The organism is Crossiella sp. CA198, assembly GCF_052078295.1.
Taxonomy (GTDB): domain Bacteria; phylum Actinomycetota; class Actinomycetes; order Mycobacteriales; family Pseudonocardiaceae; genus Crossiella.
Genome location: NZ_JBQJIM010000003.1, coordinates 334,431 through 392,101, shown reverse-complemented (window position 1 = coordinate 392,101; position 57,671 = coordinate 334,431). Strand labels below are relative to the sequence as shown.

The 57,671-nt window shown below is 71.9% G+C and carries 49 protein-coding genes, 1 pseudogene and 2 riboswitches (2 of these 52 cut by a window edge); of the genes and pseudogenes, 28 read left to right on the top strand and 22 right to left on the bottom strand.

Annotated elements, in window-relative coordinates; all coding sequences use genetic code 11:
• Together ACTOWY_RS06875 and ACTOWY_RS06870 are read left to right on the top strand one after the other, a co-directional pair.
• On the top strand, nt 1-455 hold the 3' portion of the coding sequence (locus ACTOWY_RS06875; protein WP_441308747.1) for a cobyric acid synthase. The gene continues 1,084 nt to the left of window position 1, outside the view; 455 of the gene's 1,539 nt are visible here — the last part of the coding sequence; the start codon falls outside the window, past its left edge; it ends in the stop codon at nt 453-455.
• Between the two features lie 141 nt (nt 456-596).
• On the top strand, nt 597-1,076 hold the full coding sequence (locus ACTOWY_RS06870; RefSeq protein WP_441308746.1) for a DUF5994 family protein: 480 nt from the start codon (nt 597-599) through the stop codon (nt 1,074-1,076).
• Nucleotides 1,077-1,131: 55 nt separating this feature from the next.
• Here ACTOWY_RS06870 and ACTOWY_RS06865 read toward each other — a convergent pair whose 3' ends face one another.
• The gene (locus ACTOWY_RS06865) at nt 1,132-1,929 is read right to left on the bottom strand and encodes a dienelactone hydrolase family protein (RefSeq protein ID WP_441308745.1); all 798 of its coding nucleotides are present in this window, start codon (nt 1,927-1,929) and stop codon (nt 1,132-1,134) included.
• A gap of 326 nt (nt 1,930-2,255) precedes the next feature.
• On the opposite strand from ACTOWY_RS06865, the gene ACTOWY_RS06860 reads away from it, so the two are divergent.
• Complete coding sequence (locus ACTOWY_RS06860) at nt 2,256-6,254, top strand: discoidin domain-containing protein (protein WP_441308744.1); 3,999 nt, start codon at nt 2,256-2,258, stop codon at nt 6,252-6,254.
• A gap of 68 nt (nt 6,255-6,322) precedes the next feature.
• Here ACTOWY_RS06860 and ACTOWY_RS06855 read toward each other — a convergent pair whose 3' ends face one another.
• Complete coding sequence (locus ACTOWY_RS06855) at nt 6,323-6,547, bottom strand: hypothetical protein (RefSeq protein ID WP_441308845.1); 225 nt, start codon at nt 6,545-6,547, stop codon at nt 6,323-6,325.
• Between ACTOWY_RS06855 and ACTOWY_RS06850 the strand changes: the two genes are divergently transcribed.
• A complete protein-coding gene (locus ACTOWY_RS06850) occupies nt 6,507-6,857 on the top strand; it encodes a hypothetical protein (RefSeq protein ID WP_441308840.1) in 351 nt (116 codons plus the stop codon). The genes ACTOWY_RS06855 and ACTOWY_RS06850 overlap by 41 nt on opposite strands.
• On the opposite strand, the gene asnB is transcribed toward ACTOWY_RS06850, so the two are convergent.
• A complete protein-coding gene (asnB, locus tag ACTOWY_RS06845) occupies nt 6,833-8,674 on the bottom strand; it encodes an asparagine synthase (glutamine-hydrolyzing) (RefSeq protein WP_441308743.1) in 1,842 nt (613 codons plus the stop codon). The two genes, ACTOWY_RS06850 and asnB, sit on opposite strands and share 25 nt — an antisense overlap.
• 113 nt (nt 8,675-8,787) lie before the next feature.
• Here asnB and ACTOWY_RS06840 point away from each other — a divergent pair, with 113 nt between their 5' ends.
• Complete coding sequence (locus ACTOWY_RS06840) at nt 8,788-9,273, top strand: MarR family winged helix-turn-helix transcriptional regulator (protein ID WP_441308742.1); 486 nt, start codon at nt 8,788-8,790, stop codon at nt 9,271-9,273.
• Between the two features lie 66 nt (nt 9,274-9,339).
• Here the strand turns inward: ACTOWY_RS06840 and ACTOWY_RS06835 are convergent, their stop codons facing one another.
• A complete protein-coding gene (locus ACTOWY_RS06835; RefSeq protein ID WP_247760482.1) occupies nt 9,340-10,023 on the bottom strand; it encodes a FadR/GntR family transcriptional regulator in 684 nt (227 codons plus the stop codon).
• Between the two features lie 150 nt (nt 10,024-10,173).
• Here ACTOWY_RS06835 and ACTOWY_RS06830 point away from each other — a divergent pair, with 150 nt between their 5' ends.
• Nucleotides 10,174-11,418 (top strand): MFS transporter, encoded by a 1,245-nt coding sequence (locus tag ACTOWY_RS06830; protein WP_441308741.1) that lies wholly within the window; start codon nt 10,174-10,176, stop codon nt 11,416-11,418.
• Nucleotides 11,419-11,461: 43 nt separating this feature from the next.
• Here the strand turns inward: ACTOWY_RS06830 and ACTOWY_RS06825 are convergent, their stop codons facing one another.
• Genes ACTOWY_RS06825 through ACTOWY_RS06815 form a run of 3 tightly spaced genes read right to left on the bottom strand, consistent with a single transcriptional unit; the run spans nt 11,462 to nt 14,567 of the window.
• Nucleotides 11,462-12,826, bottom strand: coding sequence for a mycothione reductase (locus tag ACTOWY_RS06825; RefSeq protein ID WP_441308740.1), 1,365 nt, complete (start codon nt 12,824-12,826; stop codon nt 11,462-11,464).
• Between the two features lies 1 nt (nt 12,827).
• Nucleotides 12,828-14,018, bottom strand: a complete 1,191-nt coding sequence (locus ACTOWY_RS06820) for a VanZ family protein (RefSeq protein WP_441308739.1) — start codon at nt 14,016-14,018, stop codon at nt 12,828-12,830.
• A 3-nt stretch (nt 14,019-14,021) separates the two neighbouring features.
• Nucleotides 14,022-14,567, bottom strand: coding sequence for a YbhB/YbcL family Raf kinase inhibitor-like protein (locus ACTOWY_RS06815; RefSeq protein WP_441308738.1), 546 nt, complete (start codon nt 14,565-14,567; stop codon nt 14,022-14,024).
• A gap of 89 nt (nt 14,568-14,656) precedes the next feature.
• A riboswitch (ZMP/ZTP riboswitch) is annotated at nt 14,657-14,744 on the top strand.
• A 34-nt stretch (nt 14,745-14,778) separates the two neighbouring features.
• Here ACTOWY_RS06815 and glyA point away from each other — a divergent pair.
• Nucleotides 14,779-16,050, top strand: coding sequence for a serine hydroxymethyltransferase (glyA, locus tag ACTOWY_RS06810; RefSeq protein ID WP_247760477.1), 1,272 nt, complete (start codon nt 14,779-14,781; stop codon nt 16,048-16,050).
• A 69-nt stretch (nt 16,051-16,119) separates the two neighbouring features.
• On the opposite strand, the gene ACTOWY_RS06805 is transcribed toward glyA, so the two are convergent.
• Complete coding sequence (locus tag ACTOWY_RS06805) at nt 16,120-16,323, bottom strand: PspC domain-containing protein (RefSeq protein ID WP_441308737.1); 204 nt, start codon at nt 16,321-16,323, stop codon at nt 16,120-16,122.
• A gap of 133 nt (nt 16,324-16,456) precedes the next feature.
• A complete protein-coding gene (locus ACTOWY_RS06800; protein WP_441308736.1) occupies nt 16,457-17,404 on the bottom strand; it encodes an alpha/beta hydrolase in 948 nt (315 codons plus the stop codon).
• Between the two features lie 122 nt (nt 17,405-17,526).
• Here ACTOWY_RS06800 and ACTOWY_RS06795 point away from each other — a divergent pair, with 122 nt between their 5' ends.
• On the top strand, nt 17,527-20,445 hold the full coding sequence (locus ACTOWY_RS06795) for an AAA family ATPase (protein ID WP_441308735.1): 2,919 nt from the start codon (nt 17,527-17,529) through the stop codon (nt 20,443-20,445).
• On the opposite strand, the gene ACTOWY_RS06790 is transcribed toward ACTOWY_RS06795, so the two are convergent.
• Both ACTOWY_RS06790 and ACTOWY_RS06785 read right to left on the bottom strand, forming a co-directional pair.
• The gene (locus ACTOWY_RS06790) at nt 20,442-20,831 is read right to left on the bottom strand and encodes a hypothetical protein (RefSeq protein WP_441308734.1); all 390 of its coding nucleotides are present in this window, start codon (nt 20,829-20,831) and stop codon (nt 20,442-20,444) included. The genes ACTOWY_RS06795 and ACTOWY_RS06790 overlap by 4 nt on opposite strands.
• Before the next feature lie 208 nt (nt 20,832-21,039).
• Nucleotides 21,040-21,363, bottom strand: coding sequence for a hypothetical protein (locus tag ACTOWY_RS06785; RefSeq protein WP_441308733.1), 324 nt, complete (start codon nt 21,361-21,363; stop codon nt 21,040-21,042).
• Nucleotides 21,364-21,735: 372 nt separating this feature from the next.
• Here ACTOWY_RS06785 and ACTOWY_RS06780 point away from each other — a divergent pair, with 372 nt between their 5' ends.
• Entirely contained in the window at nt 21,736-22,824 is a 1,089-nt protein-coding gene (locus tag ACTOWY_RS06780) for a M48 family metallopeptidase (protein ID WP_441308732.1), read from the top strand.
• Nucleotides 22,825-22,921: 97 nt separating this feature from the next.
• Here ACTOWY_RS06780 and ACTOWY_RS06775 read toward each other — a convergent pair whose 3' ends face one another.
• Entirely contained in the window at nt 22,922-23,827 is a 906-nt protein-coding gene (locus ACTOWY_RS06775; protein WP_441308731.1) for a M15 family metallopeptidase, read from the bottom strand.
• Nucleotides 23,828-23,991: 164 nt separating this feature from the next.
• Between ACTOWY_RS06775 and ACTOWY_RS06770 the strand changes: the two genes are divergently transcribed.
• The 4 genes from ACTOWY_RS06770 to ACTOWY_RS06755 all read left to right on the top strand — a co-directional run bounded on the left by ACTOWY_RS06770 (nt 23,992) and on the right by ACTOWY_RS06755 (nt 27,899).
• On the top strand, nt 23,992-24,834 hold the full coding sequence (locus tag ACTOWY_RS06770; RefSeq protein ID WP_441308730.1) for a S1 family serine peptidase: 843 nt from the start codon (nt 23,992-23,994) through the stop codon (nt 24,832-24,834).
• Between the two features lie 245 nt (nt 24,835-25,079).
• Nucleotides 25,080-25,880 (top strand): S1 family peptidase, encoded by an 801-nt coding sequence (locus ACTOWY_RS06765; RefSeq protein ID WP_441308729.1) that lies wholly within the window; start codon nt 25,080-25,082, stop codon nt 25,878-25,880.
• 126 nt (nt 25,881-26,006) lie between these two features.
• Entirely contained in the window at nt 26,007-26,819 is an 813-nt protein-coding gene (locus ACTOWY_RS06760) for a S1 family peptidase (protein WP_441308728.1), read from the top strand.
• A gap of 192 nt (nt 26,820-27,011) precedes the next feature.
• Complete coding sequence (locus ACTOWY_RS06755) at nt 27,012-27,899, top strand: S1 family peptidase (protein WP_441308727.1); 888 nt, start codon at nt 27,012-27,014, stop codon at nt 27,897-27,899.
• Nucleotides 27,900-27,918: 19 nt separating this feature from the next.
• Here ACTOWY_RS06755 and ACTOWY_RS06750 read toward each other — a convergent pair whose 3' ends face one another.
• A complete protein-coding gene (locus ACTOWY_RS06750) occupies nt 27,919-28,308 on the bottom strand; it encodes a phage holin family protein (RefSeq protein WP_247760466.1) in 390 nt (129 codons plus the stop codon).
• A gap of 39 nt (nt 28,309-28,347) precedes the next feature.
• On the bottom strand, nt 28,348-28,989 hold the full coding sequence (locus ACTOWY_RS06745; RefSeq protein ID WP_247760465.1) for a LysE family translocator: 642 nt from the start codon (nt 28,987-28,989) through the stop codon (nt 28,348-28,350).
• A gap of 175 nt (nt 28,990-29,164) precedes the next feature.
• On the opposite strand from ACTOWY_RS06745, the gene ACTOWY_RS06740 reads away from it, so the two are divergent.
• On the top strand, nt 29,165-29,602 hold the full coding sequence (locus ACTOWY_RS06740) for a GNAT family N-acetyltransferase (RefSeq protein ID WP_441308726.1): 438 nt from the start codon (nt 29,165-29,167) through the stop codon (nt 29,600-29,602).
• Nucleotides 29,603-29,667: 65 nt separating this feature from the next.
• Here ACTOWY_RS06740 and ACTOWY_RS06735 read toward each other — a convergent pair whose 3' ends face one another.
• The 3 genes from ACTOWY_RS06735 to ACTOWY_RS06725 all read right to left on the bottom strand — a co-directional run bounded on the left by ACTOWY_RS06735 (nt 29,668) and on the right by ACTOWY_RS06725 (nt 33,340).
• Nucleotides 29,668-30,768, bottom strand: a complete 1,101-nt coding sequence (locus ACTOWY_RS06735) for a hypothetical protein (RefSeq protein WP_441308725.1) — start codon at nt 30,766-30,768, stop codon at nt 29,668-29,670.
• 140 nt (nt 30,769-30,908) lie between these two features.
• Nucleotides 30,909-31,946, bottom strand: a complete 1,038-nt coding sequence (locus ACTOWY_RS06730) for a serine hydrolase (protein WP_441308724.1) — start codon at nt 31,944-31,946, stop codon at nt 30,909-30,911.
• 224 nt (nt 31,947-32,170) lie between these two features.
• Complete coding sequence (locus ACTOWY_RS06725; RefSeq protein WP_441308723.1) at nt 32,171-33,340, bottom strand: 8-amino-7-oxononanoate synthase; 1,170 nt, start codon at nt 33,338-33,340, stop codon at nt 32,171-32,173.
• A 38-nt stretch (nt 33,341-33,378) separates the two neighbouring features.
• Between ACTOWY_RS06725 and ACTOWY_RS06720 the strand changes: the two genes are divergently transcribed.
• From ACTOWY_RS06720 to ACTOWY_RS06685, 8 genes are all read left to right on the top strand, one after another.
• Complete coding sequence (locus ACTOWY_RS06720; RefSeq protein ID WP_441308722.1) at nt 33,379-34,611, top strand: cytochrome P450; 1,233 nt, start codon at nt 33,379-33,381, stop codon at nt 34,609-34,611.
• A gap of 100 nt (nt 34,612-34,711) precedes the next feature.
• Nucleotides 34,712-35,293, top strand: coding sequence for a TetR/AcrR family transcriptional regulator (locus ACTOWY_RS06715; protein WP_441308721.1), 582 nt, complete (start codon nt 34,712-34,714; stop codon nt 35,291-35,293).
• An 18-nt stretch (nt 35,294-35,311) separates the two neighbouring features.
• A riboswitch (cobalamin riboswitch) is annotated at nt 35,312-35,429 on the top strand.
• 32 nt (nt 35,430-35,461) lie between these two features.
• Complete coding sequence (locus ACTOWY_RS06710) at nt 35,462-37,459, top strand: putative cobaltochelatase (RefSeq protein ID WP_441308720.1); 1,998 nt, start codon at nt 35,462-35,464, stop codon at nt 37,457-37,459.
• Between the two features lie 16 nt (nt 37,460-37,475).
• A complete protein-coding gene (gene cobO, locus ACTOWY_RS06705) occupies nt 37,476-38,090 on the top strand; it encodes a cob(I)yrinic acid a,c-diamide adenosyltransferase (RefSeq protein ID WP_441308719.1) in 615 nt (204 codons plus the stop codon).
• Nucleotides 38,084-39,442: a cobyrinate a,c-diamide synthase gene (locus ACTOWY_RS06700; protein WP_441308718.1), complete on the top strand. Its 1,359-nt coding sequence runs from the start codon at nt 38,084-38,086 to the stop codon at nt 39,440-39,442. The genes cobO and ACTOWY_RS06700 overlap by 7 nt, the downstream gene beginning before the upstream one ends.
• 297 nt (nt 39,443-39,739) lie before the next feature.
• On the top strand, nt 39,740-41,281 hold the full coding sequence (locus ACTOWY_RS06695; RefSeq protein ID WP_441308717.1) for an SAM-dependent methyltransferase: 1,542 nt from the start codon (nt 39,740-39,742) through the stop codon (nt 41,279-41,281).
• Between the two features lie 179 nt (nt 41,282-41,460).
• Nucleotides 41,461-42,669 (top strand): precorrin-6y C5,15-methyltransferase (decarboxylating) subunit CbiE, encoded by a 1,209-nt coding sequence (gene cbiE, locus ACTOWY_RS06690; protein ID WP_441308716.1) that lies wholly within the window; start codon nt 41,461-41,463, stop codon nt 42,667-42,669.
• Nucleotides 42,670-42,678: 9 nt separating this feature from the next.
• Nucleotides 42,679-44,511, top strand: coding sequence for a cobalamin biosynthesis protein (locus ACTOWY_RS06685; protein WP_441308715.1), 1,833 nt, complete (start codon nt 42,679-42,681; stop codon nt 44,509-44,511).
• Nucleotides 44,512-44,999: 488 nt separating this feature from the next.
• Here ACTOWY_RS06685 and ACTOWY_RS06680 read toward each other — a convergent pair whose 3' ends face one another.
• Entirely contained in the window at nt 45,000-45,428 is a 429-nt protein-coding gene (locus ACTOWY_RS06680) for a winged helix-turn-helix transcriptional regulator (RefSeq protein WP_441308714.1), read from the bottom strand.
• 63 nt (nt 45,429-45,491) lie between these two features.
• Between ACTOWY_RS06680 and ACTOWY_RS06675 the strand changes: the two are divergent.
• Together ACTOWY_RS06675 and cobA are read left to right on the top strand one after the other, a co-directional pair.
• A pseudogene (locus ACTOWY_RS06675) lies at nt 45,492-46,601 on the top strand (alkene reductase).
• Between the two features lie 154 nt (nt 46,602-46,755).
• A complete protein-coding gene (gene cobA, locus ACTOWY_RS06670) occupies nt 46,756-48,006 on the top strand; it encodes a uroporphyrinogen-III C-methyltransferase (protein WP_441308713.1) in 1,251 nt (416 codons plus the stop codon).
• 372 nt (nt 48,007-48,378) lie between these two features.
• Here cobA and ACTOWY_RS06665 read toward each other — a convergent pair whose 3' ends face one another.
• From ACTOWY_RS06665 to yaaA, 3 genes are all read right to left on the bottom strand, one after another.
• Nucleotides 48,379-50,457 carry a DEAD/DEAH box helicase gene (locus ACTOWY_RS06665; RefSeq protein WP_441308712.1) on the bottom strand — a complete coding sequence of 693 codons (2,079 nt, stop codon included), beginning with the start codon at nt 50,455-50,457 and terminating at the stop codon, nt 48,379-48,381.
• A gap of 318 nt (nt 50,458-50,775) precedes the next feature.
• The gene (locus tag ACTOWY_RS06660) at nt 50,776-51,642 is read right to left on the bottom strand and encodes a serine protein kinase RIO (RefSeq protein WP_441308711.1); all 867 of its coding nucleotides are present in this window, start codon (nt 51,640-51,642) and stop codon (nt 50,776-50,778) included.
• 222 nt (nt 51,643-51,864) lie between these two features.
• Nucleotides 51,865-52,608, bottom strand: a complete 744-nt coding sequence (gene yaaA, locus ACTOWY_RS06655; protein WP_441308710.1) for a peroxide stress protein YaaA — start codon at nt 52,606-52,608, stop codon at nt 51,865-51,867.
• A 76-nt stretch (nt 52,609-52,684) separates the two neighbouring features.
• Here yaaA and ACTOWY_RS06650 point away from each other — a divergent pair, with 76 nt between their 5' ends.
• Nucleotides 52,685-53,692 (top strand): GNAT family N-acetyltransferase, encoded by a 1,008-nt coding sequence (locus tag ACTOWY_RS06650; protein ID WP_441308709.1) that lies wholly within the window; start codon nt 52,685-52,687, stop codon nt 53,690-53,692.
• A gap of 18 nt (nt 53,693-53,710) precedes the next feature.
• Here the strand turns inward: ACTOWY_RS06650 and ACTOWY_RS06645 are convergent, their stop codons facing one another.
• The gene (locus tag ACTOWY_RS06645; protein ID WP_441308839.1) at nt 53,711-54,079 is read right to left on the bottom strand and encodes a VOC family protein; all 369 of its coding nucleotides are present in this window, start codon (nt 54,077-54,079) and stop codon (nt 53,711-53,713) included.
• A 138-nt stretch (nt 54,080-54,217) separates the two neighbouring features.
• Between ACTOWY_RS06645 and ACTOWY_RS06640 the strand changes: the two genes are divergently transcribed.
• The 3 genes in view from ACTOWY_RS06640 to ACTOWY_RS06630 are tightly spaced (at most 39 nt apart) and all read left to right on the top strand, a layout consistent with a single transcriptional unit that may run on beyond the window.
• On the top strand, nt 54,218-55,966 hold the full coding sequence (locus ACTOWY_RS06640) for a proline--tRNA ligase (protein ID WP_441308708.1): 1,749 nt from the start codon (nt 54,218-54,220) through the stop codon (nt 55,964-55,966).
• A 39-nt stretch (nt 55,967-56,005) separates the two neighbouring features.
• Entirely contained in the window at nt 56,006-57,382 is a 1,377-nt protein-coding gene (locus tag ACTOWY_RS06635) for a glutamine synthetase (protein ID WP_441308707.1), read from the top strand.
• Nucleotides 57,383-57,671: the beginning of an amidohydrolase family protein gene (locus ACTOWY_RS06630; RefSeq protein ID WP_441308706.1), read on the top strand. It continues 845 nt past the right edge of the window; 289 of the gene's 1,134 nt are visible here — the first part of the coding sequence; it begins with the start codon at nt 57,383-57,385; its stop codon lies off the right edge, out of view. It abuts the gene before it with no gap.

Sequence of the window (57,671 nt, the reverse complement as noted above, 5' to 3'; positions counted from 1 at the left end):
GCCTCGGCCTGCTCGACCTGGACATCGAGTTCCACCAGGACAAAACCCTGGCCAACCCCGCAGGCGCCGCGTTCGGGCACCCGGTGCGCGGCTACGAGATCCACCACGGCCGCCCGGCCCGCCGCGCCGAGCGCCTCGCCCCGCTGATCACCCTGCCCGACGGCACGGGGGAGGGCGTGCTGCACGGACCGGTCGCGGGCACGCACTGGCATGGCCTGTTCGAGAACGACGAGTTCCGCCGCGCCTTCCTGCGCTGGGCCGCGACCCAGGCAGGCCGCACCGGCTTCACCCCCGCCCCGGACACCGATTTCGCCGCCGCCCGCGCCGCCCAGCTGGACCTGCTGGGCGACCTGGTCGCCGACCACCTGGACACCGACGCGGTGCGGCGCCTGCTGGACTCCGGCGCGCCGCGCGGGCTTCCGGCCATCCCACCCGGCGCACCACCCAGTTGCTGACCGAAGACGCGAGCGAGCACCCCGGCTCCGTCCGCCACAGGCGTAGAGTGCGGGTACCGGAGGCAATCCGAATTCAGCGTTCTCGCTGAGCACACCTCGGGCGTACGTCGAACCCGGCGCCCGAGCGCTGCCGGAGATGGGATGACCGACATGACGTCGGGATCCACGCAACGCCAGGACTTCCAGCCCCCCGCAGCCGGCGCCGTCCAGCACGAGCCACGAGTCCAGTTGAAGCCGGTGGACGCGAGCCCCGGTTTCCTCGACGGCGGCTGGTGGCCGAACACCATGGACCTCGGCCGGGCCCTGCCCGCACTGCTGTCCGCGCTGCGGGAACGGCTCGGCCCGGTCAGCAGGGTCACCTACCACCTGGAGCACTGGCTGCCCGCGCCCCGGCGGCTCACCGTCGGCGGCCGGACGGTGCGGCTGGAGGGCTATCGCTCGCCCGATCCGCGCACCATCACGGTGACCGGCCAGTCCGGGCAACGGATCGTGTTGCTGGTGGTGCCACCGGAGACGGCCGAGCCCGAGGCCCGCCGGGTGCTGGAACTGACGGCCGGGCCGGACAACCGGGACAGCGCCGCGAGCCTGCTCGGCGTGATCGGCCCGGCGGACCAGGACTGACCACCGTGACGGGGGTACGGCCCGGGGTGCTCAGCACCCGCCGGGCCACCCCGGGTCAGCCCAGCCGCTCGTGCAGGAACGCCACCACCTGGTCCCTGGCCGCCATCGCGGCGTTGCCTTCCCGCACCTCCCTGGTCAGCACCGAATGCGCGTTCCGGGTGAACCCGTCCGCGTTCCCCGGCCGCGAGTCCAGTTCCACCACCCGGAACGCCTCGCCCAGCCGGTCCGTCAACGTCCGGAACCGCTCGCCCGGCACCAGCCTGTCCGCGCTGAACCGCAACCCCATCAGGCACAGCCCGGACTCCACCGTGCGCGCCGCGATCCGGGACAGCTCCGCCTCCGACATGCCCGGATCCGCCTTGCGCCGGGCCCCCAGCGGCAGCGGCAGTGACGGCTGGCTGCCCACCGGGGCCAGCACCACCTCGTCCACCGCGGCGGCCAGCGCGAAACCACCGGTGAAGCACATGCCGATCACGCCGACGCCGGGGCCGGGGGTGCGCTCGTTCAGGTCCCGCGCGACCGCGCGCAGGTAGTCGCTGAACGGCCGTTTCGCGTTGGTGGCGAAGGCCCGGAACTCCGCGGACACACACGCCTTGGCCGCCACCGGCAGTCCGGTGCGGGCGCTCTCCGGCACGCCCGGCGTGCCGAAGGCGGACACGATCAGCACGGTGAACCCGTTGTCCGCCAGGTGATCGGCGAAGCCCAGCACCGAGGGCGTCATGCCGGGGATCTCCGGCAGCACCACCACACCGGGGCCGCTGCCCTTCTCGAAGCAGTCGTAGGTGGAGCCGGCCGCGGTGAACGGCGCGCGCCGCCACCCGGTCAGGTCCGTCTCGGGCGCCCCGGCGGTCATGGCAACTCCTCGGTGTGGTCGGACCCGGCTTGGCCGCAGTCTGGCCAGCTTGATCACGGTTGTACACCAGCGGCGGGGCGGCCGTTCGCGCACACCGCGGGCACCCCGGCTGCTCCATTCGGCGGTTTGCTGTCACGTTCGGAGAACCAAGCCCTGCCGAGCCGTTGACGCGGCCGTAGCCCGTCTGTAACTCTTGCCTCCCGCCGCGCAAAAATCTGACATTGCACCGGTAATTCCGTACAGAGTCCCGTGAATTCCTGCGCGACGCCGCGCATGACCTCCTCCCTGGCTGCCCTGCCGTGGGGATGAGAAACAAGAGGACCGCAATGAGAGTGCAGCGTTCCCTGTCCCGATCCGTCGCCCTGTTAACCACGTTGTGCCTGGTCATCCTGGGTGGTCCCGTAGTGGCCACCGCCGCCCCCGCAACGGATCTCGCCCTCCGGCAGCCGGTGGCGGCCAGCAGCGCCGAGGCCGCGCACACCGCCCGCGCCCTCACCGACGGCGACCAGGGCACCTACTGGCAGAGCGCGGGCGCCGCGCTCCCGCAGTGGGCCCAGGTGGACCTCGGCGGTGCGTCGGTGATCGACCAGGTCAAGCTGAAACTGCCCGCGGGCTGGGCGAAACGCACCCAGCGACTGGCCGTGCAGGGCAGCAGGGACGGGGTCGGCTTCGACACCCTGCTCACCTCCCGGGCGCACACCTTCGACCCGGCCACCGGCAACACGGTGACCATCGAGCTGCCCGCGACCACCACCCGCTACCTGCGCCTGGAGGTCAGCGCGAACTCCGGCGACCGGGCCGCGCAGCTGGCCGAGGTCGAGGTCCGCCGGGCCACACCGTCCACAGTGGACCTCGCGGCGGCGGCCACCTTCACCGCGAGCAGCCAGAACCAGAACTACGCCGCGGCCAACGCGGGCGACGGCAATCCGGGCAGCTACTGGGAAAGCGTCAACAACGCCTTCCCACAATGGATCCAGGCCGATCTGGGCGCCTCGATCAGCGTCAACCGGCTGGTGCTCAAGCTCCCGGCGAACTGGGAGACCCGCGCGCAGACCCTCACCGTGCGCGGCAGCGAGAACGGCGACACCTTCACCGAACTGCTCGCCGGCCGGGCGCACACCTTCAGCCCGCAGGCACAGAACGCGGTGACCATCACCTTCAACGCCACCACCACCCGGTACCTGCGGCTGGAGATCACCGCGAACACCGCCTGGCCCGCCGCGCAGCTGGCCGAGTTCGAGATCTACGGCCCCACCACCGGCGACACCCAGGCCCCCACCGCGCCCGGCGGGCTCGCGCACACCCGGCCCGGCGTGGACCAGATCCGGCTGACCTGGACCGCGGCCACCGACAACGTGGGCGTCACCGGCTACGACATCTACGCCAACAACACCCTGCGCAGCAGCGTGGCCGGGAACGTGCTGACCTACACCGACACCCAGCCGGTGAACGCGACCGTCACCTACCACGTGCGGGCGCGCGACGCCGCCGGCAACGCCTCACCCAACAGCAACACGGTCACCCGCACCGGCTCGGACGCGGGCACCAACCTGGCCCAGGGCAAGCCGATCACCGCCTCCTCGCACGTGCACACCTTTGTCGCGGGCAACGCCAACGACAACGACGTGCGCACCTACTGGGAGGGCGGCGCCGGCTACCCGAACACACTCACCGTGTCGTTGGGCGCCAACGCCGACCTCAGCTCGGTGGTGCTCAAGCTCGACCCCAGCACCGCCTGGGGCCGCCGCACCCAGACCCTGGAAGTCCTTGGCCGGGACCAAAGTGGCGGTGCGTTCACCTCGCTCGCCGCCTCCGCCCAGCACGTCTTCGACCCGGCTGCCGGCAACACGGTGACCATCGGGGCCCGCGGCCGGGCCGCGGACATCCAGCTCCGCTTCACCGGCAACACCGGTGCGCCCGCCGGTCAGGTGGCCGAATTCCAGGTGCTCGGCGTGCCCGCGCCGAACCCGAACCTGACCGTCACCGGCAGCTCCTGGACCCCGGCCACCCCGGTGGAAACCGATCCGGTGCGCCTGAGCGCCACCGTGCGCAACGCGGGCAGCGCCGCCGCGGGCGCCACCAGCGTCGGCCTCTACCTGGGCGAGACCAAGGTCGGCACCGCCGCCGTCGGCGCACTGGCCGCGGGCGCGAGCAGCACCGTCACCGCCGACCTCGGTCCGCGCGACGCGGGCAGCTACCCGGTGACCGCCAAGGTCGACGAGGACAACAAGGTCCTCGAACAGAACGAGACCGACAACAGCCACACCAACGCCAGCCAGCTGGTAGTGAACCCGGTGTCCAGCTCGGACCTGGTCGCCGCCGCGGTGAGCTGGACCCCGAACAACCCGTCCCCGGGCGCCGCGGTGAACTTCGCGGTGTCCATCCGCAACCAGGGCAGCATCGCCTCGGCCGCGGGCGCGCACGGCATCACGCTGAACGTGCTGGACGCCAACGGAACCGTGGTGCGCACGCTCACCGGCGCGCACAACGGCGTCATCACCCCAGGCAGCACCACCGCCCCGGTGAACCTGGGCAGCTGGCCGTCCGCGGCCGGACAGCACTCGGTCCGGGTCGTGCTCGCCGATGACGCCAACGAGCTGCCGGTCAAGCGCGCCAACAACACCAGCACCCAGGCCCTGTTCGTCGGCCGCGGCGCGAACATGCCCTATGACATGTACGAGGCCGAAGACGCGGTCACCGGCGGCGGCGCCGCCGTGGTCGGCCCGAACCGCACCATCGGCGACCTCGCCGGTGAGGCCTCCGGCCGCCGCGCGGTCACCCTCAACAGCACCGGCAGCTTCGTCGAGTTCACCACCAGGGCCGCCACCAACACCCTGGTCACGCGCTTCTCCATCCCGGATTCGGCCGGTGGCGGTGGCATCGACGCCACCCTCAACGTCTACCTCAACGGCCAGCCGCACCAGCCGCTGAACCTGACCTCCAAGTACTCCTGGCTCTACGGCGCGGAGGCCAGCCCCGGCAACTCGCCGGGCGCGGGCGCGCCCCGGCACATCTACGACGAGGCGCACCTCAAACTCAGCGGCACCATCCCGGCCGGCAGCAAGATCAGGCTGCAGAAGGACAGTGGCAACAGCACCAGCTACGCGATCGACTTCATCAACACCGAGCAGGTCGCGCCGATCGCCAACCCGGACCCGGCCAAGTACGCCGTGCCCACCGGATTCGGCCACCAGGACGTGCAGAACGCGCTGGACAAGGTCCGGATGGACACCACCGGCACCCTGATCGGGGTGTACCTGCCCGCCGGTGACTACCAGACCAGCAGCAAGTTCCAGGTCTACGGCAAGGCGGTCAAGGTCACCGGCGCCGGGCCCTGGTTCACCAGGTTCCACGCACCGTCCACTCAGGACAACACCGATATCGGCTTCCGCGCCGAGGGCACCGCGGGCGGCTCCTCCTTCGCCAACTTCGCCTACCTCGGCAACTACACCTCGCGGATCGACGGTCCCGGCAAGGTGTTCGACTTCAGCAACGTCGCCGACATCGTCATCGACAACATCTGGAACGAGCACATGGTGTGCCTGTACTGGGGCGCCAACACCGACCGGATCACCATCAAGAACTCCCGGATCCGGAACATGTTCGCCGACGCGATCAACATGACCAACGGCAGCACCGACAACCACGTGGTCAACAACGATTCCCGGGCCAGCGGCGACGACAGCTTCGCGTTGTTCTCCGCGATCGACGCCGGTGGCGCGGACATCAAGAACAACGTCTACGAGAACCTGACCTCCACGCTGACCTGGCGGGCGGCCGGCATCGCGGTCTACGGCGGCTACGACAACGTCTTCCGCAACATCTACGTGGCCGACACCCTGGTCTACTCGGGAATCACCATCTCCTCACTGGACTTCGGCTATCCGATGAACGGGTTCGGGCCGGGACCGACGCGGTTCGAGAACATCTCCATCGTCCGGGCTGGCGGCCACTTCTGGAACGGTCAGACCTTCCCCGGCATCTGGGTGTTCTCCGCCTCCAAGGTCTTCCGCAACATCCGGGTGTCCGATGTGGACATCATCGACCCGACCTACAGCGGGATCATGTTCCAGACCAAGTACACCGGCAGCTCCCCGGAGAATCCGATCACCGACACGGTGTTCACCAACGTCTCCATCTCCGGGGCGCGCAAGAGCGGTGACGCCTTCGACGCCAAGTCCGGCTTCGCCCTGTGGGCCAACGAGCTGCCCGAACCCGGTCAGGGTCCGGCGGTCGGCTCGGTCACCTTCACCAACCTGCGGCTATCCGGCAACCACACCGACATCCGCAACACCACCTCCACCTTCACCATCAACCGCAACTGAGCAACCCAGTCGAACGGGCGCGGCCGTGCGTACTCCGGCCGCGCCCGTTCCCATACACGACAACAACTTCAGCGCAACAGGGCGGTGAACACCGCGCGGATCCGGGGCAGGTTCTCCCGGCCGCGCCGGGTGGCCAGATGGATCGAGTTGGTCACCGGCCCGGCCGGGTCGTGCAGCACGGTGAGCACGCCCGCGGCCAGGGTCGGCGCGCTGGTGGCCGCCCCGGTCATCCTGGACACCGGACTGCCGGTGATGGCCATCGGCGGCTTCAACGGCAACGATCCCGCGCCCACCGAAGCCCAGCTCCAGGACTACGTCCACAGTGGACAGTTGAGGTTCGTCTGGACCAGCGGCGAGTCCACGGCGCCAGTTCGGCGGCGGCACCGGCACCGGCACGACCGTGGTCAACCAGGCCCTGTCCTGGGTCACCGCCAACTGTGCGCTGGTCCCCGGCACCACCCAACTCCACGACTGCCGCACCCTCTGACCTCACCTCACCCGCCGAGTTGGCCCAACTCGTACGCCACTGTGGCCCAACCGGGCGTACGAGTTGGCCCAAGTCGGCGGTCCAGGGCTGGCTACACCGCCAACCGGACGTCGTAGTCCAGGATCCACCGGTTCAGGCCCAGCAGTGATTCCACCGTGCGCCGGGTCGCCGAGTCCGAGCCCACCGCGGTCAGCGGCGAGTCCAGGAGCTGCTGGATGTCCTTGGGTGGCACCAGCTCGCAGACCGGCGCGGCCGAATCGGTGAGCACCGTGGCCAGCTCCTCGCGCAGCGCCTTCTCATACCCGGCGTCCTGGGTGGAGGGGTACGGGCTCTTCTTGCGCTGCACCACCGACTGCGGCAGCACGTCCGCGGTGGCCGCGCGCAGCAGGCTCTTCTCCTTGCCGTCGAAGGTCTTCATCGCCCACGGCGCGTTGAACACGTACTGCACCAGGCGGTGATCGCAGAAGGGCACCCGCACCTCCAGACCGACCGCCATGCTCATCCGGTCCTTGCGGTCCAGCAGGATGTTCACGAACCGGGTCAGGTTCAGGTAGCTCAGCTCCCGCATCCGCGCCTCCAGGCCGGTCTCCCCGGCCAGTCGCGGCACCTCGGCCAGGGCCTCCTGGTACCGCTGCTGCACGTAGTCGCGCAGCTGGAGTCGTTGCGCCAGCCCGGAATAAACCGATTCGGTCTGGCTGTGCGCCCGCGCGGCGATCCACGGGAAGGTGCCGCCGTTGACCGCGGCCGGGTCGTGGAACCACTTGTAGCCGCCGAAGACCTCGTCCGCGGACTCCCCGGACAGCGCCACCGTCGACCGGCCGCGGATCGCCTTGAACAGCAGGTACAGCGAGAAGTCCATCTCACCCATGCCGGTGGGCAGGTCCCTGGCGTGCAGGGCGGCCGCGCGCACCGCCGGGTCCATCAGATCATCGTTGTCCAGCACGATGTTGGTGTGGTCGGCGGCCACGTGCGCCGCCACCTCGGCCACGAACGGCGCGTCCGGGCTGTCCCGGAAGGCATCGGCGTGGAAGTTGTCGGTGTAGCCCGCGAAATCGATGGAGAACGAGCGCACCGGCCCGGCGTCCTGCGCGGTCAACGCCTTGGCCGCCAAGGCCGTCAGCGCGCTGGAGTCCAGACCGCCGGAGAGCAGCGTGCACAGCGGCACGTCCGCGATGAGCTGCCGCTCGACGATGTCCTCCAGCAACTCGCGCACGGTGCCGACGGTGGTGTCCAGGTCGTCGGTGTGCTCGGTGGCTTCCAGCCGCCAGTACCGGGACTTGCCGATTCCCTTGCGGGAGACCGTGACCACCGACCCCGGCCGCACCTCGAACAGTCCGCGCAGGATGCCCAGTTCGGGGGTCTTGACGAAGGCGAGCGACTCGCGCAGCCCATCCGCGTCCAGCACCGCCTCGGCCAGTGGATTGGCCAGGATCGCCTTGGGTTCGGAGCCGAAGAGCACGCCGTCGGCGGTGGGGTAGTAGTAGAGCGGCTTGATGCCCATCCGGTCCCGCACCAGCAGCAACTCCTCGCTGCGCGCGTCCCAGATCGCGAAGGCGTACATGCCGTTGAGCCGGTCGACCAGCGCCGGGCCCCACTCCAGGTAGGCGTTGAGCACCACCTCGGTGTCGCTGGCGGTGCGGAAGAGGTGCCCGCGGCGCTGGAGTTCGGCGCGCAGCTCACGGAAGTTGTAGACCTCGCCGCTGTAGCTGAGCACCGCGGCGGTGCGGCCGTCCTGTTCGGCCACCATCGGCTGGCGGCCGCCTTCGAGGTCGATGATGGCCAGCCTGCGCTGCCCGATCGCGGCGTGCCGGTCCAGCCAGAGCCCGGCGTCATCGGGGCCGCGGCAGGCCATGGTCTCGGTCATCGCGGCGGCGGTGTCCTGTTCCTGGGTCAGGTCGCGCTGGTAGCCGACCCAGCCGGCGATTCCACACATGAGATCCCCCTTCATCGCTGAAATTGGTGGGATGTCTCCGACGGTAAACCCGATGGTTGCGTCGCGCAACTGTCCGTCTGGTGTTCCGGACCTACAGGTGGAAGGGTGGTTTCGTGACGAACCGGGCCGAACCGACGACACCGGACAGCGCGCTGACCACCGCGCTGGAACACGAGCTGACCGTGTTCACCCGCAAGGCCTTCTGGCGGTTCTGGACCACCAGGTATCCCGAGGTCGCAGGCCTGGATCAGACCACATACCCGTATCTCGCGGTGATCACCGCGCGCCCCGAGCTGACCGTGGGCGAGCTGTCCCGGATGTTCAACGTGGACAAGTCCACGGCCAGCCGGCATGTGGCCAAGCTCACCGGCGGCGGCCTGGTCCGGGTGGTCGACAACCCGCCCAACGCGCGCACCCAGCCGCTGCAGGTCACCGACGAGGGCAGGCACCGGGTCGCCATCGTGCAGGCCGACCGCGCCGCCTGGCTGCACGGCGTGCTGGCCGACTGGCCCGAACAGGACCAGCGCGACCTGGCCCGCCTGGTCGCCCGGCTCAACGCCGACCTGGACGCCCGCGAGGCCCGCCTGCGCACCCGGTAGGCCCGAACCGCCCCTCCGGTGACCCGGCCCCGTCCCGGACCCGGAGCGCCGAAGGGGCGCGCGACCTCAGTGCTCGGCAGAACCGAGGGTGGAGAGCAGTTCCTCGATGAAGCCGCCCGCCTCGCGGGCCGCCCGGTCGGGGTCCCGGTCCCGGACCGCCGCCAGCAGGTCCTGGTGGGAGATGTGCCGGTCGCTCTCGGCCTCGGAGTCAACCGTGGTCGCGACGCTGGCCTTCACCGCCTCGGTGAACCCGCGGTACAGCTCGGTGAGCACCGGGTTCTGTGAGCATTCGACAAGCATCAGGTGGAAGGCGGTGTCAGTGACCACCATCCGGTCCCATTCCCCGGCGGCCAGGGCCGCATCGCGTTCGGCCAGGGCCTCGGTCAGCCTGCGCAGGTCTTCCTCGCTGCGACGGACCGCCGCCAGCCGAGCACCCTCGACCTCCAGGGCGTGCCGCACCTCCAGCACATCGCGGAGTTCGGCGTCGCACAGCCTGCGCACCGCGCCCGAGAGTTCACTGGTCGCGCGCACGAACGTGCCGTCGCCCTGCCGCACCTCCAGCAATCCCGCGTGCGCCAGCGCCCGGACCGCCTCCCGGACGGTGTTCCTGCCCACGCCCAGCGCCGTCACAAGCTCGGGCTCGGCGGGAATCCGCCGCCCGATCGGCCATTCGCCGCTGGTCACCAGCGTGCGCATCTGGTCGATCACCTGCTCGACGAGGCCGGTGCGTCGGGTAGTGGCCAACGGCACAGTCTCATCCTTTCATCCGGACATCCCATGTTTGCCTATAGTACTTGCGTGACCGTGACGCCGACCCTCCCTGACGACATCCGGTCAACGGATCAGACTGCCATCTCCGACCGCTCTCGTGCAGCTACGGTCGTCGGCGGCAGCCTGCTGTTGATTGTCGGAATCGTGCTCGCCGCGCTGAACCTCCGTCCCGCCGTGACCAGCCTCGCCGCCGTGCTGGCGGAGGTGCGTGATTCTCTGGGCGTCTCGGCAGTCTGGGTCAGCGCGGTCACGGCTGTGCCTACGGTGTGTTTCGGTTTCGCCGGTCTCGTCGCGCCAACGCTTGCGCGGCGATTCGGCGCCCTCCGCGTGGTCGGGTTCGCCCTCGCCCTGCTCGGCCTGGGACTCGCGCTGCGGGTGCTGGACGGACCAGCGGTTCTGCTCGGCGGCACGCTCGCCGCCTGCTCCTCGATCGCGGTGGCCAACGTGCTGATCCCGGTGGTGGTCAAGGAGTCCTTCCCCGGCCGCCTCGGTTTTGTCATGGGCGTCTACAGCGCCGCGCTCTCCGCCGGCGGCGCCGCCGCCGCCGCTTTCACCGCCCCGCTGGAGCGCTGGGTCGGTGGCTGGCGGCTCGCGGTCGGCCTGTGGGCGGGCCTCGCGGTGCTCGCGGTGATCGTCTGGGCGGTGGCCCGCCGCCGCGCCCAGCCCCTGGAACAGGCCGCCCTGGCCCACGACGCCGAGCAACAGGCGGCCCAGACCACCTCCGCCACCGACCAGGCCGCCGCCACCCAGGCGGCCACCGCCCCGGCCGCCGCGTCCACCACCGCGGCCGCCGGACGCACCACCAGCCTGTTCCGCAACCCGCTGGCCTGGGCCGTCACCGGCTTCTTCGGCATTCAGTCGCTGGTCGCCTACACCTGGATGGGCTGGCTGCCCGAGATCCTGCGCGATGTCGCCGGCGTCGACCCGACCACCGCAGGCGTCATGCTCGGCGTGCTGATGGTCATCGGCGTGCCCGCCGCGCTGATCATCCCGCCGCTGGTCACCCGCCGCCGCGCCCAGTCCGGCTGGGCGGTCGCGATGACCGCGACCTCACTGCTCGGTGTGCTGGGCCTGCTGTTGCTGCCCACGCTGTCCCCGGTGCTGTGGGTGGTGCTGCTCGGCGTCGGCATGGGCGGGCTGTTCCCGCTCGCGCTGACCTTCATCACGCTGCGCTCGCGCACCGTGGCCGACACCGCCGGGCTGTCCGCGATGGCGCAGAGCCTGGGCTACCTGATCGCCGCGATCGGCCCGTTCGGCGTCGGCATGCTGCACGGCTGGACCGGCGGCTGGACCGCCTCGCTGCTGCTGGTCCTGCTCGCCATGACCATCCAGCTGCTGATCGGCTACCTGGCCGGCCGCCCCCGCTACGTCTGAGCCCACCCGCGACCGCGGCACACGCGGTCGCGGGTGGCCTGGCTCAGATCTTGAGCAGCGCGTTCTCGATCAGCTCCGGCATGGCCGGGTGGATCCAGTACTGCCCGCGCGCCATGGTCCGCGCGTCCAGCCCGAAGTGCATGGCCTGGATCAGCGGCTGGATCAGCGTGGAGGCCTGCGGGCCGAGGATGTGCGCGCCCAGCAGCTGCCCGGTGATCGGGTCCGCGATCAGCTTGCAGAACCCGGTGGTGTCCTCCATCGCCCAGCCGTAGGCGATGCCCGCGTACTCCTGGGTGACCGCGACGTGCGCCAGCCCGGCCGCCTTGGCCTGGTCCTCGGTCAGCCCGACCGAGGCCACCTGCGGCGAGGAGAACACCGCGTGCGGCACGAACCGGTGATCGGTGGTCCGGGGCTGCTCCGGGTGCAGCAGGTTGTGCTGGACGATCTTCGACTCGTGGTTGGCCACGTGCTTGAGCTGGTACGGCGAGCTGACATCGCCCAGGGCGAAGATGCCCTCGACCTCGGTGCGCTGGTGCTCGTCGACCACGATCCGGCCGTCGTCGTGCGTGCGCACCCCGGTCGCCTCGACCTCCAGCAGGCGCGCGTTCGGGATCCGCCCGGCCGCGATCAGCAGCTCCTCGGCCTCCACCACCTCGGCGCCCTCGGGACCCTCCAGGTGCAGCCGGATCACGCCGTCCACCCGCTCCGCGCGCAGCGCCTTGCGGTTGAGCCGCACGTCCCAGCGCTGGCTGACCAGCTCGGTGAACCGCGCGGACACATCGGCGTCCTCGGCCCGCAGCAGCGCCCCGGACCGGTTGACCACGGTGACCTGCACACCGAAGGAGCTGAACACGTGCGCGAACTCGGTGGCCACGAACCCACCGCCGAGGATCACCATCCGGGCGGGCAGCTCTGCCAGCCGCATCACGGTCTCGTTGGTGTGGTAGCCGACCTCGTCGATCCCGGCCACCGACGGCACCACCGGACGGCTGCCGGCCGCGATGACGAAGCGGTCCGCGGTGATGGTCACCCCGGTGCCGGTGTCCAGCTGCTTGGGCCCGGTGAACTTCGCCGCGCCGCTGTAGACGGTGACGTTGGGGCACTCCTGCGCGCGGTAGCGCTGACCACCGGCCGCGATCGGGTCGATCCGGCCGAAGACGCGATCGCGCACCTCGGCCCAGCGCACCCCGTGCAGTTCGAGGTCCACGCCCAGCTTGGCCGCGGCCTTCGGGCTGCTGGCGAGTTCGGCGGGGTGCACGAACATCTTGGTCGGGATGCACCCGACGTTGAGGCAGGTGCCGCCGAAGACGCCCTTCTCCACGATCGCGATGTTCCAGTCGTCGAACCGCTCGTCGATGATCGAGTTGCCCGAGCCGCTGCCGATGATGACCAGGTCGTAATGAGGCACGCTATCCATCCTGCCTGTCGCTGCTTCGCCGCCGGTCATCGGCGGGGTCGGGGAGTGCCGCGGACACCCGGGCGTCGATCACCTGCAACCCGGACAGCCGCCCGGAGATTCCCCGCTGATCCCGGCCGAGGACCGCGGACACACCGTGCACCAGCAACAACCCCAGCGCCACCCACCAGGCGATCCCTGCCCCAGGGACCTCGGTAGGCGTCACCGCGAGCCCCAGCAACCCGGCCACCCCACCCAGCCCGACCAGCCACCGGACCAGCATCGCCACCACACCCGGCCGCCGCCCCGCCGCGGGCTCGGCTCGCGCCGCCGCCGCACCGGAGCGCCGCTGCGTCTCGTCCCCGGCCGCCACCGGCCGCAGCCGCACGATCACCTGCCCCGGACTCGCCCCGCGCGCCGCCACCGTCAGCACCAGCAACCCCACCGCGGGCGCCCACCACTCCGCCCACGCGGGCACCCACGGCCCCGCGAACCCGGCCACCCCCGCCAGCAGCGCGCACACCTGCCCGGCCCACCACACCAGCAGCAGATCGCACACCATCGCCAGCAACCGCCGCCAGCGCGTCACCGGCCGCGGCAACCCCGCGTCCGCCACCGCCCGCTGCCCCGGCACCAGCCGCAGCAACGGCGCGAACAGCACGCCGATCGCCGTGCCACCGGTGTTGGAGATCAGATCGTCCACGTCGAAGATCCGGAACGCACACGGGTAGCTCCACCAGATCCCGGTCAGCTGGGTCAGCTCGACCAGCAGCGACACCCCGAACCCGATCAGCACGGTGGCCACGAACCCGCGCCGGAACAGATGCCGCAGGAACATGCCCAGCGGCACGAAGAAGGCCACGTTCAGCGCGAAGGAACGGAAACTGCCGTCCGCGGCCACCCTGGGCAGATCCCGCCAGCCGCGCACCGCGGGCCACTCGGTCAGCACGTGCAGCGGCTGCCACTGCGGCCGCACCCAGCCGTAGTACTGACAGAAGTCCGGGCCCACCGGCGGCAACGGCACCAGCACATAGGCGATCAGCGCCAGCAGGTACAGCAGGAACCCGAAGGCCAGCGCCACATCCCCGGCGCCGAGGTCGCCGCGCTTGCGGTAGCGCACGGCGACGTAGGGCACGAACAGCACCAGCGCCAGGACGACCGCGGAAATCGCCGCGACCCAGGCTGGTAAGACCCGGACTCCCACCGGTCAGTGCGCGAAGACCGGGCTGATCACGGCCCGTGCCAGGGTGTGGAACACCAGGTTGAAGCTGACCACCGCCGGGGTCGCCGAGGCGTCCACGCCGAGGGTGTCCACATCCAGCGCGTGCACCGCGAACATGTACCGGTGCGGGTGGTCCCCGGCGGGCGGCGCGGCCCCGCCGTAGCCCGCCGAGCCGAAGTCGGTGCGCACGTGGAAGGCGCCGGCGGGCAGCCCGGAGCCGTCGGCCCGGCCCGCGTCGGCGGCCAGCTCGGTGACCGAACCGGGCACGTCCACCACCAGCCAGTGCCAGAACCCGGACGGGGTCGGCGCGTCCGGGTCGAAGCAGGTCACCGCGAAACTCTTGGTCTCGGCGGGGAAATCACGCCAGCTCAGCTGCGGGGAGCGGTTCTCGCCGGAGACGCCCATCCCGTTGAACACCTGCGCGCTGGGCAGCTGCTCGCCGTCGGTCACCTCGGTGGAGGTGACGGTGAACGAGCCGACCTTGGGCAGCAGGCTGTACGGGTCGGGGGCGACGGGACGTTCGAGGCTCATCGGCACTCCAGAAGGGGATGTCGCGGGTCACGGTCACCGCGGCTGCGGTCACCCTATCCACCCCTGTGCTACCCCGTCGCAGGCTAGGATCATCCTGTCGCGACTGGCGTGTTCGGGTGGACTCAACCACCGGGGAGCGGCACGGTTCGGTGCGCGCCGTACGCCTGGGCGCAGCCGGTATTCGTTGCCGTGCCGCGAGGAGGAACCGTTCATGCATCAGCCCGCCCTTCCCCACCTCAGCCACGCCGATCCGGTGCTCGCCGAACTCGTGCAGGCCGAGGCCGGTCGCCAGTTCGAGAAACTCCGCATGATCGCCTCGGAGAACTACGTCTCCGAAGCCGTGCTGGAGGCCACCGGCACCGTGCTGACCAACAAGTACTCCGAGGGCTACGCCGGCCGCCGCTACTACGAGGGCCAGCAGCTCATCGACCCGATCGAGACCATGGCCGTGGACCGGGCCAAGGCGCTCTTCGGCGTGGACCACGCCAATGTGCAGCCCTACTCCGGCTCCCCGGCCAACCTCGCCGTCTACCTGGCCTTCGCCAGCCCCGGTGACACGGTGATGGGCATGGCGCTGCCCTCCGGCGGCCACCTCACGCACGGCTGGAGCGTCTCGGCCACCGGCAAGTGGTTCCGCAGCGTGCAGTACGGCGTGCGCAAGGAGACCGGCGTGGTGGACCTGGACCAGGTGCGTGACCTGGCCCGCGCCGAACGCCCGAAGCTGATCTTCTGCGGGGGCACCGCGATCCCGCGCACCATCGACTTCCCGGCCTTCGCCGAGATCGCCAACGAGGTCGGCGCGATCCTGGTCGCCGACATCGCGCACATCGCCGGCCTGATCGCAGGCGGCGCGCACCCCAGCCCGGTCGGCCACGCCCAGGTCATCACCACCACCACGCACAAGACCCTGCGCGGCCCGCGCGGCGCGATGCTGCTCTCCGACGCCGAACACGCCAAGGCCCTGGACAAGGCGGTCTTCCCCGGCCTGCAGGGCGGTCCGCACAACCACACCACCGCCGCCATCGCGGTCGCCCTCGGCGAGGCATCCGGCCCGGCCTTCCGCGACTACGCGCACGCCGTGGTCGCCAACGCCAAGGCGCTGGCCGCGGCCCTGACCGAGCGTGGGTTCGAGCTGGTCTCCGGCGGCACCGACAACCACCTGATCCTGGCCGACCTGACCGGCAAGGGCATCGGCGGCAAGCCCGCGGCCAAGGCCCTGGACCGGGCGGGCGTGGAGCTGAACTACAACACCGTGCCGTTCGACCCGCGCAAGCCGTTCGACCCCTCCGGCATCCGGCTGGGCACCGCGGGCATCACCACCCGCGGGCTGGGGGTGGCGCAGATGCCGCAGGTCGCGGAGTGGATGGACCGCGCGGTCACCGCGGCGGGCAACGGAGACGAGCAGGCCATCGAGGCGATCGCGGCCGAGGTCGCCGAGCTGATGGCCGGCTACCCGATGCCCGGCTGGGCCCCGCAGGTCTGAGCACTCGAACGAGGCGAGGCCCCCACCAACCACTGGTGGGGGCCTCGCCTCAGATCAGCTCAGTGCCGGTCAGTACTTCTCCGGGGAGCGCATGAACAGTGCGAGCACCAGGTAGAGCAGGAACTGCGGTCCAGGCAGCACGCACGAGATCACGAACGCCAACCGCACCGTGCCGGGCTTCCAGCCGAAGCGCTCGGCGATCCCGCCGGCCACGCCGAAGAACACACTGTTGCGCGACCGGGCCAAGCGTCGCGACCTGATCGGGGCGGACATCGTGAGTACCTCCTGGAGTCGGGCCGCTCGCTGCGGCCGCTTCCCCATTCACTTTCCCCGTTTTCCGGCCGTCGCACCTCGGGGTACACCCCTGATATTCCACTCCGGGTGACCGCGGCCACATCCGCCCAGGTCAGAGCGAGGTGCGCGAGGTCAGCCAGTCCTTGGCCGCGGCCAGCGCCCGCTCCCGCACCGCGGGCGCGGACAGGAACACGTCGTGCACCGCGTCCGGCACCGGCGTCACCGTCACCTCGCCTGCCAGCTTCGGCGCCCACCGGGTGATCTGCTCGACGTCCAGCACGGTGTCCGCGTGCCCGGCCGCCTCCTCCCACGCCTTGCGGTGCAGCAGGCTCTTGTCCGAGCACAGCACCAGCACCGGCGCGCCGACGTCGATCCCGGCGTGCACCTGGGCGTGCCCGCGGCGCACCGCGCGCAGCCAGCCCGCGCGCACCGGGAAGTGCTCGATCGGCTTCCAGGTCAGGTCGTAGTCCCATTCGCCGTGGTGGGCGGCCAGCAGACTGTGCGCGTAGGTCGGCGGCAGCGAGGGCTTGATCACCAGCTTCGGCAGCCAGCGGCCGATCAGCCGGACCAGCGCGGTGCCGATGACCCGGTTGAACCAGCCCTCGGCCAGGTCCAGCCACGGGCTGTTCAGGATCAGCGCGTCCAGCGGCAGGCGGCCCCGGCGGGCCTGCGCCCACAGCGGGGTGATCAGCCCGCCGGTGGAATGCGCCATCACGACCAGCCGCTCGTGCCCGTCGGCGCGGATCAGCTCGGCTGCGGCGTCCAGCTCCTCGAAGTGCTGGGCCAGGTCGGTAACGAAGTTCGGCAGCTGCTCCGGGCGCAAGGACCGGCCGTAGCCGCGTAGATCCAGCGCGTAGAAGTCGTAACCGAGTTCGCTGAAGAACTCGGCGACGTGCGTCTGGAAGAAGTAGTCGCAGAATCCGTGCACGTAGAGCAGCGCGCCCTTGCCCGGCGACTTCGCCGGGTAGTGCACCAAGGTGGCCACCGTGTCCACATTCCGGACCGCGGCCAGCTTGATCGTTCGCGCGGTATAGGGATTCCCCAGCAGGTCCGCTGTCACGATCACAGTCTGCACCACAAACTCCAATGTGGACTGGCCGCCGGTCCACCCCGCTTCCTACTCTTCCTCCATTCAGATTTCGCACCGCCGTGAAGCCCGAAGTGGCCTTCGAGGAGCAGCCGATGACGCGCCAGCGACCATGGATGCCCGAGCGCGACACCCGGCTGATCGGGCGGTCCGCCGAGCTGACGATGGTCCGCGACCTGCTCGCCGACGTACGTGGCGGGCTGCCGCGGGCGGTGCTGGTGACCGGCACCGCGGGCATGGGCAAGTCCAACCTGCTGCGAGCGGTGGCCGAACTGGCCGAGGAAGCCGGGCTGCTGGTGCTCAGCGCGCAGGCCGCGCCGGTGGAACGCGATTTCGCCTTCGGCGTGGTCCGGCAGCTGCTGGAGCCGGTGCTGCTCACCGCGCCTGCGGAGTGCCGGGAGCGGCTGCTGGCCGGACCGGCGGTGCTGGCCGAACGGGTGCTCGGCTGGGAGGGCCTGCCCGGCGCGGCGGAACGCCCGGCGCTGGACACCTACGCCGCCCTGCACGGCCTGTTCCGCTTCACCGCCAACCTGGCCGCGACCGCGCCGCTGGTCATCGCGGTGGACGACGTCGAGTCCACCGACCCGCCCTCGCTGCGCTGGCTGGCCTACCTGCGCAGGCGCCTGCACGGCCTGCCAGTGCTGCTGGCCATGACCAGGGGCGCGGGCCGTGAGGTCGCCGACCCGGTCGCGCTCAACGACCTGACCACCGCCAGCGTGCCGCTCGCGCTGACCGGCCTGGCCGGAGCGGACTGCGCCGACCTGGTCGCCGCCGTCTTCGGCGAGCCGGTCGCGCCCGAGTTCGCCACCGCCTGCGCCGCGGCCACCGGCGGCAACCCGTACCTGCTCGGCGAGCTGGCGCACTCGATGTATGCCGCCGGTATACCGCCGACCGCCGAGTATGCCGCCGGTATACCGGAGTTCAGCGAACGGCACCTGGCCCAGCTCCTGCTGCCCCGGGTGCACGCCCAGCCCGCCGAGGTGACCCGGCTGGCCCGCGCGGTCGCCGTGCTCGGCGCGGCCGAACTGGACCTGGCCGCCGCGGTGGCCGGCCTCAGCCCGGCCGAGGCGGCCGAGGCCGCCCGCGAGCTGACCGGCCTGGGCATCCTCGCCGACGGCAAACCGCTGACCTTCGCGCACGGCCTGGTCGCCGCCGCCCTCGGCGCGGAGGCAGGCCCGGCCGACCGGGAGATCGCGCACGCCAGGGCCGCCGCGCACCTGCACGCCACCGCCGCCCCGGCCGAGCAGATCGCCGCCCACCTGGCCGCCACCCCGCCCGGCGCCCTGGCCGGCGACTGGATCACCGACACCCTGGTCAGGGCCGCCCGCGGCGCCGCCGCCAACGGCGCCCCCGACCTGGCAGTGCGCTGCCTGCGCCGTGCGCTGGCCGAACCCCACCCCACCGCCCAGCGGGACGAACTCCGGCTCGAACTCGCCCTCACCGAACTCCAGATCGACCCGGAACCCGGCATCCGCCGCCTGACCCAGCTCACCGGCGAGGACATCGACCCGGTGCTCGGCGCCAGGGCCGCGCACGCGCTGGCCCAGGAACTCGGCGAGGCCGACCGGCACACCGAGGCCATCGCCCTGCTGGAAGCCGCCGTGCCCAGGGTCGAACCGCACGACCCCGACCTGGCCAGGCAGCTCCGGCTGTCCGTGCTGTGCCTGCAGGTCGACGACTGCCACATCCAGCCCGACCTGCCGCACCGCCTGGCCGGCCTGCGCGGCGCGCCCGGATCCATGCGGGCCAGCCGGTTCGCCGACACCATGCTCGCCTTCCAGGCCGCCATCGGCGGGCCCAGCGCAGCCGAGGCCGACCAGCTGGTGCTGCGTGCCTGGGCCCAGCGCGGCCTCGCCCCGGCCACCGGCCCCGGCGCCGAACTGGCCGAACGCTGGGAGTTCGCCTACCTGATCGCCGCCCTGTTCGTGCTGGAACGCCTGGACCTGGCCGAGGCGCACTGCACCGAACTGCTCACCCAGGCCCGCCGCCTCGGCTACTCGCTGCGCGCCGCCGCCGCACTCGGCCTGCGCGCCCAGGTCCGCTGCCGCCGCGGCGCGCTGGCCGAGGCCGAGACCGACGCCCGCGCCGCGCTGGCCATGCTCGACGAACTGCGCAGCGGCACCCGCAGCTCCACCATCTTCGCCGTCTCCACCCTGGTCGAGATCCTCCTGGAACGCGGCCAGATCCCGGCCGCCGCCGAGCTGCTGCACGCCCGCGGCCTGGCCGACGAACTGCCCACCGGCTGGCGCTACAACTACCTGCTGCTGGTCCGCGGCCTGCTGCGGGCCGCCATGGGCGACCTCAGCGGCGGCCTGGCCGACCTGGAACAATGCGGAAAGCGCTTTCAGGACCGGGGCGTGACCGACCGCGCGGTCCTGGTGTGGCGCTCCTGCGCGGTCCCGCTCTACCTGATCACCGGTCAGCGCGCACGCGCCGAGCAACTCGCGGCCGAGGAGCTGGCACTGGCCCGGCGCTGGGGTGGGGCAGGCCCGCTCGGCGTGGCACTGCGCACCGCCGCGCTGACCGCGCCCGAGGCCGAACGCCTCGACCTGCTCACCGAGTCGGTGCGGCTGCTGGAGACCTCCCCGGCCCGCGCGCAGCTGGCCCGATCACTGGCCGAACTCGCCCTGCACCTGGGTGCGCGCGGCAAGACCACCCAGGCCGGCGCGCTGTTCCGGCGCGCGCTGCGGCTGGCCGAGGACTGCGGCGCGGAGGTGCTGGCCGACGCGGTGCGTGCGCAGGCGGCCGGGCTGACCGAGCAGCGCCGCGGTGGCGAACCGGTCGACGGCGGCGAACTGACCCCGCACGAGCTGCGGATCGCCGAACAGGTGGTCAGTGGCCGGACCAACCGGGAGATCGCGCAGGGTTTCCTGGTCACCTCACGGGCGGTGGAACAGCACCTGACCCGCATCTACCGGAAGCTGGGCATCGCCCGCCGCTCGCAACTGGCCGCCGCCCTGCTGAGCAGGAGCGGCGGCCAGTCGTGGGTTCGGCGCGCGCCAGGTGGCGATTAACCGATCGAGATCAATCCGGCCAGGCCGCGAATCTTGATCTTGATGCCCAGGATGTTGATGCTCAGCGCGAGTCCGATGTTGACCCGTGCGCCGATCTTGATGGAACCGAGGCCAACCCGCACGCCGCCCTTGAGGATCGTGCAGCCGGATCCGACCTTCAACGTGACGATGGCTCCGGTCTTGAGCTTGACCCTGATCCCGGCCTTGAGGACCGCGACCACCTCTGCGTCCTCGTAGTCGTAGTCATCGTGGTCGCCCGCGACGGCCGTGCTCACGGCCGGTGCGGTGGGGGTGGCTGCCATCGCCGGTGCGGCGATGAGGAACAATCCGGCGGACATCGCGGTGGCGGCGGCGATGGCGACGGTTCGTCTGGTGAAGGATCGCATTGTCCTGGCTCCCTCGGTTCCTAGCGTGAGTCCTGATCGGGCTCAACTGCCAGTGAACATTCATCACTAGGGAGATGGCAGGGTGGATGAGGCATTCTCACTATATTCGTCATTACCGACAGGTATGCAAACGGCTGAGAGTGACCGAGGTCCACCAAATCGGTTGACCCCGGTCACTCTCAGCGGTGATTCGGTTGCGATATTTGGGTCAGCGGCCGATCACCAAGCTGGCCAGCAGCGTGCCGGCGATGCTGATGCCCTTGACGTTGACCTTGCCGCCGACGGCCACGGTGCCCTCGATCCTGGTGTTCTTGTCCAGCGTCACGTCCACGGTGGAGCCGGAGGTCAGCTTCAGCTTGAGCTTCTTGGTGGTCGCCGCCAGCACGGTGGCGCCGCTGAAGCTGAACTCGGCGGACTGCGCGGTGGCGGTGCCCGCCGGGGCGGCCGAGGCGATGCCGCCGGTGAGCAGCAGGCCGGCGGACAGGGCGAGGGCGGAGGTGCCTGCGGCCAGAATCCGGGTGACGTTGCGCATTGTTACCACTCCCATTCCTGGTGTTTCACATGAGCTTTGTCTTTGGCTTTGTCGGGTCGCGGTCCGACAAGAGGAATGAGATCAGCACCCGGCAATGAGCGGCAAGACTGATCACCGAAGCGGCAAAGAACCGGAATGGCACTTCGGGATGGGTGTAGTTCGCCGTATCAGGAAAACAAACGAGCACTTCGGGTTTCCGCAGTGAGCTGCGCTGTCCAGCGTCACCGGTTGCGCCGCGTGGTCGATTCGGACTTCCGAACTTCCCGACCCTGAGTTTCCCCTGAGTTGTCCCTGAGACGACGGCGGGCCCGCGTGCGCGTCTGTACGCTCGAATCCAGTACGGCTTATTTCACCGACTAACGGGGGTTGACGATGGCGGACGACGCGGCCCAGGTGCCTGTGGCGACGGGGCGCACCCGGTTCCCACAGATCAGCCCGAGGGCCTACGAACACCCGGCCGACCGGGGCGCCCTGGCCACCGCACGCGCGGTGCCCGGCTTCCCCGCGGTCCTCAAGGCGATCTACGGCGCCATTCCGGAGCGCAGCGAGCGCCTGCTCGCCCTGGCGACCTCGATCAAGGTCTCCGAGACCCAGTATCCGGAGCTGCACCGGCTCCGGGCGGAATGCGCCACCGTGCTCGACCTCGAGCAGGTGCCCGACCTCTTCATCACCCGCGACCCGCACCCGAACAGCTACGCGATGGGGATGGACGAGCCGTTCATCGTCATCACCACCGGGCTGGTCGAGCTGCTCGACGAGGAAGGGCTCCGGTTCGTCCTCGGCCACGAGATGGGCCACATCCTGTCCGGGCACGTCCTGTACTACACGATCCTGCGCCGGCTGATCGGCCTGGCCGCCGGCATGTCCTGGATGCCGGTCGGGTACTGGGGCCTGCGCGCGATCATCCTCGCGCTGCAGGACTGGCACCGCCGCTCCCAGCTCTCCGCCGACCGCGCTGGCCTGCTGTGCGTGCAGGACCCGGCCGTGGCGCTGCGGGTGCACATGATCCTCTCCGGGGTCACCGATCCCTCCAAGATCGACACCGCCGAGTACCTCAAGCAGGCCGCCGACTACGACGGCGTCGAGGACGTGCGCGACAGCGTGCTCAAGCTCATCCACCTGGACGGGCTCACCCATCCGCTGCCCGTGGTGCGCGCCGCCGACCTGCAGCAGTGGGCGGCGAGCGAGCAGTACCGCGACATCCTGGCCGGGGAGTACCCGCGCCGCGAGGACGACAGCACGACCTCGAACTGGAAGGACGACGTCAAGGGCGCGGCCAAGTCCTACAAGGAGGCCATCGTCTCCTCGGCGGACCCACTGGCCAAGGTGCTCAGCGAGGTCGGCAGCCTGGTCTCGGACACCGCGGGCAAGGTGTGGAACTCCTTCACCGGCGGCAACCGCGGCGACAGCGACAGCTCCGGCGGTGGCTCGGACAAGGGCTCCGGCCCATCGGCCAACTGACCGGTTAATCCGGCAAGCCGCGAACCGCCCGCCAGGCCCCAGGCCCGGCGGGCGGTTCGCTGTGTCCCATGGTCGGCCACCCGGCGCGCGGCCGCCCTCAGTCCCCGGTCGCCGAGAAATGCATCAGATCCTTCGGTGAGCGCCAGGTCCCGCCCCAGGTCCAGCCGATCGCACTGAACGCCTGCACCACCGGATCGCCGGAGTGGATCATGCCCGGTTTGCGCTGCCGCCGGTCCACATAGGCCGAGGCCAGCTCCGGCAGCACCAGATCCCCGCGCAGGTACGGGTTGGCGAACGGGTTCACATCCACCGCCAGTCCCTTGGCATGCGCCGACCACCGGGTCTGGCCGCGGGCGGGCCTGCAGACGAAGCCGTTGGTGTTGTTGCCGTCCCCGGTCGGCGCGGCGTCCAGCTCGGGCTTGGCCGTCACCCGCATCTCCTCGATCGGGAACCGCGCCGCGTACAGCCGCTCGAACACCTTGCGCACGTTCTCCGCGACCCCCGCCGCCACGATCAGCTCGCCGGTGTGCGGCCGGTCGTCGAAACCCCAGAAGGACAGCGTCAGATACCGCAACCCGTCCGCGCCGACCGGGCAGGCCGGTTGCCAGGTGCTGCGCGCGAGCACCTCCGCGGGCACCGCTCCCACGGTCGCCGCGAAGTGCCCGTCCCTGGGCGGCGGCAGCCGGTCCGCGGTCGGCAACCGGCGCTGGGCCAGCTCCGGCGGGGTCGGCAGCACCTGCCCGAAACCGTCCGGCCTGCGCGGCAGCGGCCGGGCGCCGACCGTCCACACCGGCGGCGGGGGAGCGGTGCGCGCCTCGCCGCTGGGCTGCGGGCCGCTGGGTGCCGGGCTGCTCGGCGGCGTTGTGCCCGGCTGCTCGAACCGGAAGGTCACCGGCGGCTCCGCGCTGCTCGGCGTCACCGGCGCCACCGCGCCCTGGCAGGCGGTCAGCGTCGCCGCGAGCACGAGTGCCACCACCGGTCCGATCCAGCTTCTGCTCCCCACCCGTTCAGGATGGCACGTTCACCGAATGCACCCGTTCGGCGTAGTAATCAATCGACCGAACGACCGAGTATGCTCTCCCGTGCGTGCGCTGGGTGTCTGACTCGTCGCACTGCGTTCATCTCCCGGCGGTGCGGCCGGGGCCACCCATGGTGAGAGGTAAGCCGATGACGAACACCACACCGCCGCGCAACCGGTGGTGGCTGCTGGCGCCCGCGGCGGCGCTGGTGCTCCTCGGCGGACTGGTCTACTCGGCGCTGAGCCCGGCGGCCGAACCGGCGGCCCAGGCCGAGGACGTCCGGCCGCTCTCGGCCCGGATCGTCGGCGGCACCACCACATCCAGCGAGCACCACCCGTGGGCGGTCTACCTGGTCGGCCGGGCAGGCAACCAGTACTGCGGCGGCACCCTGGTCACCCCGACCAAGGTGCTCACCGCCGCGCACTGCGTGGTCAACCGCGCCCCGGCCGACGTGCGGGTGGTGGCGGGCCGCACCGACACGCAGAGCCGCACCACCGGCGAGGTGCTGGCGGTCAACCGGATCTGGACGCACGAGAAGTTCGAGTCGGTGTTCAACGGCGACGACGTCGGCGTGCTCACCCTGGCCGCGCCGGTCGCCTACCCGACCCTGCCGCTGGCCGAGTTCGGCGACCCGCGCTACCGGCCGGGCACCAAGGCCACCGTGGTCGGCTGGGGCGCCACCCGGGAATCGGGGCCGACCTCGCGCTACCTGGTGCAGGCGCAGGTGCCGGTGCTGCCGGACGCCAAGTGTCAGACGCCCTACCGCACCTACACCCCGGTCAAGATGTTCTGCGCCGGGTACGAGGAGGGCGGCATCGACGCCTGTCAGGGCGATTCGGGTGGTCCGCTGGTCGCCGAGGGGCGGCTGATCGGCATCACGTCCTGGGGCGAGGGCTGCGCGCAGAAGGGCAAGCCGGGCGTCTACACCAAGATCGGCAACTACCTGGACAAGATCAACGCTCAGCTCGGTCAGCGCCGCGCCACCCGCTGAGTTTCAGTTCAGTCCGTTACCAGCGGGTTTCCGATCATTACGGGTTTCCGCAACAACAGATTAACGCCGCCTTCCTGAGCTGGATTCCGCCTGCTCACAGGTGGCCCGGACGGTCACTAACTGTTTAGGCCGAATGGGTCACGACGAAGGAAGGTTGTCGACGCAAACACTCCTCGCGTTGCCTACAGCGCACCCGGCCACCGTGGGCCGGGACCTCGTTCGAGGGCACGAGGAAGGAGTGACCGTTGGCGACCACCCTGCATCGCCTGGTCAAGTTCATCGGGGTCGCGGCAGCCGCCGTGACCCTCGGCCTGGCGCCCGGCGCCATGGCCAGCGCGGCGCCGCCGCCGGAGCCGACCATGGATCCGTTGATCGTCGGCGGCACCGCGGCGACCACCCAGCAGTACCCGTGGACCGTCGCGCTGCTGCTCGACGGCACCCAGTGGTGCGGCGGCACGCTCGCCGCGCCGAACAAGGTCGTCACCGCCGCGCACTGCACGTCCGGCAAGGCCGTCTCGCGCTGGCAGATCGTGGCCGGCCGCACCGACCTGCGCACCAGCGAGGGCCACACGGCCAAGGTGACCAAGGTCTGGCAGCACCCGAACTACCGCAGCGTGACCCAGGGCGACGACGTCGCGGTCATGACGCTGGACCGCAACCTCAACTACACCACCCTGCCGCTGGCCAAGCCCGCGGATTCGGGGCTGTACAAGGCAGGCACCCAGGCCCGCGCGCTTGGCTGGGGCGACACCACCGGCAACGGCGACTACTCCGACACGCTCCGGCAGGTCGTCGTGCCGCTGACCTCCGATCAGACCTGCGCGAGTGCGTACTCGGAGTACAAGAGCGCGTCCATGGTCTGCGCGGGCTTCCCCCAGGGCGGCAAGGACACCTGCCAGGCCGACTCCGGTGGTCCGCTGGTGGTCAACGGAAAGCTGGTCGGCATCACCTCTTGGGGTGAGGGCTGCGCCCAGGCCGGCAAGCCCGGTGTGTACGCCAGAGTGTCCGGCTACTACACCCAGCTCAGCACGCAAATCAGCTCCTAACAGGCACGGAGTGGCTCGCCGCCCGAACGGTCCACATCGAACGGCCGTTGTGTGGCGGGTCGCTCCTCTGTTGCTCTTGGTATGCGTCTCCCACTCGTTCGAGGGCACGAGAAAAGGAGCCCCACCATGGCGGTAACCCTGCGTCGCCTTGGCCGAATGCTCGGCGTCGTCGCCGCGGTCGCGGCGGTCACGCTGACCTCCGCGGCAGCTGTGAACGCCTCCCCGGCCCCGTCGACCTCCGATGTCGACCCGTTGATCGTCGGCGGCACCCGGGCAGCGATCAGCCAGCACCTGTACACGGTGTACCTGGCCTCCGGCAGCACCGGATCCGGTCAGTTCTGCGGCGGCACCCTGGTCGCGGCCAACAAGGTCGTGACCGCGGCGCACTGCACCAAGGGCCGTTCCCCGGCCAGCACCTTCGTGGTGCACGGCCGAGAGGACAAGCAGAGCACCGCGGGCACCGTCGCCAAGGTCACCAAGATCTGGGTGCACCCCAGCTACACCAGCGCCACCGCTGGTTTCGACGTCTCGGTGCTGACCCTGGACCGCAACATCAGCGGCCCGACCGTGCCGCTGGCCACCCCGTCGGACACCGCGCTCTACGCCGCGGGCCAGAGCGCGCTGATCCTGGGCTGGGGCACCACCAGCTCCGGCGGCTCCGCCTCGCGCTACCTGCTCAAGGCGAACGTGCCGGTGACCTCGGACCAGACCTGCAAGACCGCGTACCCGCAGTACAGCAACACCTCGATGGTGTGCGCGGGCCTGCCCCAGGGCGGCGTGGACACCTGCCAGGGTGACTCCGGCGGCCCGCTGATCGTCGGCGGCAAGCTCATCGGCGCCACCTCCTGGGGCCGCGGCTGCGCGATGGCCAACTACCCCGGCGTCTACGCCCGGATCGCCCCCTACCACGCGGTGCTGACCCAGCAGATCACCTCCTAGCCCTGCGGCGAGGCCACAACTGAATATCCCTGCACCCCGATGGGGCGGTCCGTTCGCGGGCCGCCCCATCGGGCTGTGCCCGGCTTGTCCGGACCCGGTCACTCACGTGGGTTGCCTTCGCCGACTCGACTTGTCCGCCAGGTCGGCCGGGGCTGTCCTGGACACGGGGCGGCGAGCAGACGGGAGCGGACAATGTGGTCTGGCACGCGTACACGGCTCGGCGAATTCCTCCGGCGCGCTCTGTCCCGGCGCGGTCTGTCCCGGCGCGGTCCCGCCCGGCCTGGCTCTTCAGGTCGCCGCGCACCCCTCGGCGTCGCCCTCGCCGCACTCCTGCTCACCCTCGCCGCACCAGCCCCCGCACTGGCCGGGCCACCCGCCCCACCCGGTCCCACCGACTCCCGGGTCGTCGGCGGCATCCGCGCCTCCATCCTCGAGTTCCCGTGGACGGTCGCGATCACCAAGTCCGACGGCGCGCCCCTCTGCGGCGGCACCCTGGTCGCCCCGGCCATGGTCCTCACCGCGGCGCACTGCGCGGTCGGCCGGCAGCCGAAGGATCTCCTGGTCATCGCAGGCCGCGAGGACCTGCTCACCCTGGGCGGCGAGATCCGCGCGCTCACCGGGATCTGGATCCACCCGTTCTACACCGACGTGCGCGCGGGCGACGACGTCGCCGTGCTCCGCCTCGCGCTACCGCTGTCCCAGCCGCCCCTGCCGCTGGCCACCCCGGCGGACACCCTGCTCTACGGTCCCGGCACCTACACCCTCGCGCTCGGCTGGGGCCGCACCGCCGAGGGCGGTTTCCCGTCCCGCTATCTGCTCAAGGCCGCACTGCCGATCGTCGGCGACCCGCTCTGCCAGGCGGTGCTGGCCGGGTTCGAGGCGAGTTCGATGGTGTGCGCCGGGTACGCCAACGGCGGCGTGGACACCTGTCAGGGCGACTCGGGCGGTCCACTGATCGCCGGCGGCAAACTGGTCGGCGTGACCTCCTGGGGCATCGGCTGCGCGCGGCCGTACCAGCCAGGGGTGTACGTGCGGGTCAGCACGTACCAGCCGCTGCTGGACCTGGTGCTCAGGTCCTAGCAGCGGCCGGCGGTCGTGCTCAGTCGTCCAGCGCCTCACGTGCCTGGAGAACCGCGTTCAGCACCCAGCTCACGAAGGCCACGATGATCGCGCCGAAGAACGCGGGCCAGAACCCGGTCACCTGGAACGGCAGGTCCAGCTTGTCCGCCAGCCAGCCGGTCAGCATGAACAGCAGGCCGTTGACCACCAGGCCGATCAGCCCGAGGGTCAACAGGTAGAACACGCAGCCGACAAGCTTCACCACCGGCTTGATGACCGCGTTGACCAGACCGAAGACCAGGCCGACCAGCAACAGGGTGCCGATCTTCTCACCGACCGAGACCGGACCTGGTCCGATGTCGATGCCGGGCAACGCGGTGGACACCCACAGCGCCACGGCGGTGATGACTACCTGGAGGATAAAGAACACGGGCGGCTCCCTGGGTCGGACGGCGGCGGGCCGTGCGGCTCAGCTGCCGAGCACCAGCCCGACCGACATGCTCAAGAAGGCTACCGCGCAGAAGGCGTCCAGTCCGTTCAGCACCACCGGTCGCGCGAGCCGTTCCTGCAACCGGCTCGCCGCCAGCACGATCGCCAGCTCCCAGCCGAAGGCCAGCACCATGAACACCGCGGCGAGCACGCCGAGCTGGAGCACCGGGTTGCCCGCGGCGCCGATGAACTGCGGCAGGAAGGCCAGACAGAACAGCAGCATCTTCGGGTTGGTGATGTTGCACAGGAACCCGCGCAGGAACGGCCCGTTGCCCGGCCGCTCGTCCGCCCGCTCACCCGCGGTCGCGGTGCGCAGTTCGCCGCGGGCCAGCCACAGCCCGCGCGCGATGGAGAAGGCCAGGTAGCCGAGGTAGGCCGCGCCCAGCCAGCGCAGCGCGGTGAGCACGCCCGGCGAGTGGCTGATCAGCAGGCCGAGCCCGGAGACCACCAGCGCGACGTGCACCAGCGCGGCGGAGTGGATGCCGGCCAGGGCGAGCAGTCCGGGGCGGGTGCCCTGCCGCAGCGAGGTGCGCAGCAACAGGAACGCGTCCACCCCCGGCGTCAGCACCACGACGGCACAGGCGATCAGGAACGCGGGCAGTTGGGTCAGGTCCAGAGACATGTCGCCTCCCTCGCGGCAGCAGGACGAACCATGGGTTCAGGGTGGGGTCAACGGGCAATCTTTCGCCTTGATGGGATATCAACAGGAAGACTTGCGGTCCTTGACGCGGAAACTACGTGTGTTCCCTCACCCCGGCCGATCTTGGGAACTTTCCGCGAGGTGATAGGAACGGCAGGTGAGCACCCTGTACCGAGCCACCGGTGACCAGCTGGACGCGAGCACCCTCTACGCCCTGCTGCGCCTGCGCGTGGACGTCTTCGTCGTCGAACAGGAAAGCCCCTACCCGGACCTGGACGGCCGTGACCTGGACCCGGTCACCCGGCACCTGTGGTTCGCCGAGGCCGACGGCACGCCACTGTCCTACCTGCGCCTGCTGGTGGAGCCCGACGGCGGGACCGTCCGGGTCGGCCGCGTGGTCACCAGGGCGGACGTCCGCGGCAAGGGCCTGTCCCGCGAGCTGATGCGCGAGGCGCTGACCGACATCGGCGAGGCCCCGTCCGTGCTGGACGCGCAGACCACGGTGACCCGCTTCTACGCGGGCTTCGGCTACCGGATCACCGGCCCGGAGTTCCTCGACGGCGGCGTCGCGCACGTCCAGATGTCCCGCCCCTGACCACGAGAACGGCGTCCTGACCACCCCCTCGATGGTCAGGACGCCGTTCGTCTTGTCTGCCAGAACTACAGCCCGCGGGCGACAAAACCGCCGGTGGACGGCGCGAAGAAGGGCGTGAAGCCCTGGCAGTCCAGCACCGGATCAGACCCGGGCACTCCCCACAGCCAGCCGATCCGGTCCCCGCGCGCACCGTCGTAGACGGAGAAGGACACCTTGAGCCCGACGTGCGCGGGATCCGCGCTCGCCTCCACCACCCCGGTGGCCATGCCCACCCGCCCGCCGACCACCAGGCAGGTGATGCGACCGCTGAAGTCGGCGACCAGGCCGCCGTCCGGCTTGTGGTGGGTCACGTGGAACTTCCCGCTCGCGGTGTCCGGCGTGGCCCCAGGCTCGACCCGGGCCGCGACGGAGAACATCAGCGGATCGCCGAGGAACTCGGGGTCCTTGCTGGTGCCGCGCACCGTGCCCGCGAGCAGGTGTCCGCGATCCCGCTCCGCCGCGACCGCCAGCCCGGAACCCTCGGCAGCCGACTGGTCAGCACCGCCGCCCGCCGCCACCACGGCCTTGTCAGCACCGCCGCCCGCCGACACCGCCGCCTGGTCAGCACCCCCGGCAGCCGACCTGCCGACCGCGTCCGCGCCGGGCACCGGCCCACGCACTGACAGATCCCCATCGCTGAGCCGCAACACCGGCGCCGTGCCCTGCAGCGGACTCACGGGCTGCCCGAAGAACCCCCACACCCAGCCGATCCGGTCCCCGCGCCGCCCCTCGTCCTGCACGGTCAGCGACACCGGTTTGCCCACGAACTCCAGCTGCGGCGCCCCAGGGTGCTCGGCCCAGGTGATCTTCCCGTTCAACACCCCGACCTGACCGACCGCGTGCAAGCCGGTCACCTCGCCGGAGAACCGGGCCAGCAGCGAACCGTCCGGCTTGTGGTGGGTGACCTTGAACGTCCCGCTTGGCTTCATCGGGTCGGTGGCACTGGCCTGGATCTCGAACCGCACCGGATCACCGGCCATCGGACCGAACTCGGGTCCGAGCTGCCCGCCGGCCGACCCGCGCACACTCATCGGCGCCTCGGCCGCGAACGCGGGCGCCGCGACTCCACTGACAACTGCCGTGACGGCCAGTCCGGCCACCAGGAATCTGCGTGCTGTCCTTGTCATGCCCCGAGACTCGCGGCCCGGCCGCGTCCCCGGGTCCCGCCGCGGCGTGATGGTGCTCCCCCGCCCGAGGGAGCACCATCAGCCCGGATCTCCGGGGCCGATTCCGGGTCGGCCCCGAGACCCTGGTCCGTTGCCGCTGGTCAGCCGCCGTTGCTGGGCTGGTAGGCGGGCTGGTGGTGACTGCGCGCGGTGCTGGCGGTGATCCGGGAGACCGCGTCGACCATCTTGCGGCCCAGCGCGACCCTGGCCCGCAGCGCCGGGTGGGTGGTGCTGAAGTCGTTCAGGTTGGCCGCCGCGTCGCCGCGGAACTCGCCCGAGGCGAACAGCGAGTAGGTAACCATCGGTTTACCCGCGGTGTCGAAGACGATGCCCGCCTCGTTGCGCCCGTCGTTGAACCAGCCGGCCTTGGTCGCCACCCGGCCGCGTTCGGCGGAGTTCAGCTCCAGCCGGATGCCGTCGGTGAAGGCGGACATCGAGCGCAGCAGGGTCAGCACGTACTCGGTCGAGGCGGCGGAGATCAGCGTGCCGTCGACCAGCCTGCGCAGCAGCGTGTGCGTCTCGCGCGGAGTGGTCTTGCCCAGGAAGAACCGGTTCGGGTTGGCCACCGGCTTCACCTGGGTGTGCGTGAAGCCCTTGGCGCGCAGGATCTCGTTCAGCTCGGCCGCCGGGCACACCAGCCCGCACAGCCGGACCGCGGTGTTGTCGGAGACGGTGAGCAGGTTGGCCATGGCGTGGCCCAGGGTCACCGAACTCGGGTAGGCGCCGTCGAAGCCGAAGATGCCGTCGCCGTCCTTGCTGACGATCGCGCTGGTGACCTCCACCCGCTGGTCCAGCGTCAACAGCCCGCGGTCGATCTTGTCCAGCACCGCCGCGGCGACCGCGATCTTGTTGACGCTGTAGGCCTCGACCACCCGGTCAGCCTCGGCCTCCACCGCCGGGACCGGGGTGCCGTCGGGGTCGGTGACGCTGATGAACGAGGACCAGGTGCCGCCCGCCCGCAGCGACTCCCGCCGGTACACCCGCTCGATCCGCCTGCGCGCGTGCGCCGCGGAAGTGGGAATGACGCTCTCGTCGTCGACTGGCTCGTTCTGCGCCGCCGCGATCGTGGTGGAACCCAGCATGGCGCCCGCCGCTGCCACAGTCCCCAGACCGAGCGCGCGCCTCCGGTTGATGGTCATGCGCGGCAGCCTAGGGCCATTCGAGTGACAAGCAAGGAAAACATCAGTCCTGTGCCGGACTCAGCCCTCGCGGACACGCCGGACGGAGCAGCGCGGGCGGCTGTTCGCCTCCCGGCGCTTGCGGCAAGTGTCGTCAGCGGCCCGCCGCACCGGCCCGCATGCGGAGCGTGCTGCCGGCAGCGGTCCCGCCGCCGCGGTTGCCACCACGCCTGCCGTTCCTGTCCTCAGCGCTCCCGCCGCGCGGCGGCCGGGGCGTTGCGCGTGATGATCTCCACCGCCCGGTCGAGGTCCGCCGCGGACAGATCAGCCCGCGCGGTCAACCGCAGTCGCGACACCTGATCCGGCACCGACGGCGGCCGGAAACAGCCGACCGCGACCCCGTCCGCCCGGCACCGGCCCGCCCACTCCACCGCCTCGGCCGGCGAGGGCGCGCGCACCGACACCACCGCCGCGGTCGGCGAACTCACCGCGAACCCGGCAGCCGCGAACCGCCCGGCCAGCTCCCGCGCCACCCCCCGCGCCCGCCCGGCCAGCTCAGGCTCGGCCCGCAGCACCCGCAACGCCGCCAGCGCCCCGCCCGCGCAGGCCGGGGCCAGCCCGGTGTCGAAGATGAACCCGCGCGCGGTGTCCACCAGGTGCGCGATCACCCGTCGCGGCCCGAGCACCGCCCCGCCCTGACTGCCCAGCGATTTGGACAGCGTGGTGGTCACCACGACATCCGCCGCCCCGGCCAGCCCCGCCGCGTGCACCCCGCCGCGCCCGCCGTCGCCGAGCACGCCGAGCCCGTGCGCGTCGTCCACGATCAGCGCCGCGCCATGCGCCCGGCAGGCGGCGGCCAGCTCGGGCAGCGGCGCGAGATCGCCGTCCACCGAGAACACCGAATCGGTCACCACCAGGGCGCGCTTCTTCACGCGTTCGGACAGCAGCGTGGTCACCGTGGCCGGATCGCGATGCCCGGCGCCGGTCACCTCGGCGCGGGACAACCGGCAGCCGTCGATCAGCGAGGCGTGGTTGTGCGCGTCGGTGACGATCAGCGTGCCCGGCCCGGACAACGCGGTGAGCGCGCCCAGGTTGGCCAGGAACCCGGAGGAGAAGATCAGCGCCGCCTCCGTGCCGCAGTGCTCGGCCAGCTCCCGTTCCAGCTCCGCGTGCAACTCGGTCGACCCGGTGACCAGCCGCGATCCGGTCGCTCCCGCGCCCCAGCGCCGCGCCGCGGCCGCCGCGGCCTCGGTCACCCGCGGATCGCGGGTGAGGCCGAGGTAGTCGTTGGAGGCCAGGTCCAGCGCGGCGGCGTCGGCGGCGCGCGGCCGCAGCGAGCGGGTCAGGCCCGCCCGGGCCCGGGCCCGGGAGCGGGTGTCCAGCCAGGCGAAGACGTCCGGGGTGGTCGAGGTCACCGCCGGAGTGTCGCATTGGCCGGGCTACCGTTTTGGACGTGTGGGCGACGACGGGTTCTCTAGATGAGCTGGACCTATTCGGTCCGCGGTTCGTCGGCGACCCGTGGCCGAGCTTCGCCGAACTCCGCGAACGCGCGCCCGTGCACCACGACGAGCGCACCGGCCTGTGGCTGGTCAGCAGGCACGCCGACGTCCGCGCGGTGCTGGCCGACCCGGACGGGTTCGTCCCGGACAACGCGCTCACCGCGATCACCCCGATCCCGCCGCCGCAGCTGCGCGTGCTGGCCAGGGCCCGCTTCTCGCTGCCGCCGACCCTGGCCAACAACGGCACCGACAGCCACACCGGCCTGCGCCGCCTGGTCGCCTCCTACTTCACCCCCGGGCGGGTCCGCGACGCCGAACCCCGCATCCGCTCCCTCGCCAACGACTACCTCGACCGCCTCCCCGTGGCCGGCCCGTTCGACCTGGTCAGCGGCCTGGCCGCGGAGCTGCCCTGCCGGGTGCTGCTCGAACTGCTCGGCCTCACCGAGGTGGACCTGCCGGTGCTCAAGGCATGGAGCGCGGCCTCCCTCGAACTGTTCTGGGGTCGCCCCGACCCGGACCGGCACCAGGCCCTGGCCGAGGCGGCGGGGGAGTTCCACCAGTGGCTGGCCGCCCGCATCCGCGCCGCCACCCCCGGCAGCCCGGACCTGTTCGGCCAGCTCGCAGCGCACCGCGCGCCCGGCGACCGCCCGCTGCGCGTCGCCGAGGCCGTCGGCGTCTGCTATTTCCTGCTCATCGCCGGTCAGGAGACCACCAGCCAGCTGCTCAGCACGCTGCTGCACCGCCTCATCCCGCGCGCCGACCTGTGGCCCCGGTTGGCCGCCGGCGAGCCCGGCCTGGCCGCGGCCTGTGTGGAGGAGGTGCTGCGCCACGAACCGCCGGTGAACACCTGGCGCCGCGTCGCCGCCCGCCCGGTCACCCTGTCCGGGGTCCAGGTGCCGCGCGGCGCGCACCTGCTGCTCCTGCTCGCGGGCTCCGGCGCGGACCCGGACGTCTTCCCCGACCCCGAGCAGTTCTGCCCGGCCCGCCCCGAGGTCCGCAGGCACCTGGCCTTCGGCCACGGCCGCCACTTCTGCCTCGGCGCGGGACTGGCCAGGGCGGAGGCGAGCGTGGTGCTCACCGAGGTCGCCCGCCGCCTGCCCCGCCTGGAACTCCTAGAGGCCGAACCGCCCATGCTCGGCCTGCTCTCCTTCCGCGCCCCGCTGCGCGTGCTCGCCCGCCGCGCCTGACCACGCGGCTGCCCATCCCCGCGCATAACCAGACGGTTACTCCGCTGGTCTGATCGCTAGAATGCGGACCGCCAGTCCGGTTACCGCAAGGAGTAGTTCCGTGGCCGAGCGCGCCGACGCCGCCCGCAACCGCCAGGCGATCCTCGCCGCGGCCGAACGGCTGATCATCGAGCGCGGCCCGGACGCGGTCACCATGGACGAGATCGCGCTGGCGGCCGGGGTCGGCAAGGGCACGTTGTTCCGCCGCTTCGGCGACCGCCGCGGACTCATCCACGAACTCCTCGACCAGTACCGGGACGAGGTAACCAACCAGGTGGATACGGCCTGCGCCGCCGCCGCGGCGGATCCGGTGCACCGGCTGCTCGCCTGCCTCGGCGTCCTCTTCGACGAGAGCAGGCGACTCCGCCCGCTGATCGCCGCCCTGGAAGCTCAGTCCGCCCCCGGCGCCTGCTGCCGCCCCGGCGGCGGCTGGCACAGCCTGCTCGCCGAGCGGATCACCCAGGCCAGCCCGGCGCGCGCGGGCTCAGCGGACTTCCTCGCGCACGCGCTGCTCGCCGGGATGCGCGCCGAGCTGGTGCGGCATGTCACCGAGGACCTGGGCACGCCGATCGAGCAGGTGCGCGCCGAGTTGCTCGCGCTGGCCAGGGCAAGCGTGATCAGCGAGACGGTCGCGACCACCTGATCGTGTGCGACGATGCGAACTGCTTTGTCAGCGAGGGGTGAGCGAGGAACCCGGTGCGAGTCCGGGACGGTCCCGCCACTGTGACCGGAGTCCGCCTCCGGGAGTCAGGAGACTCGGCCCCTCGATCCTCCGGACCCGGGCGTGGACACCCGAGGAAGGACCGCGCGCATGACCGTCGGCTACCCGTTCTCCGCAGTGGTCGGACACCCCGATCTCCGGCTCGCCCTGCTGCTCAACGCGGTGCACCCGGGCATCGGCGGGGTGCTGGTCCGCGGCGAGAAGGGCACCGCCAAGTCGACCATCGTGCGTGGCCTGGCCGCGCTGCTGCCCGCGGTCGCCGTGGTCGAGCACTGCCGCTTCGCCTGCGACCCGGCCCGCCCCGACCCGACCTGCCCGGACGCCCCGCACGACGGCGCGGCCACCAGCCGCCCGGCCCGGCTGGTCGAACTCCCGGTCGGCGCCACCGAGGACCGCCTGGTCGGCTCGCTCGACCTGGAACGCGCGCTCACCGAGGGCGTGCGCGCCTACCAGCCCGGCCTGCTCGCCGGCGCGCATCGCGGCGTGCTGTACGTGGACGAGGTCAACCTGCTGCACGACCACCTGGTCGACCTGCTGCTGGACGCCGCCGCCATGGGTCGCGCGCACGTCGAGCGCGAGGGCGTGTCCATCTCGCACGCGGCGAGCTTCCTGCTGGTCGGCACGATGAACCCGGAGGAGGGCGAACTGCGGCCGCAGCTGCTCGACCGGTTCGGCCTGACCGTCACCGTGCTCGCCGCCCGCGACACCGACACCCGCACCGAGGTCGTCCGCCGCCGCCTGGCCTACGAGGCCGACCCGGCGGGCTTCGCCGCCCGCTGGACCCCGGACGATGCGGACCTGGCCGCGCGCATCGCCACCGCCCGCGCCGCCCTGGCCGCGGTGACGCTGCCCGATGTCGAACTGCGCCGGATCGCCGCGCTGTGCGCCGCCTTCGAGGTCGACGGCATGCGCGCCGACCTGGTGGTGGCCCGCACCGCGCTCGCGCACGCCGCCTGGCGCGGCGCCGCGGCGGTGGACGCGAGCGATGTCGAGGTCGCCGCCCGGCTCGCGCTGCCGCACCGCAAGCGCCGCGACCCCTTCGACGAGCCCGGCCTGGAGGAAGAGCAGCTCCAGCAGGCCCTCTCCGCCGCCGCCGACGAGGCCGAACCACCGAGGCCAGAGCCCGAGGACGATCCGGACGGCCCCGGCGGCGGCCAGGACCACGGCGAGAACTCCGCCCCGCCGCAGGGCGAGCAACAGTCCACTTCGGACGGTGAGCGGTCCGGGCCGGACACATCGCGGCCGAGCGGCTCCGGTGGCGGCGAACAAGCCCCCGCCACCCCCGCACCCGCCTTCCGCGCCCGGCTGCTCCAGGTCCCCGGCCTGGGCGAAGGCGCACCTGGACGACGTTCCCGGTCCCGCTCGGAGTTCGGCCGGGTGGTCCGCGCGTCCACAGTGGACGGGCACGGACTGCACCTGTCGGCCACCGTCGCCGCCGCCGCCCCGCACCAGTCCACCCGCGGCCGCACCGGCCCCGGCCTGCTGCTGCGCGGTGAGGACGTGCGGCGTGCGGTCCGCGAAGGCAAGGAGGGCAACCTGGTGCTCTTCGCGGTGGACGCCTCCGGCTCGATGGCCGCCCGCAAGCGCATGTCCGCGGTCAGCGGCGCGGTGCTGTCCCTGCTGCGCGACGCCTACCAGCGGCGGGACAAGGTCGGCCTGGTCACCTTCCGCGGCAACAGCGCCGAGCTGACCCTGCCGCCGACCTCCTCGGTGGACGCGGCCGCCGCCCGGCTCAAGCGCCTGCGCACCGGCGGCCGCACCCCCCTCGCGGACGGCCTGCTGCGCGCCCGCAAAACCCTGGCCGCCGAACGCCTACGCGATCCACGTCGCCGCCCGCTGCTGGTCGTGGTCACCGACGGCCGCGCCACCGTCGGCGTGCACGGCGACCCGGTCCGCGACGCCCTGCGCGCCGCCGCCCTGCTCGCCGCCGACGGCGTGGCCGCGATCGTGGTGGACTGCGAACACGGCCTGGTCCGACTCGGCCTGGCCGCCCGGCTCGCCCTCGCTCTCGGCGCGAACTGCCTGACCCTGGACGAGTTGTCAGCCGACCGGGTGGCCGGCGTCGTGCGCGCCGCCCGCGCGGCCTGAGCCGGAAGGACATCCGATGCCGCAAGGACAACCGACCAGTGTGCCCGCCGACGGGATGACCACCCGGCAGCGCCGCAACCGGCCGCTGCTGGTGGTGCACACCGGCGAGATGAAGGGCAAGTCCACCGCAGCCTTCGGCATGGCGCTGCGCGGCTGGAACCAGGGCTGGTCCATCGGCGTGTTCCAGTTCGTCAAATCCGCCAAGTGGAAGGTCGGCGAGGAGGAGGCGTTCCGCGCGCTCGGCAGGCTGCACGAACAGACCGGCGAGGGCGGCGAGGTCGAGTGGCACAAGATGGGCGAGGGCTGGTCCTGGAGCCGGAAGAAGGGCACCGAGACCGACCACGCCGAGGCCGCCCGCGAGGGCTGGCGGGAGATCGCCCGCCGCCTCGGCGAAGCCCGGCACGGCATGTACGTGCTGGACGAGTTCACCTACCCGATGCACTGGGGCTGGATCGACGTCGAGGAGGTCGTGGCCACCCTGCGCGACCGCCCCGGCCACCAGCACGTGATCATCACCGGCCGCTACGCCCCGCCCGCGCTACTGGAAGCCGCGGACCTGGTGGCCGAGCTGACCAAGGTCAAGCACCCGATGGACGCCGGGCAGAAGGGTCAGCGGGGGATCGAGTGGTAGCCAGACTGGTCATCGCCGCCCCCGGCTCCGGCGCGGGCAAGACCACGGTCGCCACCGGCCTGATGGCCGCGCTGCGCCGCCGCGGCCTGCGGGTCGCGCCCGGCAAGGTCGGCCCCGACTACATCGACCCCGGCTACCACGCACTGGCCACCGGCCGCCCCGGCCGCAACCTGGACCCGGTGCTCTGTGGCGAGGACCGGGTGCGTCCGCTGTTCGCCCACGGCGCGCGCGATGCCGACATCGCGATCATCGAGGGCGTGATGGGCCTGTTCGACGGCCGCCTGGGCACGCCGGGCCACGGCTCCACCGCGCATGTGGCCACCCTGCTGGACGCGCCGGTCGCGCTGGTCGTGGACGCCCGTGGCCAGAGCCGTAGCCTGGCCGCGCTGCTGCACGGTTTCCGCAGTTACGACCCGGCCGTGCGGATCGCCGGGGTGCTGCTCAACAAGGTCGGCTCCGACCGGCACACCCAGGTGCTCACCGAGGCCTGCGCCGAGGTCGGCCTGGACGTGCTCGGCAGCCTGCCGCGGGATCCGGCCTTCGAGCTGCCCTCCCGGCACCTCGGCCTGGTCACCGCGGCCGAACACGGGCGCGCGGCCACCGAGGTGGTGGACGCGCTCGCGGACAAGGTCGCCGGCGCGGTCGACCTGGACGCGGTGCTCCGCCTCGCCCGCTCCGCCCCACCCCTGCCCCCGGTGACCTGGGAGCACGGCCTGGAACCCGGCCCGAGCCGCCCGGTCATCGCCATCGCCGGCGGCTCCGCGTTCACCTTCGGCTACACCGAGCACGCCGAACTGCTCACTGCCGCGGGCGCCCAGGTCGAGGTGTTCGACCCGCTCCGCGACGAGGCGCTGCCCACCGGCGCCACCGGACTCGTGCTGCCCGGCGGCTTCCCGGAACAGCACGCCGAGGAACTCTCCGCCAACGCCCCGCTGCGTGCCGCGGTCGCCGCCCTGGCCACCGCTGGCGGGCCCGTGCACGCCGAATGCGGTGGCCTGCTCTACCTGGCCCGCGAACTCGACGGCCGCCCGATGTGCGGGGTGCTGCCCGCCACCGCCCGGATGACCCCGCGACTGACCCTCGGCTACCGGGACGCGGTCGCGATCGGCGATTCGGTGCTGCAGCAGGCCGGAACGCGCCGCACCGCGCACGAGTTCCACCGCACCGAACTGATCCCCGCATCGGGTGCCGCCGCGGCCTGGGCCTGGCGAGCGGACGAGGGCCCACGCGCCGAGGGTTTTGTGCTCGGCGGCGTGCACGCGTCCTATCTGCACACCCACCCGGCCGAGGACCCCGGCTCGATCGCCCGTTTCGTCAGCCGCGCCGCCACGTTCGCAACCCGCCAACCCTGAACGCCGGATCGAGGGTCTGGACTCCAGTCCATTCGCGCACAGCTATCGATTGCCCGACACACACAGTCACCACTGTCCTAGGTGGACCGTCACAGGTCCGGCGATTCGGCGCAGCGGCGGCTACGTGACGTGGCGATCTTGGTCTAGCGGGTACCGGGCTGCACGGGCCGGGGATCGCAGGCGGTAACGTCGTCGCCTACTCGCCGGACGCTCGGAGCACACCGACTCGCGACACCGGCGCCAAGTCCGAAGTGGACAGAGAAGTCCTTCCGCCTGCCGCGGGAGAGGGGAACTGCTGTGAGTGGTCGGATCTCGTTCATCGGCGCGGGGCCCGGTGCCGCCGACCTGATCACGCTGCGGGGCGCGCGGCGGATCGCCGAAGCGGACATCGTGGTGTGGTCGCCCGCGGTCGTCGACGCCGGCTGCGTGCGCGAACACGCCGCCGCCGAGGCCGAGCTGATCGACTGCTCCCGGGTGAGCCACGAACAGGTCCTCGACGTCTACCGCCGGGCCGCGGTGAAGAAGTTGTCCGTGGTGCGCCTGCACTCCGGCGACGCCACGCTCTGGGGCGCGGTGCAGGAGCAGTACGACGCCGCGCAGAAGATCGGCCTGGAGGTCGAGATCGTCCCCGGTGTCTCGGTGCTGTCCGCCGCCGCGGCCGCCGCGGGCCGTGAACTCGGCCCGGTCTCGGCCGCCGCGCCGGTCGTGCTGACCAGGCCCGAGGGCGACACCGGCGCGCTGCCCGACGGCGCGAAGCTGCGCGAACTGGCCGCGCACGGCGGCACCATGGCGGTCGCGTTGTCCGCGGCCCGCACCGAACAGCTCGTCGAGGAGCTGCGCGCGGGCGGGTACGCCGAGGACACCCCGGTCGTGGTGGCGTACAAGACGAGCTGGCCGGACGAGCTGCTCGTGCAGACCACGCTCGGCGAACTGCTGGGCACGGTCAAGGAGCACAAGCTCTGGCGGCAGACGCTGTTCCTGATCGGCCAGGTGCTGCGCGCCGGTGGTCAGCGGTCCCGGCTGTACCAGCCCGGCACCCGCCCGGCGAACTACCGTCGCAGCGACTTCACCGCCCGCCGCGCCGAACGCCTGGCCGCCGGACAGCCACCCGAAGCCGTGGTCGAGGCCGAAGCCCCCGCCACCCCGAACACCTGGTGGTCCGGCCGCGACCAGCTCGAGTCCACCCGGTCCTCCCGGGCAGGCGCGCGCTACCGCACCGGCGCGTCCAAGCGCGCCGCCGCCGCGGCCGCCACCCGATCCGGTCAGGTCACCCTGGCCCTGCACGACGAGCAGAACCGCGCCGCCAAGCCCGGTGCTTCCAGGTCCGGCGCGGGAACGCCCGGCGCGGCCACGAACGGCGTGGGCCTGAACGGCGTGGGCTCGAACGGCTCGGCCACGAACGGCGTGAGCCCGAACGGCGCGGCCACGAACGGTTCAGCCACGAACGGCGTGAGCCCGAACGGTTCGGCCACGAACGGCGCGGCCACGGCCGCCGCGAGCGCGCACGCCGCGCACCCGACCGGTGCGGGCCAGACCGGGGCCGGCTTCACCGGCGCGCCCGCCTCCACCGCGAAAACCACTGCGGCACAGCAGGTTCCGGTCCACCACGGCACCGCCCCCGCGATCCAGCGACCCCAGGCCGACAACCCGGCCGGGACCCCGCGGATCGAGACGGTCAAGGTCGCGGTCGAGGTCGAAGCCCCCAAGACCGAATCGCGGGCGGCCACTCCGGCCCAGCCCGCGGTGAAGGCGCCGACGGCGGGCAAATCCGCCGCAGGCAAGAGCAAGGCGAAGTCCACCGCCGCCCGGCGGACCAAACGGACTCCGCGGAGCAGCTGACCCGATGACGGCGGACGAGGACTTAGCGGCACGCACGGCGTTGTCGCCGCGCGCCCGCCGCCACTCGGGTACTTCAACGGTTCATCGGCGAGCCGCGCCAGCGGATCCGGCCCGGCGTTGCCATGATCGACTTCAGGTCGGCCGGTGGTGGCCGTAACCGAGGCGGAGTGGGTGGCGACATGACGGTCACTGTGGTCGGCGTCGACGGCGGTCCCCTGGTCCCCGACGCGCAGAAGGCCCTTGCCGACGCGCGGCTGGTCATCGGCAGGCGTCGGCTGCTGGAACTCCACGCGCCCGAAGGGGCGCGCCGGATCGAACTCGGTCCGCTCGGGCCCGCGCTGACCGCGCTCGGCTCGCTCACCGACGAGGACGGCCCCGCCGTGGTGCTCGACCACGGCGACCCCGGGTATTTCGGGATCCTGCGGGAGATCCGGGCCCGCAACATCCGCGCCCAGGTGGTGCCGGCGCTCTCCACCGTGCAGCGCCTGCTCGCCCGCATCGGCCGTTCCAGCGACGACGTCACCGTGGTCAACGCCCAGGGCCGCGAGCTGCGCAAGGCGCTCAATGTCTGCCGCGCCCGCCCCGCGGTCGCGGTGTTCACCGAGGGCGTGGCCGGTCCGGCCGAGATCGGCGCCGGCCTGCTGGGCTGGCGCCGCACGCTGATCGTGGCCGAGGACCTGGGCGGCCCGGACGAGAACGTGTCCTCGATCTCCCCGGCCAAAGCCGCGAAACGGCGGTGGAAGGACCCGAACCTGGTGCTGTGCCTCACCGATCCCGGCCTGGTGCCGGAGCCGGGCTGGTACCTCGGCGGCGAGCCGGTGCCCGCGGTCGGCGGCTGGGCCCTGCCCGAGGAGGCCTTCGCCCACCGCGACGGCATGGTCGCCTCCGCCGAGGTCCGCGCCCTCGCCTTGGCCCGGCTCGCGCCGCGGCCCGGGATGCTGGTGTGGGATGTCGGCGCGGGTTCGGGTGCGCTGGGTGTCGAATGTGGACGGTTGGGCGCCGCGGTGATCGCGGTGGAGCGCAATCCGGTGCACACCATGCGGATCGTGGCCAACGCGGTCAACCACGGCGTGGACGTCCGGACGGTCGAGGGTGAGGCCCCCGCGGTGCTCTCCGGCCTGCCCACCCCGGACGCGGTCTACGTCGGCGGCGGCGGCCCCAAGGTCGTCGAAGCCTGCGCGGCGGTCGGCGCGGAACGCGTGGTCGTCGGCCTCAACGCGCTGGACGAGGTCGCCGCCTGCCGCAACGCGCTGCGCGGCGGCGGTTACCAGGTCGACGGTTGTCAGCTCAGTGCCGCCCGGCTGGGCACGCTGGCGGACGGATCGAGCACCCTCACCGCGGTCAACCCGACGACCCTGCTGTTCGGCCGCCGCGAGGACGCCGGATAGCGTTGCCCTGTGATCGGGCTGTTCGCGGCGAGCGCCGCCGGAAGGCAAGCCGCCGCCGAACTCGCGGGCCGCCTCGGCCCCGCCGCCGTGCTCGCCGACGGCCCGATCCGCCCCGCGCTGGAACGCCTGTGGCCCCAGTTGGACGCCGCGGTGTTCCTGCTCGCCACCGACTCCACCATCCGCCTGCTCGCCCCACTGCTGCGCGAACGCCACAACGATCCGGCCGTGGTCTGCGTCGACGAGGCGGAACGATTCGCCGTCGCCCTCATCGACGGCCCGGCGGGCAACGCCCGCGACCTGGCCGAGCAGGTCGCCGAGATCCTCGGCGGCACCGCCGTGGTCACCGCCGCCGAACACGCCACCGGCACCACCCCACTGGACGACCTGGTCGAACTCCTCGACGCCGCGGTCGACGGCGACCTCACCGCCTGCGGCGCCGCCGTGCTGGCAGGCGAACGCGTCCGCCTGGCCAACCCTCTGGGCTTCCCACTGCCCGCCCTGCCTGCCAACGTCCTGCTCTCCGACGCCCCCCTCGGCGACGAGAGTCCACAGTGGACAGTCCTGCTGGACGACCGCCTGCCCAACCCGGAACCCGAAGGCCACGTCTTGCGCCTGGTGCCCAGGACCCTGGTCGTCGGCATCGGCGCCGGCAGCGGCGTGTCCACCACCGCTGTCACCACCGCGGTGGCCGCGCTGACCGACGAACACCGCCTGGACCACCGCGCCGTGCTCGCCTTCGCCACCGTCGAGACCAAGGCCGCTGAGCCCGGCATCGTCGAAGCGGTGGAGGACCACGGCTTCTGGACCGCCCGAACCTCCCGCCTGCTGCACTACCCCGCCACCACCCTGGCCGCCATCCAGGTCCCCAACCCCAGCCCCCAGGTCCACACCGCCACCGGCACCCCCAGCGTCGCCGAAGCCGCCGCCCTGCGCGCCGCCGCCACCCTCGCCCAGGGCGCCCCCACCGAACTCGCCGCCGAGAAAACCCCGCGCGGCAACGTCACCGTCGCCGCCGCCCGCATCCGCCCCCGAGGCCGCCTGGCCGTCATCGACCTCGGCCCCGGCCACCCCGACCTACGCGTCCCCCGAGCCGAAGCGGAACTACGCAAAGCCGCCGTGGTGGTCGGTGCCGAACAAGACCTCGCCCAGGTCCGCGCCCTGGTCCGCCCCGGCACCGAACTGTGGTCCAGCGGCAACCCACACGAAGCGGCCACCCAGGCGGTGGACCTGGCCACCGCCGGCCGCGCCGTGGCCCTGCTGAGCCCAACCGCCCCCGCCACCGGCCCGGAAATCACCCTGGTGACCGTCCCCGGCCTGTCTCCGACGGCAGTCGCGGCCACAGCCTTGCTGAGCGCCCCAACCTTCGCCGACCCACACCCGAACCCGGTTCCAGCCGCGCAGCCGAGCACACCACACCAGCCACCCACGGCATCGCATTCGCCCGCAGACCCCGACGCCGCAGCACCCCGCCGTTCCGCAGGGTCCGATGCCGCCGCAGCACCGTACGGCGGCACCACCGCACCCGGCGGCCACATCGAGCTGCTGCTGTCCGCGGCCCAGCCCTGGCCCGAACAGGAACAGCGTCTGCGTGGACTCGCCGCGAGCGACCTGCCGCTCTGGCTGAGCCCCACGACCGCCTGGCAAACCCAGGCGACCGAGGTCCTCACCGTGTTGCTGGAATCCCGCGGACCGGACACCCCAGCCGGTGTGGTCCGCAACCCGGGCCGGCCAGGCCAGGCCGCCCGGTGGATCCCGCTGGCCGAGCTGGACCCGGCCGAGTTCGACGCTAGCACCGCCGTCGTGATCGGTGTCGCGGCTATCCACAGGGCCCCCGGACACTGAGAAATCCGGCCCGAAGTGAACCGGCCGCGTACACGAGTTCAACCGAATGTGTACCCAGGACAGTCGAACTCGCTGGTTCGGTCAATTCTGTGGCCGTGACCGTCCGGTAATCGTCGCGGATCGTGTTTCCACAGGTACCGGAAAATCCAACTTCCGTGCAGTTGACCAGCCTGTTGGCCGCGTGTTGGCATTGACTTAGCACCGGGACGTAGTCGGGCCAGACTCGGGGAGGTCGAGAAACGGGCCTGTCACGGCAGGCAAGTGGTGGCCACTACAGCACGAGTGGTGGCGAAGGGATTATCCGAAGCCCCCCGACGCCGCGGTGCCGGAGAACGGAGTACGAAGCACGAAGTGGTAGTTCCGCGAGAAGTTCGCGGCGGGCGGTCAAATCCGCATCCAGTGTGCTGATCGCGCCGAAGAGAGACTGCTCTGCCTGCCCCATCCGCCGCCCGGGGCAGGCAGAGCTTTTTCTATTATCCGAATTCTTCTCAGGTCTGATTGACCGGCTCCGCGGTGGCGCATTCGCCCGAGTTCGCTGCCGCCGCGTCGGCCGTGCTCGCCGCTTGAGCCGCCTTCATCGCGGCGTACTGGGCCTGTGCCTCCGGCGGGGCGTGCCGGTGCGCCCAGTCGCCGAGCAGGATCACCACGTCGGCCAGTTCACGGCCCTTGTCCGTCAGCCGGTACTCGATGCGCACCGGCCGGGTCGGCTCCACGTGCCGGGTGACGATGCCCTCGCTCTCCAGCTCCTTGAGCCGGATCGACAGCAGCCGGTCGGTCAGGTCGGGGATGGTCTCGGTCAGCTCGGAGAACCTGGTCCGGCCGGCCAGCATGGCGCGCACGATCGCCCCGGTCCACCGGCGACCGAGCACCTCCATGGCGTCCTGGAACTGCGGACAGTAGGGGGTGATCTGGTCCATTTGTGCAGCTTACCTCCGATTAGCGCCTTCCGCTTGACAAGCTAACCTTCGATCAGGAAGCTTATGGAAAGTAAGCCAGTCGGGAAAAACTTGTGGAGGACGCACGTGAGCACCCTGTTCGACGAGGCGAAGATCGGCGGCCTTGGACTGGCCAACCGCATCGTCCTGTCCCCGATGACGCGCAACCGTGCCGACCGGGACGGGGTGCCGACCGATCTCATGGCGACCTACTACGCCCAGCGGGCCGCCGCCGGGCTGATCGTCACCGAGGGCACCCAGCCGTCGGCGATCGGCCAGGGCTAGGTGACCACGCCTGGCCTGCACACCGACGAGCAGGTCGCGGGCTGGTGCAAGGTCACCGACGCGGTGCACGCCGAGGGTGGCCGCATCTTCATCCAGATCATGCACACCGGCCGCATCGGCCACTCCTCGCTGCACGATGGCGAGCCGCAGGTGGCGCCGTCGCCGGTGGCCGCCGAAGGGCAGACCTTCACCTACGAGGGCCTGGTGGACAACGAGACGCCGCGTGAGCTGACCACCGCCGAGGTCGAGCGGACCGTGGCCGAGTACGTCCAGGCCGCGCGCAACGCGATTCGCGCCGGCGCCGACGGCGTCGAGCTGCACGGGGCGAACGGCTACCTGATCCACCAGTTCCTGGCCAGCGGCAGCAACCAGCGCACGGACAAGTACGGCGGCCCGGTGGCCAACCGCATCCGGTTCGCCGTCGAGGTGGCCACCGAGGTCGCCAAGGCGATCGGCCCGGAGCGCGTCGGCCTGCGCATCTCGCCGGCGAACACCTTCAACGGGATCACCGAGACCGAGACCGAGGAGCTGTACCCGGCGCTGCTGCGCGAGATCGCGCCGCTGGGCCTGGCCTACCTGCACATCGTGGAGAGCGCGGGCCGCGAATTCACCCGCACGCTGCGCGCGCAGTGGTCAGGCGTGGTCATCCTCTCCCCGAACAACGACGGCGCCCCGACCGGCAAGGAACACGGCGAGCAGGCGATCGCCGACGGCGCCTGCGACCTCGTCGCCTTCGGCAGGCAGTTCCTGGCCAACCCGGACCTGCCCGCGCGGTTCCGTACCGGCGCGGACCTCAACGAGGCCGACCCGGCCACCTTCTACGGCGGCGACCACCGCGGCTACACCGACTACCCGGCCCTGACTGCCTGACCGGGCGAACAACGGGAGCGGGGCGGCGGTGGGGGCCGTCCCGCTCTCACCGTTTCCTGCTGAGGAATATTCCAGTCCATGATCGATATGGTCATCACCACAGCTCGGTGACGTCATCGTGGAGTTCACCGCGGCCCGGGGCATGCTGTTTCACATGCACGCAGAGCACCACTATCTGGCTGGACTCGACCTCACCGGCCGCCGGGTCGTCGTCATCGGAGCCGGCACCGTCGCCCAGCGCCGCCTGCCCCGGCTGGTCGCGGTCGGCGCGGCGGTGGAGGTCATCGCCCCCGAGGCGACGCCCGCGGTGGATGCCATGGCCCAGGCAGGCGAGATCACCTGGACCCGCCGCCGCTACGCCGAGGGCGATCTTGACGCCGCCTGGTATGCCCTGGCCTGCGCGGACGACCCGGAGGTCAACGCCGCGGTGGTCGCCGAGGCCGAGACGCGCCGGGTGTTCTGCGTGCGCGCCGACATCGGCGTCAAGGGCACCGCGGTCACCCCCGCGATGGGGGAGCACGACGGGCTGCTGTTCGGGGTCTTGTCAGGTGGCAGGCCACTGCGCTCGGCCGCGGTGCGCGACACCGTGCTGGACGCGCTGCGCACCGGGCAGCTCGACGACGCGCACGCGGGCGCCGACTCGCGGGTGAGTGCAGGCGAGCTGCCCGGTGTCGCGCTGGTCGGTGGCGGCCCCGGCGATCCGGAGCTGATCACCGTGCGCGGCCGCAGACTGCTGGCCAGGGCCGACGTCGTGGTCGCCGACCGGCTCGCGCCACGCGAGCTGCTGGAGGACCTGCCACCACAGACCGAGGTGGTGGACGCGGCCAAGATCCCCTACGGCCGCGCCGCCAGCCAGGAGTTCATCAACAAGACGCTGATCGAGAACGCCCTGGCCGGGAAGTTCGTCGTCCGTCTCAAGGGCGGTGACTCCTACGTCTTCGGCCGCGGCTTCGAGGAACTGATCGCCTGCGCCGAAGCAGGCGTGCCGGTCACCGTCGTCCCCGGGGTGACCAGCGCGTTCGCCGTGCCCGCCCTGGCCGAGGTGCCGGTGACGCATCGCGGGGTGGCGCACGAGGTGGTCGTGGTGTCCGGGCACGTCGCGCCGGACGACCCGCGCTCACTGGTCGACTGGTCGTTGCTGGCGCGGCTGCGCGGCACCCTCGTGCTGCTGATGGCGGTGGAACGGGCCGAGGTCTTCGCCGCCGCGCTGATCGAACACGGCCGCCCCGCGGACACCCCGGTCGCGGTGATCCAGGAGGGCGCGACCCGGAGCCAGCGCGTGCTGCGCTGCGCGCTGGACGGCCTGGGCGCGGCGATCCGGGACGAGGGCATCCGGCCGCCGGCGATCATCGTGGTCGGGCCGGTCGCGGGCCTGGCCGCGGAGCTGCCGGGCCGGTCGAGCTGATCGCGGTCGCGCCGGAGCCGCTGGTGGTGGGCTGAAGGCGCAGCCGGGACTGGGCGAGTGCTGGGCCGGGCTTCGAGCGTGGAGCGAGGCTGGTGCGGCGGGTGCGCGGCGGGTGGCGCCGACCGTGCGACTACGTGCCGGGACGCCTCGGCGATCGCGTGCGGTGACTCGGCACTCCACTGCATGACGCGACGTGACTCGGCGCTCCGCAACCGGGCGAACCAGTCGACCGCGCTCGCATCACGCGAGTCAGCTACGACCCACGCACCCTCTCGGGCGCGAGTGACGCAGCACCCGGAAGCCGAAAAACGGGGCGGCCCCGGCACCATCGATCTGGTGCCGGGGCCGCCCCGTTCGTGCTGTTGCTACTTGTCAGCGACCCGCGCTCGGGCGGTGGGTCGCGCCGCCGGTGTGGCGGCGCTGCTGCCAGCCGCCACTGCTGCTGCGGTTGCCGCTCGGGCGACCGTCGCCGCCGCGCCAGCCTTCGCCGCCCGCGCGCCGGGTGTCGCCGCCGGAGCGGTTGTCGGTGCGGTAGCGGTTCTCGCCGGTGCTGCCGGAACCCGCGCTGTGCCGGTTGTCCGAGCGGGGGGCGTCAGGGCGACCCTCACCGCGGTTGTCGGTGCGGTAGCGGTTGCCCTCACTGCGGTAGCGGTCGCCGCCACCGGCGGTGCGCTCGCCCGCGGCGCGGTTCTCGCCGTAGCCGCGGTTCTCGCCGTAGGAGCCGCTGCCTGCGCGGTTCTCCGAATAACGGTTACCTGGGTAACGGTTCTCCCGGTAGCCGCCCTCGCGGGGGGCGCTGTCGCGGGAGGCGTTGTCACGGTAGCCGCCCTGGCGGGGGCCACGGGTGTCGTCGGTGCGGCGGAAGTCGCCGCCCCGGCCCTCGGTGCTCCGGTTGTCACTGCCGCGGTAGCCGCCGCGGTCGTTGGACCGGTACTCGCCACCGCCGCGGTACTCGCCACCGCGGTTGGCGGCCTCGGAGCGGCCCTCGCCGCTGTCGCGGAAGTCGCGCCGGGCCTCGGTGTAGTCCCGCCGGGACGCGCCACCGCGCTCGTCGGTGCTCGGCTTGAAGCGGTTCGGCCTGCCACCCTGACCACGGTCGTTCCAGCTGCTCCGGCCGCGGTAACCGCCGCCGCCCTCGCCGCGCTCCGGCCGGTCGCCGAACTTGCGGCGGCCCATGGGACGCTCCGGCTCGTCCGGGATCGGCTCGCCGCTGGGCTCGCGGGCGCCGGTCAGTTCGATCAGCGCCTGGTCGCCGGGGCGGACCTTGGTGGTCACCGGGCTGACGCCGGCCTTGCCGGTCATCGCCTGCACCGAGCGGCGCTGGTTGTGCAGCACCAGGGTGACCACGGTGCCCGACTCGCCGGCCCGCGCGGTGCGGCCCGCGCGGTGCAGGTAGTCCTTGGGGTCGGCAGGCGGGTCCACGTGCAGGACCAGGCTGACGCCGTCGACGTGGATGCCGCGGGCGGCGACGTCGGTGGCGACCAGCACCGGGGCGATGCCCTCGCGGAACTCGGCCAGCGTCCGGGTGCGGGCGCCCTGGGTCTTGCCGCCGTGCAGCGCGCCGGCGCGAACGCCCAGGCTGCGCAGCTTCTTGGTCAGGCGGTCCACGGTGTGCTTGGTGCGCACGAACATGATCGTGCGGCCGTCCCGCGCGCCGACCTCGGCCACGATGGTGTTCTTGTCCTCGGCGGAGATCAGGAGCACGTGGTGGTCCATGGTCGTCACGCTCGCCGAGGAGGGCGCGGTCGAGTGCGTGACCGGGTTCTTCAGGTACTGGCGGACCAGCTTGTCCACGTCACCGTCGAGGGTCGCGGAGAACAGCAGGCGCTGACCATCGGCGGCGACCAGGTCGAGCAGCTCGCGGACCTGGGGCAGGAAGCCCATGTCGGCCATCTGGTCGGCCTCGTCCAGCGCGGTCACGGTGACCTCGGACAGGTCCGCGGTGCCCTGGCGCACGTGGTCGGCCAGCCGGCCGGGGGTGGCGATCAGCAGGTCGACGCCGCGGCGCAGCGCGCTGATCTGCTTCGGGAACGAGGTGCCACCGACGACCATGCGGCAGGTCAGGCCGAGCGCGTCGGCGTAGTCGGTGAGCGAGTCCTGGACCTGCATCGCGAGTTCGCGGGTCGGCACCAGCACCAGGCCACGCGGCTGGCGCGGCTTGGCGTGCGAGCCGGCCAGGCGGGTCAGCATCGGCAGGCCGAACGCGAGGGTCTTGCCGGAACCGGTCTGACCCCGTCCGAGCACGTCCTTGCCGGCGAGCGCGTCGGGCATCGCGGCGGCCTGGATCGGGAACGGGGTGATGATGCCCTTGCGCGTCAGCGCCTGCACGACCGGGAGCGGCAGGCCAAGCTCGCTGAAGGAAGGAACCGCCTGCTCGACGACGCCCTCGGCGTCATCAGGGCGAACGGGACTGACAGATGTGTCAACGGACACAGATGACCTCCGAGACATGGCACGTCTCGGGGATGCCCCACGCCATGGATGGCGTTTCGGGAGCTGATCGCAAGGACGAGCCCGGCGCGTTGCGCGCCTCTGGTGGGTGGTGTGGCACCACGGGCCGTTCAGTGTGGCTGGGCGGCGACCAGTGGTCGTCCGCCCGATCGCGGTACCTGATCAGTGTAGCTGGTGTCCGGAGAAGCTCCGCACCGATCCAGCTCCGAGTGAGCGAGCTAACGTCCGCACAGGTCAGCGCGGGGGTGGACCGGTGGGCGCGCGGAGTCCACGAAGCGGACCGCGGCGCCCACCGGTTGGACTCCGGCGCCGCGCGGGTCAGCGGATGCCTGCCTCCCTGGCCAGCAGGTCGGACAGCCAGTCCGGATCGGCCACGCCGGGGGACATGCCGCGGCTGACGAACCAGTCGCACACCCCGCGCACATCGCGATCCAGGTAGCCGCTCGCCGCCGGATTGGCGACCAGGTCCACCGCCTGGGGCAGGTCGATCAGCATCAACCGGCCGCGGTGCACCAGCAGGTTGAACGCGGACAGGTCGCCGTGAGTCAGGCCCTGGGCGGCCAGATCCAGCAGCGCCTGCACCAGTTGCCGCCACAGGCCGCGCAGCTCGTCCGGGTCCGGGCGGAGCTGGGCCAGCCGGGGTGCGGCGGTGCCGTCGGGCTCGCCGAGGAACTCCAGCAGCAACTCGGTGTTGGCCAGCTGCACCGGGTACGGCACCGGCGCCCCGGCCAGCCACAACCGGCTGAGCACGGCGAACTCGGCGACCGCCCACTGCTGGCTGATCACATCACGGCCGAAGGAGGTGCGCTGCGCCATCGCACGCATTTGCCGGGACTCGGCGACCTTGCGACCGTCCAGGTAGCCGGCGTCGCGGTGGAACATGCGGTGCTCGCGGGCGCGGTACCGCTTGGCGGCCAGCAGACAGGAGGTCCCGTCCGCGCCGGTCCGCTCGATCAGGTGCACATCGGCTTCCTTGCCGGTCTTGAGCACACCCAGCTCGACGTCGGTGGTGTCCGGGTCGGTGACCAGCCAATCCGGCATGGGGCCGGGGCCGCGTTCGGAGCGGGACAGCTCCTCGAAGCGCCGTCGCCGGGTCGCGTCGCGCGGTTCCTCGTCGTCGAAGCGCTTCTTGCGGCGCGGGGTGCGGGATGAACTGAAGGCGTTGTCGTACTCGTGCCTGCGCACGCTGGGGCTCCTAGGTGACTACACCCCAGCCGTGCGCGAGAAAAGGCGTCAGCGACCGGCGGGGAGAACGGGCGGGCGGCGGCGAACCGCGCCCAGGGCGATGGCAAGTTCCATCGGTCCCACCTCCTCGACCCAGCCGGTGTGACCACCGGCACCGGTGCGTGCGAAAGCCAGCATGCCGACCGCAACGGTGGCGCACAACCGAATTTCCGCGGCGGCGGCTCAGCCGCTGACGATCACGTCCAGGGCCAGCTCACCGGCCCGCTCCACCCGCAGGCCCGCGGCCATCGCGACCTTGCGCACTCCGTCCACAGTGGACGGTTCGGACCTGGTCACCGCCAGCGCCCGCGCCAGCCTGCCCTTGTGCGACTTGTTGTGGTGGCTGACCACGGTCCGCTTGCCACGCGCGTCCTCGGTCAGCACCCGCACCGCCACCGCGTCCGGGATCCTCGCCAGGTTCGCGTACACACCCGACCGCAGATCCACCACCAGCCCGGACACCGTGCTCAGCGCAGGCTCCAGCGCGGGCCGCCACAACGCGCCCAGCGGTCCGATCGCGGGCAGCACACTGCCCCCGGACAACCGGTAGGCCGGAATCTCATCGTCCGCGGCGAGCACACCGAACAACGCCGAGGCCACCGCCAGTCGCGTGTTCGCCCGCGCCAGCTCCGTCTTGCCGAACCCGGGCACGTCCAGCGCGTCGTAGAGCACCCCGGTGTAGCGGGACAGCGCGGGCATGGTCGGCGCGCGCCGCAGTCCGGCGTTGCGCTCCACCTCGGCGGACTGCCGCGCGGAAATGCCGAGCGCGGCCAGGCTCGCGGGCACGTCGGCGGCCAGTTCCACCAGCGCGTCCAGCAGCTTCTCCCGCACCGGGTTCAGCTCGGGCGCGAACAGCCCGTCCACCGCGAGCGCGGGCCCGTCGCCACCGGGGGCCTTGGTTTCCGAAGGGGGGAGCAGCACCAGCACGAACGCACCCTATCCGGGCCGGGGCCCGGCGAAATTCAGTCGTCACCTCCTCGAGTGGTCCTTACCTTCCTTACTCATGCAGACCTTCGGCGCGGATCTCGTCCACCGGCCCCTGACCGCGGCGGACGCCCCGGCCTGGGCCGAGCTGACCGCGGCCGAGCAGAAGGCCGACCCCGGTGGCGAGGAGTACTCCGCGAGCGAACTCGCCGAGGAACTGGCCGTGCCCGGCTTCGACCCGGCCACCGACTCCCTCGGCGTCTTCCACCGCGACACGCTCGTCGCCGTCGGCTTGGTCTACCGCAAGCCCACCCGCGAGCCGGAACTCTGGTACCGCCTCAATGGCAGCGTGCATCCCGACCACCGTCGCAGCGGCATCGGCACCGCCCTGCTGCGCTGGCAACGCGACCGCGTCCGGCGGATGCACCGCGACAGCGGCAGCACCCTGCCCGGTTTCGTCACCGCGGGCCGCCACGCCGAGGACGCCGGCCACGAGAAGATCCTCACCACCGCCGGGATGGAACCGGTGCGCTGGTTCTTCGACATGGCCTGCGACCTCACCGCACCCCTGGTCACCGCGCCGGTGCCCGCGGGACTGCGTGTCGAGGACCACCCGGTCAGCGCGGACGAGGCGGTCCGGCTCGCCTACGTGGAGACCTTCGGCGACCACTGGGGCAGCCCGGACGCCGACCCCGACTACTGGCGGCACAACTTCGTCGAGGCCGGCATTTTCCGCCGCGACCTGTCCCGCCTGGCCTACGACGGCGACCAGATCGCCGGATACGTGCTCTGCTTCCGCGGTGCGCGCGACCGCGACGACCAGGGCCGGGAACGGGTCTGGCTCGGCGACATCGGCGTGCGCCGGCCCTGGCGCCGCCGCGGTCTGGCCGCCGCGCTGATCGCCGACGTGCTCGCCCGCTGCGCCGCCGCCGGATTCCCGCGCGCCGCGCTCGGCATGGACGCGGACAACCCGACCGGCGCGCTCGGCGTGTACCAGCGCGCCGGTTTCCAGGTCGAACACCGCTGGGTCACCCACGGCGAACGGCTGCCCGCCCCGGCTGACCACACGTGGCCGACCGAGGGCTGACGACCTCGGATCCAGTTGTCAGCCCAGTTCGGCCGGGTCACCGTGGTTGGCGATGCAGAACTCGTTGCCCTCCGGATCGGCCAGCACCGTCCAGGTCAGTCCCGGTACCTCGTGCGTGGCCAGCACCCGGGCGCCCAGCCCCACCACTCGCTCGATCTGCGCCTCCGGATCGGGTCCGGTGAGGTCGATGTGCACCCGGTTCTTGCCGGCCCGCTCCTCGGGGACCCGCTGCAGCCCGATCCCGGTGGCGCCGGGACCCGGTGGCGCGAGCACCACGTAATCGCCGTAGTCCGCGGCGACCGAGGCGCCTAGCACCTGAGTCCAGAAACCAGCCTGCGCCTGCGGATCCGCGCAGTCGATGGTCACCATGCCGATGCTCAAACCCACTGTCCGCTCTGTCATGGCGCGCACGCTAGACCCTGCCACCGACAACCCGCCTGCGCTGCGCGGATACCCTTCACTACGCTTTCCCGCGCGTCTTGTCAGCGCACGTCCACCCGATCCCGAAACCCCAGGAGTCCCGTCGTGATCACCAGGATGTCGTCGTTGTTCCTGCGCACGCTGCGCGAGGATCCGGCGGACGCCGAGGTGCCGAGCCACAAGCTGCTCGTGCGCGCCGGCTACGTCCGCAGGGTCGCGCCGGGCATGTTCTCCTGGCTGCCGCTGGGATACCGGGTGCTGCGCAACATCGAGAAGGTCGTGCGCGAGGAGATGGACGCCATCGGCGGCCAGGAGGTGCACTTCCCCGCGCTGCTGCCCAGGGAGCCCTACGAGGCCACCGGCCGCTGGACCGAGTACGGCGACAGCCTGTTCCGGCTCCAGGACCGCAAGAAGGCGGACTACCTGCTCGGGCCCACCCACGAGGAGCTGTTCACCCTCATGGTCAAGGGCGAGTACGGCTCCTACAAGGACTACCCGGCCGTGCTCTACCAGATCCAGAACAAGTACCGGGACGAGGCGCGGCCCCGCGCGGGCATCCTGCGCGGCCGCGAGTTCGTCATGAAGGACTCCTACTCCTTCGACCTGGACGACGAGGGCCTCAAGCGCTCCTACGAGCTGCACCGCGAGGCCTACATCCGGATCTTCGACCGGCTCGGCCTCAAGTACGTGGTCGTCTCCGCGGTCTCCGGCGCGATGGGCGGCTCGGCCTCCGAGGAGTTCCTCGCCGAGAGCGAGACCGGTGAGGACACCTTCGTGCGGTGCCTGGAGTCCGGGTACGCGGCCAACGTCGAGGCCGTCACGACTCCGGTGCCGCCCGCTCGCGCGCTCGAGGGGCTGCCCGCGGCGCAGGTCCACCACACGCCGAACACGCCGACCATCGAGACCCTGGTCGACTTCCTCAACGGCGCCTCCCTCGGCCGTGAGTTCACCGCCGCGGACACGCTGAAGAACGTCATGGTCAAGGTGCGCAAGCCTGGCGACGCCGACTGGGACCTGCTCGCGGTGGGCGTGCCCGGCGACCGCGAGGTCGACTTCAAGCGCCTGGAGGCCTCGGTCTCGCCGCTCGAGGTCGCGCTGCTCGAAGAGGCCGACTTCAAGGCCAGCCCCTGGCTGGTCAAGGGCTACATCGGCCCGAAGGCCATCCAGGACAACGGGGTCCGCTACCTCGCCGACCCGCGCATCGTCACCGGCACCGCCTGGGTCACCGGCGCGGACCAGGCCGACCACCACGTGATCGACCTGGTGGCCGGCCGCGACTTCACCCCCGACGGCGTGATCGAGGCCGCTGAGATCCGCGAGGGCGACCCGTCGCCGGACGGCGCAGGCGTGCTGGTCGCCGCGCGCGGCATCGAGATCGGCCACATCTTCCAGCTCGGCCGCAAGTACGCCGACGCCTTCGGGCTGGACGCGCTCGGCCCGGACAGCAAGCCGGTCCGGATCACCATGGGCTCCTACGGCATCGGCGTCTCGCGCGCGGTCGCCGCGGTCGCCGAGCAGCACTACGACGGCCGCGGGCTGATCTGGCCGCGCGAGATCGCGCCCGCCGACGTGCACGTGGTCATCGCGGGCAAGGACGAGACGCTGCGCGAGGGCGGCGAATCGCTGGCCGCCGAGCTGGACGCGCAGGGCGTGCGGGTGATCCTGGACGACCGCACCGCCTCGCCCGGGGTGAAGTTCGCCGACGCGGAACTCGTCGGCGTGCCCACCATCGTGGTGGTCGGGCGCGGGCTGGCCAACGGCGTGGTCGAGGTCAAGGACCGGCGCACCGGCGAGCGCGAGGACGTGCCGCGGGACGAGGTCGTGGCCACGCTGGTCGCCCTGGTGCGCGGCTGAACCTGGCGTGACACCCAGGCACCGGGTAGACCTGCGTAGGTGACTGCGCAGCTACCCCTGGACGCCAACGGCGTGGACGAACTGGCGGCTCGTCTGCGAGCGGGAGGCATCGACCTGATCGCACTGTCCTTTGTGGACAATGCGGGCATTGTCCGGGTCAAGGCGGTGCCCTCCCGCAAGCTGGCCGCGGCCGTCCGGCACGGGGTGGGCGCCTCGCCCTGCTTCGAGACCTTCACCTGTGATGACCGGCCGCTGGTCGGCAAGTACCTGGGTGGGCCGGACGGCGACCTCCGGCTCATCCCGGATCTGAACCGGCTGGTGCCGCTGGCCGCGCAGACCGGGTGGGCGCTGGCCCCGGCCACCAAGTTCACCCAGGACGGTGAGGTCTTCACCGCGTGTCAGCGCAGCTTCGCCGCCCGGCAGGTCGCCGCGGCGGCCGAGCTGGGCCTGGAACTGCGGATGGCCTTCGAGACCGAGTGGCAGGTCGGACTGCCCGACACCGGCACGGAGTTCGTACCGGCCTTCGAGGGGCCGGGTTACGGGCTGGCCCGGTTGTCCTCGGTCGCCGACTACGCGCGTGACCTGGTGCAGGTGCTCGGCCGGCAGGAGATCGAGGTCGAGCAGTTCCACCCCGAGTACGCGCTCGGACAGCTGGAACTGTCCATCGAGCCGAACGATCCGGTGGCCGCCGCCGACGACGTGCTGCTGGTCCGGCACACCATCCGCCGGATCACCGCGGCACGCGGCTGGCGGGCCAGCTTCGCGCCGACCGCGGTCGCCGGGCGGTCCGGTTCCGGCGCGCATGTTCACCTATCCGTGCATACCAAGGGTGGGCCCGCGTTCGCGGGCGGGTCCGGCAGACACGGTCTGCGACCGGTGGGCGAGGCGTTCCTGGCCGGGGTGCTGCGCGAACTGCCCGGACTGATCGCGATCGGCGCCGGGAACCCGGCCAGCTTCCTGCGGCTGCAGCCCTCGTTCTGGGCCGGCGCCTGGCAGTGCTGGGGCCGGGAGACCAGGGAGGCGGCGCTGCGGTTCATCACGCCTTCGGCCGGTCAGCGGCCGAGCGCGGCCAACGCCGAGATCAAGTGCTTCGACGCCACCGCCAACCCGTACCTGGTGGTCGGCGGCATCATCGCGGCCGGCCTGGCCGGGGTCCGGGCCAAGCTGACCCTGCCGCCGGAGATCACCGGCGATCCGGTCGCCATGACCGAGGACCAGCGCGCGGCGGCGGGCGTACACCGGCTGCCGACCTCGGTGCTCGCGGCCGCGGCCGCGCTCGAAGGCTCCGAGGTGCTGGCCGAGGCACTCGGCGCGCCACTGCACGACGCGATCCTCACCGTGCGCCGCGGCGAGGCGGAACGCTTCGCCGAAGCCGACGCGGAGGAGATCGTCACGCGCACCCGCTGGCTGTTCTGAATGATCACCGACGAGGTGCCGCTGCTCGACCACCACTGCCACGGTGTGGTCGACGCCGACCTGGATCGCCCCGCCTTCGAGGCGCTGCTCACCGAGGCGCCCACCGCGCATCCGGGGCGCAGCGGGTTCGACTCGCTGCTGGGCGCGGCCGTGCTGCGCTGGTGCGCGCCGCTGCTCGACCTCGAACCGCACTGCGATCCCGAGCGCTACCTGGCCCGGCGCTGGGAACTGGGCTGGGCGGAGGTCAGCCGCCGCCTGCTGCGCGCGGCCGGGGTCGGCACCTGGCTGG

Excerpts from the sequence above, each read along its gene's own strand:
- ACTOWY_RS06870 (WP_441308746.1), top strand. The coding sequence starts at position 597 with ATGACCGACATGACGTCGGGATCCACGCAACGCCAGGACTTCCAGCCC.
- ACTOWY_RS06865 (WP_441308745.1), bottom strand. The coding sequence starts at position 1,929 with ATGACCGCCGGGGCGCCCGAGACGGACCTGACCGGGTGGCGGCGCGCG.
- ACTOWY_RS06860 (WP_441308744.1), top strand. The coding sequence starts at position 2,256 with ATGAGAGTGCAGCGTTCCCTGTCCCGATCCGTCGCCCTGTTAACCACG.
- ACTOWY_RS06850 (WP_441308840.1), top strand. The coding sequence starts at position 6,507 with ATGGCCATCGGCGGCTTCAACGGCAACGATCCCGCGCCCACCGAAGCC.
- asnB (WP_441308743.1), bottom strand. The coding sequence starts at position 8,674 with ATGTGTGGAATCGCCGGCTGGGTCGGCTACCAGCGCGACCTGACCCAG.
- ACTOWY_RS06815 (WP_441308738.1), bottom strand. The coding sequence starts at position 14,567 with ATGAGCCTCGAACGTCCCGTCGCCCCCGACCCGTACAGCCTGCTGCCC.
- glyA (WP_247760477.1), top strand. The coding sequence starts at position 14,779 with ATGCATCAGCCCGCCCTTCCCCACCTCAGCCACGCCGATCCGGTGCTC.
- ACTOWY_RS06805 (WP_441308737.1), bottom strand. The coding sequence starts at position 16,323 with ATGTCCGCCCCGATCAGGTCGCGACGCTTGGCCCGGTCGCGCAACAGT.
- ACTOWY_RS06795 (WP_441308735.1), top strand. The coding sequence starts at position 17,527 with ATGACGCGCCAGCGACCATGGATGCCCGAGCGCGACACCCGGCTGATC.
- ACTOWY_RS06790 (WP_441308734.1), bottom strand. The coding sequence starts at position 20,831 with ATGCGATCCTTCACCAGACGAACCGTCGCCATCGCCGCCGCCACCGCG.
- ACTOWY_RS06785 (WP_441308733.1), bottom strand. The coding sequence starts at position 21,363 with ATGCGCAACGTCACCCGGATTCTGGCCGCAGGCACCTCCGCCCTCGCC.
- ACTOWY_RS06780 (WP_441308732.1), top strand. The coding sequence starts at position 21,736 with ATGGCGGACGACGCGGCCCAGGTGCCTGTGGCGACGGGGCGCACCCGG.
- ACTOWY_RS06770 (WP_441308730.1), top strand. The coding sequence starts at position 23,992 with ATGACGAACACCACACCGCCGCGCAACCGGTGGTGGCTGCTGGCGCCC.
- ACTOWY_RS06760 (WP_441308728.1), top strand. The coding sequence starts at position 26,007 with ATGGCGGTAACCCTGCGTCGCCTTGGCCGAATGCTCGGCGTCGTCGCC.
- ACTOWY_RS06755 (WP_441308727.1), top strand. The coding sequence starts at position 27,012 with ATGTGGTCTGGCACGCGTACACGGCTCGGCGAATTCCTCCGGCGCGCT.
- ACTOWY_RS06745 (WP_247760465.1), bottom strand. The coding sequence starts at position 28,989 with ATGTCTCTGGACCTGACCCAACTGCCCGCGTTCCTGATCGCCTGTGCC.
- ACTOWY_RS06735 (WP_441308725.1), bottom strand. The coding sequence starts at position 30,768 with ATGACAAGGACAGCACGCAGATTCCTGGTGGCCGGACTGGCCGTCACG.
- ACTOWY_RS06730 (WP_441308724.1), bottom strand. The coding sequence starts at position 31,946 with ATGACCATCAACCGGAGGCGCGCGCTCGGTCTGGGGACTGTGGCAGCG.
- ACTOWY_RS06710 (WP_441308720.1), top strand. The coding sequence starts at position 35,462 with ATGACCGTCGGCTACCCGTTCTCCGCAGTGGTCGGACACCCCGATCTC.
- cobO (WP_441308719.1), top strand. The coding sequence starts at position 37,476 with ATGCCGCAAGGACAACCGACCAGTGTGCCCGCCGACGGGATGACCACC.
- cbiE (WP_441308716.1), top strand. The coding sequence starts at position 41,461 with ATGACGGTCACTGTGGTCGGCGTCGACGGCGGTCCCCTGGTCCCCGAC.
- ACTOWY_RS06680 (WP_441308714.1), bottom strand. The coding sequence starts at position 45,428 with ATGGACCAGATCACCCCCTACTGTCCGCAGTTCCAGGACGCCATGGAG.
- cobA (WP_441308713.1), top strand. The coding sequence starts at position 46,756 with ATGCACGCAGAGCACCACTATCTGGCTGGACTCGACCTCACCGGCCGC.
- ACTOWY_RS06665 (WP_441308712.1), bottom strand. The coding sequence starts at position 50,457 with ATGTCTCGGAGGTCATCTGTGTCCGTTGACACATCTGTCAGTCCCGTT.
- ACTOWY_RS06650 (WP_441308709.1), top strand. The coding sequence starts at position 52,685 with ATGCAGACCTTCGGCGCGGATCTCGTCCACCGGCCCCTGACCGCGGCG.